Origin of the sequence: Minwuia sp. (genome assembly GCF_048263705.1) — a bacterium.
GTDB lineage: Bacteria > Pseudomonadota > Alphaproteobacteria > Minwuiales > Minwuiaceae > Minwuia.
The window spans coordinates 56,734-112,777 of the sequence record NZ_JBLXDV010000013.1 but is presented as its reverse complement, the minus strand read 5'-3'; the positions used below and the strand labels follow the sequence as shown (position 1 = coordinate 112,777).

The 56,044-nt window shown below is 64.1% G+C and carries 59 protein-coding genes (1 of these 59 cut by a window edge); 34 read left to right on the top strand and 25 right to left on the bottom strand.

Translation table 11 applies throughout. The features are described from left to right. The first annotated feature begins 31 nt into the window (after positions 1-31). Positions 32-766 (top strand): Crp/Fnr family transcriptional regulator, encoded by a 735-nt coding sequence (locus ACN0X7_RS16995; protein ID WP_417519448.1) that lies wholly within the window; start codon positions 32-34, stop codon positions 764-766. Here ACN0X7_RS16995 and ACN0X7_RS16990 read toward each other — a convergent pair whose 3' ends face one another. Continuing rightward, positions 767-1,258 carry a hemerythrin domain-containing protein gene (locus tag ACN0X7_RS16990; RefSeq protein WP_417519446.1) on the bottom strand — a complete coding sequence of 164 codons (492 nt, stop codon included), beginning with the start codon at positions 1,256-1,258 and terminating at the stop codon, positions 767-769. A 158-nt stretch (positions 1,259-1,416) separates the two neighbouring features. Between ACN0X7_RS16990 and ccoN the strand changes: the two genes are divergently transcribed. Genes ccoN through ccoS form a run of 8 tightly spaced genes read left to right on the top strand, consistent with a single transcriptional unit; the run spans position 1,417 to position 9,166 of the window. Then, positions 1,417-3,030: a cytochrome-c oxidase, cbb3-type subunit I gene (ccoN, locus tag ACN0X7_RS16985; RefSeq protein ID WP_417519444.1), complete on the top strand. Its 1,614-nt coding sequence runs from the start codon at positions 1,417-1,419 to the stop codon at positions 3,028-3,030. A gap of 13 nt (positions 3,031-3,043) precedes the next feature. Continuing rightward, positions 3,044-3,769 carry a cytochrome-c oxidase, cbb3-type subunit II gene (ccoO, locus tag ACN0X7_RS16980; RefSeq protein WP_417519442.1) on the top strand — a complete coding sequence of 242 codons (726 nt, stop codon included), beginning with the start codon at positions 3,044-3,046 and terminating at the stop codon, positions 3,767-3,769. A 5-nt stretch (positions 3,770-3,774) separates the two neighbouring features. Then, positions 3,775-3,939, top strand: coding sequence for a cbb3-type cytochrome oxidase subunit 3 (locus tag ACN0X7_RS16975; RefSeq protein ID WP_417519440.1), 165 nt, complete (start codon positions 3,775-3,777; stop codon positions 3,937-3,939). Further along, positions 3,936-4,805 (top strand): cytochrome-c oxidase, cbb3-type subunit III, encoded by an 870-nt coding sequence (gene ccoP / locus ACN0X7_RS16970; RefSeq protein ID WP_417519438.1) that lies wholly within the window; start codon positions 3,936-3,938, stop codon positions 4,803-4,805. Before ACN0X7_RS16975 ends, ccoP begins: the two co-directional genes overlap by 4 nt. A gap of 7 nt (positions 4,806-4,812) precedes the next feature. After that, positions 4,813-6,288 carry a cytochrome c oxidase accessory protein CcoG gene (gene ccoG, locus ACN0X7_RS16965; RefSeq protein WP_417519436.1) on the top strand — a complete coding sequence of 492 codons (1,476 nt, stop codon included), beginning with the start codon at positions 4,813-4,815 and terminating at the stop codon, positions 6,286-6,288. Between the two features lie 3 nt (positions 6,289-6,291). Further along, complete coding sequence (locus tag ACN0X7_RS16960) at positions 6,292-6,789, top strand: FixH family protein (protein ID WP_417519434.1); 498 nt, start codon at positions 6,292-6,294, stop codon at positions 6,787-6,789. Positions 6,790-6,830: 41 nt separating this feature from the next. Next, positions 6,831-9,005, top strand: a complete 2,175-nt coding sequence (locus tag ACN0X7_RS16955; RefSeq protein ID WP_417519432.1) for a heavy metal translocating P-type ATPase — start codon at positions 6,831-6,833, stop codon at positions 9,003-9,005. Further along, entirely contained in the window at positions 9,002-9,166 is a 165-nt protein-coding gene (gene ccoS / locus ACN0X7_RS16950; protein WP_417519430.1) for a cbb3-type cytochrome oxidase assembly protein CcoS, read from the top strand. The genes ACN0X7_RS16955 and ccoS overlap by 4 nt, the downstream gene beginning before the upstream one ends. On the opposite strand, the gene ACN0X7_RS16945 is transcribed toward ccoS, so the two are convergent. Next, a complete protein-coding gene (locus ACN0X7_RS16945; protein WP_417519428.1) occupies positions 9,167-10,702 on the bottom strand; it encodes an acyl-CoA synthetase in 1,536 nt (511 codons plus the stop codon). 145 nt (positions 10,703-10,847) lie between these two features. After that, complete coding sequence (locus ACN0X7_RS16940; protein WP_417519426.1) at positions 10,848-12,383, bottom strand: acyl-CoA synthetase; 1,536 nt, start codon at positions 12,381-12,383, stop codon at positions 10,848-10,850. A 103-nt stretch (positions 12,384-12,486) separates the two neighbouring features. On the opposite strand from ACN0X7_RS16940, the gene dgt reads away from it, so the two are divergent. Genes dgt through ACN0X7_RS16925 form a run of 3 tightly spaced genes read left to right on the top strand, consistent with a single transcriptional unit; the run spans position 12,487 to position 14,731 of the window. Continuing rightward, a complete protein-coding gene (dgt, locus tag ACN0X7_RS16935; protein ID WP_417519424.1) occupies positions 12,487-13,752 on the top strand; it encodes a dGTP triphosphohydrolase in 1,266 nt (421 codons plus the stop codon). Between the two features lie 23 nt (positions 13,753-13,775). Then, complete coding sequence (locus ACN0X7_RS16930; protein WP_417519422.1) at positions 13,776-14,363, top strand: 2-hydroxychromene-2-carboxylate isomerase; 588 nt, start codon at positions 13,776-13,778, stop codon at positions 14,361-14,363. Further along, positions 14,360-14,731, top strand: a complete 372-nt coding sequence (locus ACN0X7_RS16925) for an Hpt domain-containing protein (RefSeq protein WP_417519420.1) — start codon at positions 14,360-14,362, stop codon at positions 14,729-14,731. The genes ACN0X7_RS16930 and ACN0X7_RS16925 overlap by 4 nt, the downstream gene beginning before the upstream one ends. A 4-nt stretch (positions 14,732-14,735) precedes the next feature. On the opposite strand, the gene ACN0X7_RS16920 is transcribed toward ACN0X7_RS16925, so the two are convergent. Further along, positions 14,736-16,964, bottom strand: coding sequence for an ATP-binding protein (locus ACN0X7_RS16920; protein WP_417519418.1), 2,229 nt, complete (start codon positions 16,962-16,964; stop codon positions 14,736-14,738). Positions 16,965-17,148: 184 nt separating this feature from the next. Further along, positions 17,149-17,352: a 30S ribosomal protein S21 gene (gene rpsU, locus ACN0X7_RS16915; RefSeq protein ID WP_109794465.1), complete on the bottom strand. Its 204-nt coding sequence runs from the start codon at positions 17,350-17,352 to the stop codon at positions 17,149-17,151. 202 nt (positions 17,353-17,554) lie between these two features. Between rpsU and ACN0X7_RS16910 the strand changes: the two genes are divergently transcribed. The 4 genes from ACN0X7_RS16910 (at position 17,555) to ACN0X7_RS16895 (ending at position 21,384) form a co-directional block, all read left to right on the top strand. After that, complete coding sequence (locus ACN0X7_RS16910) at positions 17,555-18,052, top strand: thioesterase family protein (protein WP_417519417.1); 498 nt, start codon at positions 17,555-17,557, stop codon at positions 18,050-18,052. Between the two features lie 45 nt (positions 18,053-18,097). Next, entirely contained in the window at positions 18,098-19,564 is a 1,467-nt protein-coding gene (locus tag ACN0X7_RS16905; protein WP_417519415.1) for a cation:proton antiporter, read from the top strand. Continuing rightward, positions 19,542-20,150 carry a ribonuclease HII gene (locus tag ACN0X7_RS16900; protein WP_417519413.1) on the top strand — a complete coding sequence of 203 codons (609 nt, stop codon included), beginning with the start codon at positions 19,542-19,544 and terminating at the stop codon, positions 20,148-20,150. The genes ACN0X7_RS16905 and ACN0X7_RS16900 overlap by 23 nt, the downstream gene beginning before the upstream one ends. Before the next feature lie 151 nt (positions 20,151-20,301). After that, positions 20,302-21,384, top strand: coding sequence for a site-specific DNA-methyltransferase (locus ACN0X7_RS16895; RefSeq protein ID WP_417519411.1), 1,083 nt, complete (start codon positions 20,302-20,304; stop codon positions 21,382-21,384). A 15-nt stretch (positions 21,385-21,399) separates the two neighbouring features. Here ACN0X7_RS16895 and ACN0X7_RS16890 read toward each other — a convergent pair whose 3' ends face one another. The 13 genes from ACN0X7_RS16890 to ACN0X7_RS16830 form a co-directional block, all read right to left on the bottom strand. Continuing rightward, positions 21,400-22,353, bottom strand: a complete 954-nt coding sequence (locus ACN0X7_RS16890) for a hypothetical protein (protein WP_417519409.1) — start codon at positions 22,351-22,353, stop codon at positions 21,400-21,402. A 25-nt stretch (positions 22,354-22,378) separates the two neighbouring features. Continuing rightward, positions 22,379-23,197: an urease accessory protein UreD gene (locus ACN0X7_RS16885; RefSeq protein WP_417519407.1), complete on the bottom strand. Its 819-nt coding sequence runs from the start codon at positions 23,195-23,197 to the stop codon at positions 22,379-22,381. Next, entirely contained in the window at positions 23,161-23,784 is a 624-nt protein-coding gene (ureG, locus tag ACN0X7_RS16880) for an urease accessory protein UreG (RefSeq protein WP_417519405.1), read from the bottom strand. Before ureG ends, ACN0X7_RS16885 begins: the two co-directional genes overlap by 37 nt. Continuing rightward, positions 23,781-25,487 (bottom strand): urease subunit alpha, encoded by a 1,707-nt coding sequence (ureC, locus tag ACN0X7_RS16875; RefSeq protein WP_417519403.1) that lies wholly within the window; start codon positions 25,485-25,487, stop codon positions 23,781-23,783. The genes ureG and ureC overlap by 4 nt, the downstream gene beginning before the upstream one ends. Further along, positions 25,487-26,200: an urease subunit beta gene (gene ureB, locus ACN0X7_RS16870; protein ID WP_417519401.1), complete on the bottom strand. Its 714-nt coding sequence runs from the start codon at positions 26,198-26,200 to the stop codon at positions 25,487-25,489. The genes ureC and ureB overlap by 1 nt, the downstream gene beginning before the upstream one ends. A 13-nt stretch (positions 26,201-26,213) precedes the next feature. Continuing rightward, a complete protein-coding gene (locus ACN0X7_RS16865) occupies positions 26,214-26,891 on the bottom strand; it encodes an urease accessory protein UreF (protein WP_417519399.1) in 678 nt (225 codons plus the stop codon). Beyond that, positions 26,888-27,343: an urease accessory protein UreE gene (locus ACN0X7_RS16860; RefSeq protein WP_417519397.1), complete on the bottom strand. Its 456-nt coding sequence runs from the start codon at positions 27,341-27,343 to the stop codon at positions 26,888-26,890. The genes ACN0X7_RS16865 and ACN0X7_RS16860 overlap by 4 nt, the downstream gene beginning before the upstream one ends. A gap of 11 nt (positions 27,344-27,354) precedes the next feature. Continuing rightward, on the bottom strand, positions 27,355-28,869 hold the full coding sequence (locus ACN0X7_RS16855) for an amidase (RefSeq protein ID WP_417519395.1): 1,515 nt from the start codon (positions 28,867-28,869) through the stop codon (positions 27,355-27,357). Between the two features lie 31 nt (positions 28,870-28,900). Next, positions 28,901-29,524 carry an ABC transporter ATP-binding protein gene (locus tag ACN0X7_RS16850; RefSeq protein ID WP_417519474.1) on the bottom strand — a complete coding sequence of 208 codons (624 nt, stop codon included), beginning with the start codon at positions 29,522-29,524 and terminating at the stop codon, positions 28,901-28,903. A 67-nt stretch (positions 29,525-29,591) separates the two neighbouring features. Beyond that, positions 29,592-30,332 carry an ABC transporter ATP-binding protein gene (locus ACN0X7_RS16845; RefSeq protein ID WP_417519393.1) on the bottom strand — a complete coding sequence of 247 codons (741 nt, stop codon included), beginning with the start codon at positions 30,330-30,332 and terminating at the stop codon, positions 29,592-29,594. Then, positions 30,325-31,446, bottom strand: a complete 1,122-nt coding sequence (locus ACN0X7_RS16840; protein ID WP_417519391.1) for a branched-chain amino acid ABC transporter permease — start codon at positions 31,444-31,446, stop codon at positions 30,325-30,327. Before ACN0X7_RS16840 ends, ACN0X7_RS16845 begins: the two co-directional genes overlap by 8 nt. A gap of 98 nt (positions 31,447-31,544) precedes the next feature. Continuing rightward, a complete protein-coding gene (locus ACN0X7_RS16835; RefSeq protein WP_417519389.1) occupies positions 31,545-32,783 on the bottom strand; it encodes a substrate-binding protein in 1,239 nt (412 codons plus the stop codon). 1 nt (position 32,784) lies between these two features. Beyond that, positions 32,785-33,681, bottom strand: coding sequence for a branched-chain amino acid ABC transporter permease (locus ACN0X7_RS16830; protein WP_417519387.1), 897 nt, complete (start codon positions 33,679-33,681; stop codon positions 32,785-32,787). A gap of 350 nt (positions 33,682-34,031) precedes the next feature. Between ACN0X7_RS16830 and ACN0X7_RS16825 the strand changes: the two genes are divergently transcribed. Further along, positions 34,032-35,534 carry a flavin-containing monooxygenase gene (locus tag ACN0X7_RS16825; protein ID WP_417519385.1) on the top strand — a complete coding sequence of 501 codons (1,503 nt, stop codon included), beginning with the start codon at positions 34,032-34,034 and terminating at the stop codon, positions 35,532-35,534. Positions 35,535-35,735: 201 nt separating this feature from the next. On the opposite strand, the gene ACN0X7_RS16820 is transcribed toward ACN0X7_RS16825, so the two are convergent. After that, positions 35,736-36,743 carry a zinc-dependent alcohol dehydrogenase family protein gene (locus tag ACN0X7_RS16820; RefSeq protein WP_417519383.1) on the bottom strand — a complete coding sequence of 336 codons (1,008 nt, stop codon included), beginning with the start codon at positions 36,741-36,743 and terminating at the stop codon, positions 35,736-35,738. Positions 36,744-36,967: 224 nt separating this feature from the next. On the opposite strand from ACN0X7_RS16820, the gene ACN0X7_RS16815 reads away from it, so the two are divergent. Then, positions 36,968-37,768 carry a phytanoyl-CoA dioxygenase family protein gene (locus ACN0X7_RS16815; protein WP_417519381.1) on the top strand — a complete coding sequence of 267 codons (801 nt, stop codon included), beginning with the start codon at positions 36,968-36,970 and terminating at the stop codon, positions 37,766-37,768. 53 nt (positions 37,769-37,821) lie between these two features. After that, entirely contained in the window at positions 37,822-38,223 is a 402-nt protein-coding gene (ruvX, locus tag ACN0X7_RS16810; RefSeq protein WP_417519379.1) for a Holliday junction resolvase RuvX, read from the top strand. A 9-nt stretch (positions 38,224-38,232) separates the two neighbouring features. Here ruvX and ACN0X7_RS16805 read toward each other — a convergent pair whose 3' ends face one another. After that, complete coding sequence (locus ACN0X7_RS16805) at positions 38,233-39,471, bottom strand: NADH:flavin oxidoreductase/NADH oxidase family protein (protein ID WP_417519377.1); 1,239 nt, start codon at positions 39,469-39,471, stop codon at positions 38,233-38,235. Positions 39,472-39,612: 141 nt separating this feature from the next. Here ACN0X7_RS16805 and ACN0X7_RS16800 point away from each other — a divergent pair, with 141 nt between their 5' ends. Then, on the top strand, positions 39,613-39,831 hold the full coding sequence (locus ACN0X7_RS16800) for a hypothetical protein (protein WP_417519375.1): 219 nt from the start codon (positions 39,613-39,615) through the stop codon (positions 39,829-39,831). Between the two features lie 103 nt (positions 39,832-39,934). Here ACN0X7_RS16800 and ACN0X7_RS16795 read toward each other — a convergent pair whose 3' ends face one another. Beyond that, the gene (locus tag ACN0X7_RS16795) at positions 39,935-40,294 is read right to left on the bottom strand and encodes a hypothetical protein (RefSeq protein WP_417519472.1); all 360 of its coding nucleotides are present in this window, start codon (positions 40,292-40,294) and stop codon (positions 39,935-39,937) included. Between the two features lie 424 nt (positions 40,295-40,718). Between ACN0X7_RS16795 and ACN0X7_RS16790 the strand changes: the two genes are divergently transcribed. The 9 genes from ACN0X7_RS16790 to uvrB all read left to right on the top strand — a co-directional run bounded on the left by ACN0X7_RS16790 (position 40,719) and on the right by uvrB (position 50,202). Beyond that, positions 40,719-42,221, top strand: coding sequence for an ABC transporter substrate-binding protein (locus tag ACN0X7_RS16790; protein ID WP_417519373.1), 1,503 nt, complete (start codon positions 40,719-40,721; stop codon positions 42,219-42,221). A gap of 52 nt (positions 42,222-42,273) precedes the next feature. Continuing rightward, positions 42,274-43,233, top strand: a complete 960-nt coding sequence (locus tag ACN0X7_RS16785) for an ABC transporter permease (RefSeq protein WP_417519371.1) — start codon at positions 42,274-42,276, stop codon at positions 43,231-43,233. After that, positions 43,230-44,045, top strand: a complete 816-nt coding sequence (locus ACN0X7_RS16780) for an ABC transporter permease (protein ID WP_417519369.1) — start codon at positions 43,230-43,232, stop codon at positions 44,043-44,045. The genes ACN0X7_RS16785 and ACN0X7_RS16780 overlap by 4 nt, the downstream gene beginning before the upstream one ends. Before the next feature lie 30 nt (positions 44,046-44,075). After that, positions 44,076-44,918, top strand: a complete 843-nt coding sequence (locus ACN0X7_RS16775) for an SMP-30/gluconolactonase/LRE family protein (RefSeq protein ID WP_417519367.1) — start codon at positions 44,076-44,078, stop codon at positions 44,916-44,918. A 9-nt stretch (positions 44,919-44,927) separates the two neighbouring features. Continuing rightward, entirely contained in the window at positions 44,928-45,320 is a 393-nt protein-coding gene (locus tag ACN0X7_RS16770) for a VOC family protein (RefSeq protein ID WP_417519365.1), read from the top strand. A 320-nt stretch (positions 45,321-45,640) separates the two neighbouring features. Further along, complete coding sequence (locus tag ACN0X7_RS16765) at positions 45,641-46,951, top strand: hypothetical protein (RefSeq protein WP_417519363.1); 1,311 nt, start codon at positions 45,641-45,643, stop codon at positions 46,949-46,951. Next, positions 46,948-47,295, top strand: a complete 348-nt coding sequence (locus tag ACN0X7_RS16760; RefSeq protein WP_417519361.1) for a helix-turn-helix domain-containing protein — start codon at positions 46,948-46,950, stop codon at positions 47,293-47,295. The genes ACN0X7_RS16765 and ACN0X7_RS16760 overlap by 4 nt, the downstream gene beginning before the upstream one ends. Positions 47,296-47,297: 2 nt before the next feature. Next, on the top strand, positions 47,298-47,864 hold the full coding sequence (locus tag ACN0X7_RS16755; protein ID WP_417519359.1) for an RES family NAD+ phosphorylase: 567 nt from the start codon (positions 47,298-47,300) through the stop codon (positions 47,862-47,864). A 76-nt stretch (positions 47,865-47,940) separates the two neighbouring features. Continuing rightward, positions 47,941-50,202 (top strand): excinuclease ABC subunit UvrB, encoded by a 2,262-nt coding sequence (gene uvrB, locus ACN0X7_RS16750; protein ID WP_417519357.1) that lies wholly within the window; start codon positions 47,941-47,943, stop codon positions 50,200-50,202. A 239-nt stretch (positions 50,203-50,441) separates the two neighbouring features. On the opposite strand, the gene ACN0X7_RS16745 is transcribed toward uvrB, so the two are convergent. Beyond that, positions 50,442-50,756 (bottom strand): type II toxin-antitoxin system RelE/ParE family toxin, encoded by a 315-nt coding sequence (locus ACN0X7_RS16745; protein ID WP_417519355.1) that lies wholly within the window; start codon positions 50,754-50,756, stop codon positions 50,442-50,444. After that, entirely contained in the window at positions 50,756-51,019 is a 264-nt protein-coding gene (locus ACN0X7_RS16740; RefSeq protein ID WP_417519353.1) for a ribbon-helix-helix domain-containing protein, read from the bottom strand. Before ACN0X7_RS16740 ends, ACN0X7_RS16745 begins: the two co-directional genes overlap by 1 nt. A gap of 111 nt (positions 51,020-51,130) precedes the next feature. Between ACN0X7_RS16740 and ACN0X7_RS16735 the strand changes: the two genes are divergently transcribed. The 5 genes from ACN0X7_RS16735 to ACN0X7_RS16715 all read left to right on the top strand — a co-directional run bounded on the left by ACN0X7_RS16735 (position 51,131) and on the right by ACN0X7_RS16715 (position 54,337). After that, on the top strand, positions 51,131-51,619 hold the full coding sequence (locus ACN0X7_RS16735) for an SRPBCC family protein (RefSeq protein ID WP_417519351.1): 489 nt from the start codon (positions 51,131-51,133) through the stop codon (positions 51,617-51,619). 7 nt (positions 51,620-51,626) lie between these two features. Next, positions 51,627-51,911 carry a hypothetical protein gene (locus ACN0X7_RS16730; RefSeq protein WP_417519349.1) on the top strand — a complete coding sequence of 95 codons (285 nt, stop codon included), beginning with the start codon at positions 51,627-51,629 and terminating at the stop codon, positions 51,909-51,911. Positions 51,912-52,249: 338 nt separating this feature from the next. After that, positions 52,250-53,458 (top strand): multidrug effflux MFS transporter, encoded by a 1,209-nt coding sequence (locus tag ACN0X7_RS16725; protein WP_417519347.1) that lies wholly within the window; start codon positions 52,250-52,252, stop codon positions 53,456-53,458. Positions 53,459-53,530: 72 nt separating this feature from the next. Then, positions 53,531-53,782, top strand: a complete 252-nt coding sequence (locus ACN0X7_RS16720; RefSeq protein WP_417519345.1) for a hypothetical protein — start codon at positions 53,531-53,533, stop codon at positions 53,780-53,782. Between the two features lie 99 nt (positions 53,783-53,881). Next, entirely contained in the window at positions 53,882-54,337 is a 456-nt protein-coding gene (locus ACN0X7_RS16715; protein WP_417519343.1) for a BLUF domain-containing protein, read from the top strand. Between the two features lie 96 nt (positions 54,338-54,433). On the opposite strand, the gene ACN0X7_RS16710 is transcribed toward ACN0X7_RS16715, so the two are convergent. Both ACN0X7_RS16710 and ACN0X7_RS16705 read right to left on the bottom strand, forming a co-directional pair. After that, entirely contained in the window at positions 54,434-55,366 is a 933-nt protein-coding gene (locus ACN0X7_RS16710; RefSeq protein ID WP_417519341.1) for a dihydropteroate synthase, read from the bottom strand. Positions 55,367-55,397: 31 nt separating this feature from the next. After that, positions 55,398-56,044 carry the 3' portion of a methylenetetrahydrofolate reductase gene (locus ACN0X7_RS16705; RefSeq protein ID WP_417519339.1) on the bottom strand. The gene runs 259 nt beyond the window's last position, so 647 of the gene's 906 nt are visible here — the last part of the coding sequence; its start codon lies off the right edge, out of view; the stop codon is at positions 55,398-55,400.

The following is a 56,044-nucleotide window of genomic DNA, read 5'->3' as shown; positions in this document are numbered from 1 at the left end:
CCATTCATGATCCGGACATGAGGTCGGTGTGATGCAGATGATGTCCCTCAATGGTGAGGTAATGCGGTGCTCAAGCTGCGCCATCCGCCATCGTGCGGTTTGCGGGGCGCTTTCGGAGGATGAGCTCGCGGCAATCAACGCGATCGCGCGGCAGCGGATCGTGAAAGCGGGCGAGACCATCCTCAACGCAGACGAGGAAATCACATTCTTCGCCAACATCGTGGCCGGTTCGGTCAAGCTGACCAAGATCATGGCCGATGGCCGTCAGCAGATCGTGGGCCTGCAGTTTGCGCCCGATTTCCTGGGGCGCGCCTTCAGGGAGCGCAGTCCCTATTTCGCGGAAGCGGCGACCGATGTGGAACTCTGCGTTTTCCCGAAGAAGGAATTCGAGCGGCTGCTCAGCGAGAAGCCGGGCTTCGAGATGCGCCTGTTCCAGGACACGCTGAACGAACTGGACGCGGCGCGCGACTGGATGCTGCTGCTGGGGCGCAAGACCGCGTCCGAGAAGGTGGCGAGCTTTCTGGAGATGATCGCGCGGCGCAGCCCGATGATCGGATGCGCCCATACCGCCGAGCAGGCCGGGGTCAGTTTCCATCTGCCGCTGACTCGCTCGGACATCGCCGACTATCTCGGCCTGACCATCGAGACGGTCAGCCGCCAGATCGGCAAGCTGAAGAGCGCGGGAATCGTCGAACTGCATGCGACGCGCGAGGTCTCGGTGACGGATATGGACGGCCTGCGCGCGGCGGCGAGCTCCGAGGCCTGATCAGGGCCGGTCCAGCACCTGCGTCAGGATGTACTCCTCCCATTCGACATGCCGGCGCATGGTATGGAAATACAGCCGTATCAGATAGCCGAGCGCGTCCGGATTCCGGATCCTGCCCTCGGCCTGCACCGTTTCCAGCGCCTCGGCCAGTTCGTGACCCAGCGGTTCATTCTCCGAATGTTCCGAAGTCAGCCGCTCCAGTGCGCGCCGATGCGGACCCGAGGGCTCCGGCCCGGTGCCCAGCCATGTCCGAAAGGCACGTTCCTCTTCGGTGCAGTGTGCCGGAATGCCCACGCGCAATGCCAGCACAAGGGTTCCGATAACGGACGCGGTCGGCATGTCGGGCAGCGCGTCGGCCACACGTTCCAGTTCGTCGCAGATATGGCGCACCAGATCGTGCTCGTCGGCAAGCGTCGTCGGTCCGTCGGCCTCGAACCGCATCTGGTCGCTGATGGCGCGTTTCAGATGCGAATGGGTCAGCTTGATACGCATCCTTCGGGAGTCTTTCTCTCAGTCAAACTCGCAGTTTCCAAAAGGTCGCACATCTGCCCGACCCGGTTTTGATCCAGATCAAGAACCTGTTTCATGGCAACGCCTATCCCCGGCATACGCGGCAAACTTCCTCGCCGCGGTCAGCAAGGGGGACATTCATGGGCAATGTCATCATGATGGTTCTGGCGGCGCTTGGCGGCGTCGTCGGACTGATCGGCGCGGCGCTGGGGCATGACGAACTGTTCCGGGCGCACGCCTGGGTTTTCGTCGCGGCCAGCATGCTGACGCTCTATGTCATGCTGCGGCGCTACGGCGAGCCATCGGACGATGACGGGACCGGCTATGCCGACGGCGTGATCCGATACGGCGTCATCGCGACAACCTTCTGGGGCGTCGTCGGTTTTCTGGTCGGTCTTGTGATCGCGCTTCAACTGGCCTTTCCGGCCCTGAACCTGGGCTTCGAATACACGACCTTCGGGCGGTTGCGTCCCCTGCACACCTCCGCCGTGATCTTCGCCTTTGGCGGCAACGCCCTGATCTGCACCAGCCTGTACGTTGTCCAGCGGACCTGCCGGGTCCGCCTGGCGCTGGGCGGCCTGTCCTGGTTCGTCTTCTGGGGCTATCAGCTCTTCATCGTGCTGGCGGCGACCGGCTATGTGATGGGCGTGACCCAGTCGAAAGAATATGCCGAGCCCGAATGGTATGTGGATGTCTGGCTGACCATTGTCTGGGTCGCCTATCTGGCGGTCTTCATGGTGACGCTGTTCCGGCGCAAGGAACCGCACATCTATGTCGCCAACTGGTTCTATCTGGCCTTCATCGTCACCGTGGCCATGCTGCATCTGGTCAACAACATGGCCGTGCCGGTCTCCTTCCTCGGCTCCAAGAGCTATTCCGCCTTCGCGGGCGTCCAGGACGCGCTGACGCAATGGTGGTACGGCCACAATGCGGTCGGCTTCTTCCTGACGGCGGGTTTCCTGGGGATGATGTATTACTTCGTCCCGAAACAGGCCGAACGGCCGGTCTACAGCTACCGGCTGTCGATCGTGCACTTCTGGGGCCTGATCTTCCTCTACATCTGGGCCGGGCCGCATCATTTGCATTACACGGCGCTGCCCGACTGGGCGCAGACGCTGGGCATGGTCTTCTCGATCATGCTGTGGATGCCGTCCTGGGGCGGCATGATCAACGGCCTGATGACGTTGTCGGGGGCGTGGGACAAGCTGCGCACCGATCCGGTCATCCGCATGATGGTGATCGCGCTCGCCTTCTACGGCATGTCGACCTTCGAGGGTCCGATGATGTCGATCAAGGCGGTCAACGGTCTGAGCCATTACACCGACTGGACCATCGGCCACGTGCATTCAGGTGCGCTGGGCTGGGTCGGCATGATCACCTTCGGGGCGATCTACTTCCTCGTGCCGAAGCTCTGGAACAAGCAGGGCCTCTACAGCCTGCGCCTGGTCAGCTGGCATGTGTGGCTCGCCACCATCGGCATCGTGATCTATGCGGCCGTCATGTGGGTCAGCGGCATCATGCAGGGTCTGATGTGGCGCGAATATGATGCGAACGGCTTCCTGGTCTACAGCTTCGCCGAAACGGTCGCGGCCATGCATCCCTTCTATGTCATCCGCGCGCTTGGCGGCGGCCTCTACATCGCCGGTGCCCTGCTGATGGTCTACAACATCTGGCGCACCATCACGGATGCGCCGGAGCAGGCCCCCGAACTGAATGCGACGGCTGGCGATCGGCCCGCCGCGCAGACCGCCTGATCCGGAGAGTGATATGAAATTCAGTCACGCAACCATCGAAAAGAACGCCACGCTGATGCTGGTCCTCAGCCTCATCGTGGTCTCCATCGGCGGCATCGTCGAGATCGCGCCCCTGTTCTACATGCAGAACACGATCGAGAAGGTGGAGGGCGTCCGGCCCTATGCGCCGCTGGAGCTGGCCGGTCGCAACGTGTACGTCCGCGAAGGCTGTTACAACTGCCACAGCCAGATGATCCGCCCGATGCGCGACGAGGTCGAACGCTACGGGCACTACAGCCTGGCGGCGGAGAGCATGTACGACCATCCGTTCCAGTGGGGGTCGAAGCGGACGGGTCCGGATCTCGCGCGCGTCGGACAGCGCTATTCCAACGACTGGCACGTTCAGCACCTGATCGACCCGCGCTCGGTCGTGCCCGAATCGATCATGCCGCCCTACGCCTTCCTGTTGGACAAGAAGGTGCGTACCGACGACATCGTCGCGCACCTGCGCGCCCAGCAGGCGGTCGGCGTGCCCTATACCGACGAGATGATCGAAGCCGCGGCCGAGGATCTGAAGGCCCAGGCCGATCCGGACGCCGACTGGGACGGTCTTCTGGCACGCTATCCGAAAGCGCAGACGGGCGACTTCGACGGCGATCCGTCGCAACTGACCGAGATGGATGCGCTGGTCGCCTATCTGCAGATGATCGGCACGCTGGTGGATTTCTCCGCCTATCGCGCCGAAGAAAATTACAGGTGAGTTTCATGGATCACGAAATCATGCGGCACCTGGCCGATACCTGGGGACTGGTCCTGCTGGTCCTGATGTTTGTGGGCGCAGTCGGGTTCCTGTTCCGGCCCGGAGCCAGGAAGTACTATCGCGACTGCAGCCGGATCCCGCTTGCCGATGACCGGAGGCCGAAACAATGAGCGACGACAAGAAAGATGACGTTACCGGCGTCGACACCACCGGACACGAGTGGGACGGTATCCGCGAGCTGAACAATCCGCTGCCGCGCTGGTGGCTGTACTCCTTCTACGCCACGATCATCTGGGCCATCGGCTATTGCATCGCCTATCCGGCGATACCGCTGATCGAAAGCGCAACGCCGGGTCTGCTGGGCTATTCCAGCCGGGCGGCGCTGGAAGACGACATGAATCTGGCACGCGAGCGCCAGCAGGACGTGATGCGCAACTTCACGACCATGTCGCTGAAACAGATCCGCGAGGATCCGACGACGTTCGAATTCGCCCGCAGCGGCGGCCGGGCGGCGTTTCTGGTCAACTGTGTGCAGTGCCACGGATCCGGTGCCGCCGGATCGCCCGGCTATCCCAATCTGAATGACGATGACTGGCTTTGGGGCGGCAAGCCCGAAGACATCCTGACGACCCTTCGGCATGGTATCCGCTACGATCGTGACGATGATACGCGCTACTCGCTGATGCCGGCCTTTGGCAAGGATGGCCTTCTGGAACGCGAACAGATCGCACAGGTCACACAGCATGTGCTCGCCTTGTCCGGTCAGGAGCATGATGCCGAGGCCGCCGCGGCGGGCGCGGAAGTCTACGCGGAAAACTGCGCAGCCTGTCACGGCGAGCAGGGCAAGGGCGATCCCGCGCAGGGTGCGCCCAACATCAGCGATCCCCTGTGGCTGTACGGCGGCACGGAAGCCGAGATCCGGCAGCAGATCCACGCCCCCCGTCACGGGGTCATGCCGGCCTGGGATTTCCGGCTGAACGATGCGACCCTGAAACAGCTCGCGATCTACGTGCACTCACTGGGTGGCGGGGAGTAGGCACCTCATGAGCGACGCGCGGCAGGTCGATCGCATTGACGTCGAGCCGGTCAACAACCGGCGGAAACGGTCGATGTATGTCGCGCGTCGCCGCATCCATCCGATGCGCGTCTCCGGCGCGTTCCGGCGGTTGAAGTGGTGGATCATGGGCATCACGCTCGCGATCTATTACATCACACCTTGGATCCGCTGGGACCGGGGTGAAGGCATGCCGGACCAGGCGGTGCTGATCGATCTGGAACACCGCCGCTTCTTCTTCTTCTTCATCGAGATATGGCCGCAGGAATTCTACTACGTCGCGGGCCTGCTGATCATGGCGGGCATCGGGCTGTTTCTGGTGACCTCCGTGCTGGGACGTGCCTGGTGCGGCTATGCCTGTCCGCAGACGGTCTGGGTGGATCTGTTCATCCATGTCGAACGCTGGCTGGAAGGCGACCGCAACGCGCGCTTCCGTCTCGACAAGGCGTCCTGGGGCTTCGAGAAGATCCGCAAGCGGGTGACGAAATATCTGATCTGGATCCTGATCTCGGTCGCCACGGGCGGCGCATGGGTGTTCTATTTCGCCGATGCACCGACCCTGTTTGTCGATCTGTTCACCCTGGACGCGAGCTCTATCGCGTACATCACCGTTGCCATCCTGACCGCCACGACGTTCGTGTTCGGCGGCCTGATGCGCGAGCAGGTCTGCACCTACATGTGCCCGTGGCCGCGCATCCAGGCGGCGATGCTGGACGAGAATTCGCTGACCGTGACCTATCACGACTGGCGCGGCGAGCCGCGGGGCCGTCATCGCAAGTCGGAAGAAGCGCAGAAACTGGGCGACTGTATCGATTGCAACCAGTGCGTCGCGGTCTGTCCCATGGGCATCGACATCCGCGACGGTTCGCAGCTTGAGTGTATCAATTGCGCCCTGTGCATCGACGCCTGCAACAATGTGATGGCGAAGACGGGCGGCACACCGAACCTGATCTCCTACGCCAGCCTGAAGAGCTATGAAGTCGCCGCCGACGGCGGGACGCCCGAACCTTTGCTGAAGACCGTGTTCCGGCCCCGGACCCTGATCTACACGGGACTGTGGTCGCTGGTCGGTCTGGCGATGCTGTTCGTGCTGCTGACGCGCGACCGGCTGGACATCAGCGTGCAGGCCGACCGCAACCCGCGATACGTGCTGTTGTCCGACGGCCAGGTCCGCAACGGCTACACCATCAAGATCCTGAACATGGACCTGGAGGAGAAGCGCGTGCTGCTGCGGGTCGCGGACTTGCCCGGAGCGCTGATGACTGTCGTCGGCCAGGATCTCTGGCCCAGCCGCACGCGCGAGTTCGTGCTGGAGCCTGACAAGGTTGCGCAGTTGAGGGTCTTCGTGTCCGTGCCGCGCGATCAGCTGGAACCGGGCGACAACCCGTTTCGATTCTCGGTCACGGATCTGACGGGCATCGAGGAAGCACACTATGGCGCGCACTTCACCGCGCCGGAAGGATAGAACATGACCGACACGGCAGCCGACGTTCCCGTCAAGGGTCAGATCACCGGTCTGAAGGTCCTGTTGGCCTTCTGCGCCTTCTTCGGTGTGATCATCGCGGTCAATCTGATTCTGGCAGCGTTCGCACTCAGCACCGATACCGGACTGGTGGTCCGCAACAGCTATGTCGCCAGCCAGGATTTCAACAGGATGCAGGCCGCCGCCGCGGCGCAGGAAGAACTCGGCTGGTCGTTGGCGCTTGATCACGATGGCGCGGGGGTCGCCATCAGTGCGGTGGACGCGAACGGCACCGCATTGACCGGTCTGGTCATGACGGGCACCGCTCAGCGGCCGGTCTCCAAGTTTCAGGATCAGGCGTTGCGCTTTTCCGAGACCGGCACCGGCGTCTATCGTGCAGAAACCGGGCTGGGCGAAGGCGTCTGGCAGATCGACGTGACGGCACAGGACTGGCGCGGCCAGACCTTCCGGCGCATCTTCCGCATCGAAGGCGGTGCCGGATAATGACCTGCTGTACCACTTCCGCGTCGCCCTGTGCGCCGAAGATGCGGGACCTGTCGGGTGCGCTGCAGTCGCTGGACCTGCTGGTACCAGGTGTGCATTGCGCCGGATGCATCTCGCGCGTCGAAGGGGCGGTGCTGGCACTGGAAGGCGTCAGCTCCGCGCGGCTGAACCTCACGACACGGAGGTTGTCGGTCAGACATGCCGATGCACTCAGGCCTGAACGCATCATCGCGGCCGTCGAAGGGCAGGGCTATGACTGCCGCCGCTTCGATGCCGCCGAAGCCGGTGCGGCGATGCAGGACCGGGAAGGCCGGACCCTGCTGCGTGCGCTTGCCGTCGCAGGTTTCGCCGCCGGCAATGTCATGCTGCTGTCGGTGTCCGTCTGGTCGGGTGCCGACGGTGCGACACGCGACCTGTTCCACTGGATTTCCGCCCTGATTGCCCTGCCCGCCATCGCTGTGGCGGGTCAGCCGTTCTTCCGCTCCGCCTGGCAGGCGCTGAGGCAGCGGCATCTGAACATGGATGTGCCGATCTCGCTGGCCGTCATCCTGGCGGCGATTCTCAGTCTGGATGCGACCGTCAAGGGGGGCGAGGAAGCCTTCTTCGATGCCGCCGTGATGTTGCTGTTTTTCCTCCTCGTCGGGCGGTATCTGGACCACCGCGTCCGGGCACGCGCGCGGTCTGCCGTCAGCCAGTTGCTCTCGCTCTGGTCGTCGGAGGCCACGCGGCTGGTTGGCGGCGAAACCGAACGGGTCGCCATCGAGCAGATCGCCGAGGGCGACCTTTTGCTGGTTTCTGCGGGCGAGCGGATGCCGGTGGACGGCATCGTCGAACGGGGCACGGGTGATCTGGACTGCGCCATCGTCACGGGCGAGGCCGAACCGGTCACGGTCGTGCCGGGCGATGCGGTACGTGCCGGCACGCAGACCCTGACACATCCGCTGACCATCCGCGCGACCGCCGTCGGCGAGGATACGTTCCTGGCCCAGGTGGTCCGCCTGATGGAGGGCGCAGAACGCAGCCGGGGGCGGCATGTGCGGCTGGCCGATCGCGCCGCGCGCATTTATGCCCCCGCCGTGCATCTTGTCGCGGCACTGACCTTCGCGGGCTGGATGCTGGCGGGTGCGACGTGGGGCGAGGCGCTCTGGATCGCCGTCTCGGTGCTGATCATCACCTGCCCCTGCGCGCTCGGGCTGGCCGTGCCCGCCGTTCAGGTTGTCGCCAGCGGTGCCTTGTTCCGTGCCGGTATCCTGCTGAAGGACGGTGCCGCACTGGAACGGCTGGCCGAGGCGGACCGGGCGGCCTTCGACAAGACCGGTACGGTGACGATGGGGCAGCCCAGGGTCACGGGGTCCGACCTGCAGCCGCCACAAATGGAACTTGCCGCCGCGCTGGCGCGTCACAGCCGTCATCCGCTGGCCGTCGCGCTGGCATCGTTCGCATCGCAGGACATCGATCCCGGGATCACCGGGATTGTCGAACATCCGGGGCAGGGCCTGAGCGGGGTGCACGAGGGCATGACGTTGCGTCTTGGCAAGCCGTCATTCGTCGGGGTGCCGGATCCCGGTGAGGCAGGCGGGTCCGAATTGTGGTTCGCCATGAAGGGCACGGTCTGCGGCAGGGTCACGCTTGAGGATGCACTGCGGCCCGACGCCGTGGAAACGATCGGTCTGCTGGAACGCGCCGGCCTGGATCCCGTTCTGCTGTCCGGGGACAATGCCGGTGCCGTGGCGCGCACTGCCCGGCAGGCGGGCTTCGCGCACTGGCAGTCGGCACTCGAACCGGCAGACAAGATCGCGGCCCTCGACGCGCTGAAGGCCGCCGGGCACAGGCCCGTGATGGTCGGCGACGGGATCAACGATGCGCCTGCGCTGGCTGCGGCTCACGTGTCCATCGCACCTGCAAGCGCTTCCGATGTCGGTCGCGCGGCAGCCGATCTGGTGTTCACCGGCGACAGCCTGGCCGCCGTCGCGACGGCCCGCCACATCGCCACGGGTGCCCGGCGTCTGATCATCCAGAATTTCGGTCTCGCGCTGGGCTATAACCTGATCGCGATTCCGATCGCCGTGCTGGGCGGTGCATCACCGCTGGTGGCGGCCATCGCGATGTCTTCGTCGTCCATTGTGGTCACGCTGAACGCACTGCGGCTCCGCTGGCGGGTGAAGACGAAAGCCGCGTCCGCGCCTGCGGCGACCCTGAAGGAGATGCCGGCATGAACGTGCTCACCTTTCTGATTCCCGTCGCGCTGCTGCTTGGTGCAGCCGGTCTGGTCGCCTTTCTCTGGGCGCTGCGATCCGGTCAGTACGACGACCCGGAAGGCGCCGCCGAGCGCATCTTCACGCCCGACCCGATGGAAAAAGACACTCCTCCGCGATAGTCAGATCCGGCGCGGCATCCCGGCCCAATAGGGTTCGCGCAGCTTCCGCTTGAAGATCTTGCCGGAATCCTCGCGGGGCAGGCTGTCGGCGAAGACGATCTCGCGCGGGATCTTGTATTTCGCGACATGGTCGGACAGGTAGCGCTTCACGTCCTCGGGTCCGATGGAGGGGTCGGCGACCTCGATATGGGCGGCCAGGGCCTCGCCGAACTCGGCGTTCGGAATGCCGAACACGGCACAGTCCTTCACCCCCGGCATGCCCGCCAGCGCCTTCTCGATCTCCGCCGGATAGATGTTCACGCCACCGGAAATGACCATGTCGTTCTTGCGGTCGGCAAGGAACAGGCAGCCGTCCTCGTCCAGCCAGCCCATGTCGCCGTTGGTCAGGAAGCCGTCGACATCCATCTCGCGGCGGGCGGCGTCGCGCTTGTGATAGGTGAAGTCCGTGCGGTGGGGGCGCCAGATGTAGACCTCGCCGATCTCGCCGGGGGGCAGGTCCTTCTTGTCGTCGTCCAGGATGCGGATCTGGTTCTCGGCGATGGGCTTGCCGACGGTCCCGGTCTTGTTGATGGCCATGTCGGGCGTCACGATGGTGACGATGCCGTTCTCGGTCGAGCCGTAGTATTCATAGATCACCGGCCCCCACCAATCGATCATCTGCCGCTTGGCTTCCGGCGGGCAGGGGGCCGCGCCATGGATGACGTACTGCAGGCTGGAGGTGTCGTATTTCGCCTTCACGTCGTCCGGCAGACGCAGCAGGCGCACGAACATGGTCGGCACGACATGCATGTGCGTGATCCTGTGTTCGTCGATGATCTGCAGCAGTTCCTCGGCATCGAAGCGCGCTTCCAGATAGATCGCCGCGCCCGCGCGGGCCGCCCCCAGGCCGTAGGCGTTCGGTGCGGAATGATACATCGGGCCGGTCATCACCGTGCGGACGCCGCTGGCATCGACCGGGATGCCGAAGCCGTCCTGAATCTGCATGGCCTGGCGCGCCTGGGCTTCCTCGTCCATCGGCTCCCGCCGCACGCCTTTCGGATTCCCGGTGGTGCCGGAGGTATAGATCATCGTCCCGCGCGAGGCGGGGGGGGCGTCGGTCCAGGGATCCTTGTCCGCCTTGAAATCATCATAGGCGATGACGCCGTCCGGCAGGCCGTCCGGCACCGTGGCACCATAGGCTGCCGCGATTTCCGGCGGGGTCGGCACGGCGACGATGGTCACACCGTCGGGCACGGCGCCCAGGATCGGCTTCAGCAGGTCGGAGTGGATGACCAGCACCTTTGCATCGCAGTCGCGCAGGATGAAGCTCGCTTCCTCCGCCGTATAGTGCCAGTTGATCGGCGTCGCGTAGGCACCCAGCAGGGTGCAGGCGGCGGATGTCTCGAAGAAGGGAAAATCGTTGCGCAGGTAGATGGCGACGCAATCGTCTGTGCCGACGCCTGCATCGTTCAGGGCACGGGCAACCCGCATGGCATTGTCCAGCCGCTCCTCCGCCGTGCTGGTGCGGTCGCCGCTGATGATTGTGCCTGGTTGCATGGTCATTCTCTCGTTCCCTCTGAATTATTTGTCATCCCCGATGGCGCATTCACTCGGGGATCGGGTTGAACCAGCCATTTCCTGATCCCGATTCCCGTGTTTCGCTGACGCGAAAACGGGGATGACGTGTTCTTCCGATTTATTGTCAGATCTGCCGTCCGGCTTCTTTCCAGTAGGGCTCCCGCAGCTTCCGCTTGAAGATCTTGCCCGAATCCTGCCTGGGCAGTTCCTTCTCAAACACGATCAGCTTCGGCACCTTGAACTTCGCCAGCCGCTCGGCCAGCCATTCCCGGATGTGCGCTTCGGTCAGGCGCTGATCTTCCAGCTGGACGTGCGCGGCCAGCGACTCGCCGAACTCGTCGTCGGGAATACCGAACACGGCACAGTCCTTCACGCCGGGCAGGCCGATCAGCACCATCTCGATCTCGGCGGGATAGATGTTCACGCCGCCCGAGATGACCATGTCCTTCTTGCGGTCGCACAGGAACAGGAACCCGTCCTCGTCCAGATAGCCGACATCGCCACAGGTGACGAGATGGTCGATCCCGCACTCTTCGCGCTTCGCGTGGTTCTTGTTGTAGGTGAAGTCTGGCCAGCCCATCAGGCGCATGTAGACCTCGCCGATCTCGCCGGGCTTCAGCCAGTTGCCGTCGTCGTCGGCGATGCGCAGGTCCGTCCAGGGCAGCGCCTTGCCGACCGTGCCGGGCTTGGCCAGCGCCTCCTCCGCGCTGTGGAACACGGTCGCGCCGGTCTCGGTACCGCCGTAATATTCATAGATCACCGGTCCCCACCATTCGATCATCTGCCGCTTCACATCGGCGGGGCAGGGCGCGGCGGCATGGACGACATGCTTCAGCGACGAGCAGTCGTACTTCGCGCGCACCTCCTCGGGCAGCTTCAGCAGGCGCACGAACATGGTGGGCACCATGTGGATGTGCGTGATGCGGTAGTCCTGAATCATGCGCAGCAGGTCTTCCGGATCGAAGCGCGGTTGCAGGATCGTCAGGCCCGCCTTCGCCGCCGAACTCAACCCGTAGGCGTTGGGCGCGGAGTGATACATCGGTCCGGTGATGACCGTGCGGATGTCGTCGTCCTCGGTCAGCCCGAACACGATCTCGTACAGATCGGCGGTGCGCTGTTGCATCTCGGGGGTGGCGGGTTCGCGGCGGACACCCTTCGGATTGCCGGTGGTGCCCGAGGTATAGATCATCGTGTTGCGCTGGGTCTTCGGTTCCTTCGTGAAGACCGGCTGGTTGGCCAGCCAGGCGTTCCAGTTGATGCGGTCGTCAGGCACGTCGCGCGCCTCTTCCGGCAGGCCGTAGGCACCGGCGATCTCCGGCGGTGTGGGGACCACCAGAACGGCGCAGTCCTTCGGGATCGCACGCGCCACACCGGGCAGCAGATCGGCATGGATCACCAGCGCCCGCGCGTCGCAGTCATCCAGCACATAGCCGACCTCGTCCGCCGACCCGTGCCAGTTGATCGGAACGGCGTAGGCCCCGGCCAGGGTCGCGCCCATCGATGCCTCGAAGAAGGCGAAGTCGTTGCGCAGCATCAGGCAGACGGAATCATCGTCGCCGACCCCCAGCTTTTCAAATCCGCCGGCGGCCTTGGCGACATTGTGTGTCATCTCGGCGCGCTCGATGCGCCGGTCGCCCGACAGGATAGTGCCCCGATACATCTGACGTCCCTCCCCAGAAACGGTGTCGTTTCGTCATCTTTACGCAGGCGCGGGGATGCTGTGAAGTGCGCGCGGGCGAATCGCAGCTATTCGGGACGGGTAAATGTTGGACTGGCGACGGTTGCTTTCGGCCAGCCGCAGGACGGGTGACCGGCCCGATCCCGTGGATCCGGCCCGCAGCCCCTTTCAGAAGGATTTCGACCGGATCGTGTTCTGCTCGGCCTTTCGCCGGCTGCAGGACAAGACCCAGGTGCATCCGCGGTCCGAGAACGATTACGTCCGTACCCGCCTGACCCACAGCCTGGAAGTGGCGTCCGTCGGGCGGTCGCTGGGAGCCGGTGTCGGACAGATCATCGCCGGCCGCCGCCGACTGCCGCCCGACCTCAGTGCCGCGGAATTCGGCCATATCGTTTCTGCCGCCTGTCTGGCGCATGATATCGGCAACCCGCCGTTCGGCCATCGCGGCGAGGCGCTGATCCGGGAGTGGTTCGCGAACAGCCGCCGGGGGCAGTCGGCGATTGCGCCGCTGAACGAGGCCCAGCGGCAGGACGTGCTGAAGTTCGAGGGCAACGCCCAGGGTTTCCGGATTCTGACGCGCCTGCAGAACTGGACCGACAATGGCGGGCTGCGGCTGACGGCGGCAACGCTGGGGGCCTTCACGAAATATCCGCGGCTGTCGGTGCTTGCCGACAGCCCGTCCGCCCGCGATGCCGGTGCGCGGAAGTTCGGCGTGATGCAGGCGGAAGCGGACATCTTCCGGGATCTCGCGCGCGAGCTGGCGCTGCCCGAAGTCTCGCCTGGCCGGTGGCTGCGGCATCCGCTGGCATGGCTGGTGGAGGCCGCGGACGACATCTGTTACTCGATCGTCGATCTGGAGGACGGGTTCAAGCTGGGCAAGCTGAGTTTCGACGCCGCCGAATCCCTGTTGCGTCCGATCACGGGGGACGGGCGGCGGTATCAGGAGATCGCCGAGCCCGCCCGGCGCATCGCCTATCTGCGGGCCAAGGCGATCGGCCGACTGGTCGAGCAGGCCGTGCAGACGTTTGTGGATCTGGAACCGGCAATGCTGGATGGTCGTCCGGCCCCCTCGCTGCTGGAGGCGATGCCCTGCCGGACAGCCCTGGACGAGATCGCCCGGGTCACGGCGCAGAAGATCTTCGTGCCGGATGATGACTACGACATCTATCTGGGGGCCGATGAAGCCATCGCGCACTTGCTCGACTCCACGATGAAACAGGACGGATTCGGTCTTTCGGACTATGAACGCGTGCTGAAAGCGACCGATCACGTCTCGGGGATGACGGATTCCTATGCCTTGCAGCGCTTTCGCGACCACGGCGATGTGGTAGAACCGATGTCGCGCCGGTAGATGCGCGTCAGGGGGAGTTGAGGATGGATATCGATTACTACTGTGCTTTGACGTCACCATGGAGCTATCTGGGCCATGCCCGGCTGGGCAAGATAGCGGCGGACGCGGGGGCCACGATCCGGATCATGCCGGTCAATGCGCTGACCGTTTTCGACCGGACGGGCGGTCTGCCCCTGCCGAAACGCTCGCCCGAACGCCAGGCCTACCGGATGCAGGAAATCAAGCGCTGGCCGGCCAGGCTGGGCATTCCGCTGAACCCGCAACCCGCGTTCTTTCCGACCGATGAGACCCAGGCCGCGCTGATCGTCATCGCCGCCCGCGAAAGCGGCAAGGATGCCTTCGGACTGGCCGGGCGTTTCATGCGCGCCGTCTGGGCCGAGGAACGCAACATCGCGGACACGGCGACCATCGCCGCCATCGTCGGTGAGGCCGGGCTGGATCACGGTGCCCTGGCGCGGAAAGCCGAGGAGATCGACGCCGCCGCCATCCGCGATCAGCACGGCGAACAGGCCGTCGCCGAAGGCGTCTTCGGCGTCCCCAGCTACAAGATCGGCGACCAGCTTTTCTGGGGACAGGACCGGCTGTCGTTTGTCGAGGACGCGCTGAGTTGAACCAGCCCAGGGATGCGGATGCGATACCGCTGCTGGATGATGGCATACTGGCCGACATGGCCGGTGGCAGTGGCGACGATGTGGTTGCCGCGCTGGTCGAGGGGTTTCTTGAAGAGGCCCGTGACCGGGTCGCAGCCATTCTGAAGGCTGCGGCAGATCACGATGAGGCGGCCGTCGGATTTCAGGCGCACGCGTTGAAAAGCACATCGGCGACGTACGGTGCGTTGCGGCTGCGTCAGGTTGCGGCGGATCTTGAACGGGCGGCGCGTGAGGGCGACAGCGCCGCCATTCCGCTCGGCCTGCAGGGAATTGAGGCGCTCTGGCGTGAAACCGACGCTGCTTTCAGGGCCCGGTTCCTGACCGGCTGATCCTCTACGCGGACTGCGGACGGGTCTGCGTGCACGCTTCGGCGCAGGGGAAATGCAGCATGACGCGCGTTCCCCGTCCCGGTGCGGTGACCACTTCCATCCTGCCGCCGTGCAGTTCCACCAGCTTGCGCGTGATGGGCAGCCCCAGACCGGTCCCGCCCGCGATCTCCGCCGTCACGGCCCGGCCGAAAGGTTCCAGGGCCAGCTCCAGGTCCTCGTCGCTCATGCCGATACCGTCGTCCTCGACGAAAAGGATCAGGCCATCCCGGTCCGCCTGGGTGCCGATCTCGATCACGCCGTCGTCCGCCGTGAACTTGATGGCGTTGTTCAGCAGATTGATCAGCATCTGCCGCAGGGCCCGCTGGTCCGCCAGGAACCGGTCGCCGTCGGGGGCGATGCCCTGTCTGATCGTGCGTGACCCGGTCTCGTTCCGGAACAGGGTACAGGCGCGCCGGATTTCCTCACGCGCGGACAGGGTTTCAAGGTCCAGCTGCTGGCGTTCCGATTCGATGCGTGACAGGTCCAGGATATCGTTCACCAGGCTGAGCAGATGCTGGCCGCTGGCCGAGATGTCGCCCGCATATTCGCGATAGCGGGGATTGTCGATCGGGCCGAACATCTGCTGTTCCATGACGCTCGCGAAGCCGATGATCGCGTTCAGCGGCGTGCGCAGTTCGTGGCTCATGTTGGCGATGAACTCCGATTTCGCCCGGTTGGCGGCCTCGGCCTTCCGGCGGGCGACCTGTGCCTCCTCCTGCGCCGTGACAAGTGTCGTGACGTCCTTGCCGACGCCCCTGCAGCCCTGATAGGTGCCGTGGCGATCGTAGATGGGATCGCCGCTCAGATTGATCATGCGGTCGACGCCGCCGGGAAAGCGGAACAGCAGCGGCCGGTCGCGAAACGCCTTTCGGGTGGCCCATATATCAAGCAGATCCTGCCATTCCCGGGCCTGGCCAGCGGACATGTCGGACAGCGCCGAGAGCGTGATCGTCTTCCAGTTTCGACCGATGAACTGTTGCGGGTCCAGCCCCGTGATCTGGCGGATGCCGTCCGACAGATAGGTGATGTTCATCTCCGCATCGGTCTCGAAATACCAGTCCACGGCCATGTTCGCGAATTCGCGGAACCGGTCTTCGCCGCGCCGCAGTTCGAACTCGTCCGCCTTGCGCTGGGTGATGTCGATCAGATAGCTGTCGAGATACCGCTCTCCCGATGCCTGATCGACGGTCGTCCAGCCGTTCTCCATCAGCCATCGTTCCGCGCCCGTGACCGGGTGCCTGAAGCGGAACTCGATGCGATAGGGGGTGCCGTGTTCGATCCGGGCGACGCCGGCGTCATAATAGTGCGGCATGTCGTCGGGATGAATGGCGCGCAGCCACTGGCCCAGATCGACGCTGCCGTCCGGTTCCAGCACGCCGAGAATCTGCTGCGCGTCGCGCCCCCAGACCTGGGCACGGGTGTTGTCGTGGTTCAGGCGCGCAAACACCATGTCCTGCGTGTTCAGGACGTAGGATCGGAACTGGTCCATCTGGCGCCGGGATTCGGTGACGTCGATCAGCAGGACCGCGACCGCGCCGTTCTTGAAGCGCATCCGGCTGGTGTTCAGCCAGCGGCCGTTGCCGGTGCGGACGGTCAGGGTCTCCGAGGTCTTGCCCATGAAGTGCCGGACCGAGCTGCGGACGTATTTCTCCTCGATCCCTTCCGCATCCGGCAGATACTGCCGCGAGATGCAGTCGTAAAGCAGGTCCGAGAAATGTCCGCCGATGCGCGGGAAGCCTTCGAACCTGGGAAAGAAGCTGTGGAACGTCTCGTTGACGGCCAGGACATGGCCCTTCGCATCCAGGAAGATGATTCCGGTTTCGTCGTTGGTGATGGTCGAGATCACGCCGGCGGTCAGCGTGTTCGAGACCTGAACGTCGTCGATGATGGACCCGCGCAGCTGATAGACATCCTCGCCTCGAAGCCGGACGGAGAGCACCAGCCTGCGTCTGTCGGCCAGCGTGTATTCCAGCATCTCGCGGGTGCCGGCGTGCTGGCGCAGCACCGCGATGCCGCCCAGCGGATCCAGCCATGCCGCTATGCCGGGCAGTTCATCGAAGCCGATGGCGTCCAGAAAGACGGTGCTGGCCACGATCAGTTCGACCGTCGTGTCCCCGGCGCGCAGGAGCGCGATGGGACGGCTGTCATTTCGGATGACGTCGACGAGCAGGTCGCTGTCTGATGCTGATTGCACTGTGGTTCACCGGTTGTCTGAAGGGGCGGACCTTAGCCGGCATAGGTTCACAAATTGCAAACCGCCGCTGTGACGACGGCGGTATCGGCAGTGGAAAGAAGCGCCGCATCGGCCAACGGCGAAAAGCCCGAACAGTATCCTGTTCAGGCTCGACGTGCCGGCGATCTTCAGGAAGAGGTGCGGGTCAGAGACCGTCGCGCTGGGCGCGCTTGCGGGCCAGCTTGCGGGCCCGGCGAACGGCTTCGGCCTTCTCGCGCGCGCGGCGCTGCGAGGGCTTTTCGTAGTAATTGCGGAGTTTCATTTCACGGAAGATGCCTTCACGTTGCATCTTCTTCTTCAGGACCTTGAGGGCCTGGTCGACGTTGTTGTCACGAACGCTGACTTCCAATTTGACCTCTTTCGAGTTTGTCGCTTTGACACGGCTTTGATGAAATCCACGGGCAAAAGACACCCGCCCGGTGAAGCTGTCTCCACCGATGAAGCGCGGCTTATAACATGCCGTTCCTGTTGCGCCAAGGAAGAGTTGCAGCATTGCGCAGGCGCGACCGCACAGGCACTCTGCCCGCCGTTTTCTGGGTGAGGAGCGGCGGATGCACGATATTTCGGTACCACTGGCGGATTTTTCGGATCGGGTACGTTCCGAATGGATCGACCATAACGGTCACATGAACATGGGCTATTACATGGTCGTGTTCGACTATGCGACGGACGCCTTCCTCGATCATTGCGGCCTGACGACGGCGCACCGGGAGGCGGAACAGGTGACGACCTTCGCGCTGGAAGGCCACATCAACTACCTGGCCGAGGTCGGCGAGGGCGATCCGCTGCTGTTCAGGACGTATCTGATCGGGTTCGACGAGAAACGCATTCACTACATGCATGAAATGCTGCACGGCGAAGAGGGCTACCGGGCGTCGACCAACGAACTGATGAGCCTGCACGTCAGCCGCAGGACGCGCCGCGCGGCGCCGATGCACGAGGATATCCGCGCCCGGCTGCAGGCGATCATGGATGCGCAATCGGCGGCGGGGATCGAGATGCCGCCTGAGGCAGGCCGTTCGCTCGGGCTGAATAATCGCCGCAGGTAACGAACTGTCATACAAGATGACGGCGGGCTGTCGTAGGATGCCGTCATGCATGAAGCGGAACTGATCGGACTGGCCATCGTCGCTGGCGCTGCACTGGCGATGGGGGTGCTTTTCAGCCGGATCCGTCAGCCCGTCGTGGTCGGCTACATCGTCGCCGGTGTGGTCCTGGGTCCTTCGGTGCTGGCCGTCGTGCCCGGTCGGGAGGATGTGGGGCTGGTCGCCGAGATGGGCGTGCTCATGCTGCTGTTCCTGATCGGCATGGAACTCAGTCTCCGGAACTTCCGCCGGATCTGGCGCCTCGCCCTGACGGTCATGGCCCTGCAGTTGACCCTTGCCGTCGGTTTTGCCGTCGCCCTGGGCGCGGCGGTGGGGTGGCGCACGGAACTGATCCTGATCGTCGGCTTCGGCCTCAGCCTGTCCTCGACCGCGGTTGCCATCAAGATCCTGGACGATATCGGACAGTTGCGCACCGAGGTCGGCCGTCTGGCGGTCGGTGTCCTGATCGCGCAGGATCTGGCCGTCGTCCCGATGCTGATCATCGTATCAGAGATGGGGCAGGCCGACGGGGGACCGCTCAGCGCGGTCGTGCCGGTCGTGCTGGCCATCGCGGTGCTGGTGGCCATCGTCTTCCTTCTCAGCCGTCGCAAGCGCGAGCATCTGCCGCTGGGCTCCTGGATCACCGATCATCCCGATCTGGCGGCGATGGGCGGTCTGGCGCTCTGTTTCGTGGGGGCGGCCTTCAGCGGCCTGATCGGCCTGTCGCCCGCCTACGGAGCCTTCGTCGCCGGACTGGTGGTCGGCAACACGACCGAGCGCGCCAAGATGATCGCGGCAGTGCAGCCGATCCAGTCGGTCCTGCTGATGGTCTTCTTCCTGTCCATCGGACTGTTGCTGAACATCGACTTCATTCTCGCCAACTGGCAGATCGTGCTGGGTCTGCTGCTGGTGGTCACCCTGACCAAGACGGCGGCGAACATCGGGATCTTCCGCATGCTGGGCGAGCCGTGGCCCCGGGCCTGGCTGGCGGGTACCGTGCTGGGGCAGGTCGGCGAGTTCTCCTTCGTGCTGGTCGCAGCCGGGCTGGCTGCGGGCATCATCGATACCTATGGCGGCAACCTGATGACTTCCGTGATCGTGCTCAGCCTGGCTTCCAGTTCGCTGGTGCTGTTCACGGCCCGGCGGATGGCCGAGGTCCGCTGGCGGCGGGTGCGGACGTTCGAGGATGCGGTTGGCGCGATCTACGGCAAGGGTGCGAAACAGGTCGTGGTCCGGCCGTCGCGGGCCGCGCGGGATGCCGCACGGGTTTCGCTGACGCTGGGGGACTACAGCCGGACCGAAGTGGACCGGCTGATCAGGAAGGTGCGCCCCCGCAAACAGTTCAGGCCCGAAAACCCTCCCGATGCCGCCGACCCTGCAGATCCCACTAGCAAGGCTGCTGACGATGCAGACGACGCATCGATGTCGGGAACGGGATCCAGTCCCGCGTCAGATGATGATCGCAAGAACCCTTGAACAGGCGGCCCGCCGGCGGCTGAAGGGGCCTGTGGCCGGCGTGGACGAGGCGGGGCGGGGCCCGATCGCGGGCCCGGTCGTCGCGGCCGCGGTCGTGCTGCCCGAAACGCTCGATTTCAGCGGACTGAACGACTCCAAGAAGCTTTCCGCCTCCCGCCGGCAGACCCTGGCGGCGCTCGTGCTGCAGCACGCCGACGTCGGCATTGGCCTGGCCAGCGTCGCAGAGATCGACCGCCTCAATATTCTGCAGGCAACCATGTGCGCCATGCGTCGTGCCATCGGCAATCTGGCAAGAGAACCGGTGTTCGCCCTCATCGACGGCAACCGGATCCCGGAAAATCTGCCATGTGTTGCAGAATCGCTGGTGAAGGGGGACGGACACGAAATGTGCATCGCCGCCGCGTCCATCATCGCCAAGACCCATCGGGACAAGATCATGTGTGACCTGGCGCTCGAATACCCCGGATATGGGTGGGATGTACACGCTGGCTATCCCACTTTGGCACATCGGGAGGCGCTCAAAACCCTTGGTCCGAGCCCGCATCATCGCCGCTCCTTTCGACCTGTTCGTGACATGTTCACTTGAACAAAGCCCCATAAGGCCATGAGTCTACGAACTAATTTATTGACGCTCGAATCCCGGACCGGCAGTTTGAGACCGAATCACTGATTCGGGCCGGTGCGGCATTGCTGCATCACCCGGAGGGTCTGAGGGAGGCCGCATCGCGGCGAGGGGCATGCAGGAACTACCGGTCAACCGCATCATTCAGGGTGACAGCATCAAGATCATGGAGGGGCTGCCGGCAGGGTCGGTGGACATGATCTTCGCCGATCCGCCCTACAACCTGCAGCTGAAGGGCGAACTGAAAAGGCCGAACGACAGTGTCGTGGATGCGGTCACCGACGACTGGGACAAGTTCGACAGTCTGGAGGACTATGACGCCTTCACGCGCGGCTGGCTTTCGGCGGCGCGGCGGTTGCTGAAGGACGACGGCACGCTGTGGGTGATCGGCAGTTACCACAACATCTACCGCATCGGCGCGATCCTGCAGGACATGGGGTTCTGGATCCTGAACGACGTGGTCTGGCGCAAGTCGAACCCCATGCCGAACTTCCGCGGTCGCCGCCTGACCAATGCGCACGAGACCATGATCTGGTGCACCAAGTCCGAAGCGGCCAAGAGCTATACCTTCAACTACGAGGCGCTGAAGGCCCTCAATGACGATCTGCAGATGCGTTCGGACTGGCTGCTGCCGATCTGTTCGGGCAACGAGCGGCTGAAGGTGAACGGCAAGAAGGCCCATTCGACGCAGAAACCCGAGGCGCTGCTGTACCGTATTCTGCTGACGGCGACGCGCGACGACGATGTGGTGCTGGACCCGTTTTTCGGGTCGGGCACGACGGGGGCCGTCGCCAAGAAGCTGGGCCGCCGCTTCGTCGGGATCGAACGCGAGGACCGCTTCTGCCGTCTGGCACAGTCACGGATCGCGCGCGTGCGGACGCTGCCGCCCGAGGATCGGGTGATCACCCCGCCCAAGCGCCAGGAAACCCGTATTCCGTTCGGCATGCTGCTGGAACGCGGCCTGATCGAGCCGGGAACCGTGCTGCACGATCCGGCCCGCCGCCATGCTGCCAAGGTGCGCCCGGACGGGTCGCTGGTCTGCGCCGATGCGACGGGGTCCATCCACAAGATCGGGGCACACGTCCAGCGCGCGCCAAGCTGCAACGGCTGGGTCTACTGGCATGTCGATGTCGAGGGACATCTGAAGCCGATCGACCTGTTTCGCCAGCAGATACGCGACGAACTGGGCGCGATCTGAGCCGGAAAAACCCGATCAGCCGCCTTTTCGGTTCGCGCGCATCATCCGTTCGAAATGATGCATCGGCCACATGTCCTGCTCTTCGCCCCAGGCGATTCCGTCGCTGCCGCAGTCCCAGCGCACCAGTGAATTGATGTCGATGAAGGTGTGGCGGTTGATGACGATCTTGCTGACCGGTTCGCCCCTGGCCACCAGCTTGCGGCCTTCCTGATCGGTCAGCCGCATCTCGATGGAACTCATGTGCCCTGTCGCGGGATCGCGCGTGCCGGTCCGCGTGCCCTCGGCCAGCGACACCGTCCGCCCGTCGCGCCGCAGGAAACCGTAGGCCGCCGTTTCAACATCGCCTTCGATGTTCGTGACCGCCAGAAACCCGGTGTCGGCGTCTGCCATGCCGGTGATGTAACCGGCGCGGCGCGGGCGGTTCTCCGGCCGCCGGCCCCAGGTCCGGTCCCGCATCCCGAAACAGTCGATGTCGATGCGCTCGCCCAGCAGAATGATATGGCCGTGGACACGGCCGAACTGATCGAAATGATGCGCCGAACCGAAGGTCGAACCCGCGGCCGTCAGGGGTTCGGGGGACATGACGCCATCGAACCGCAGATCGGCCGAGAACAGGTTCCGGCCGCTGTCGTCATATCCCAGCGCGTAGGACATGCAGGGTTCCAGCATCCTGATCGTGGTGCCGGTGGGCAGCCGGATGTCGGTCAGATCCTGATCCTTCGGGATCGGCAGTGCGGTGTAGTTTGACGAGAACGGCACTTCCCACGGCAGGCAGGCGGTATCGTCCCAGACCCAGGCGCCGCCGGAAACAATTCCGATGTTGGGCCGCGCCATCGTGTAGAACCAGCCGCCCAGCCTGCGCTCGGGGTGATGGAACGAAAACCAGGCGGTCTCGGTCGCCCACCAGTCATCGTCCATCTGGTCGAAATGAAAGCCGTCGTCGGCGGCGGTGAATTTTCTTTCGGTCACGGCAGCATCCTCCCCGGCGACAGCTTCACCCGCCGATCTGCGCTTGTACAGTCCGTCGCTCCATGAAGCTCTGAAGACGGTGGACATGTCCCGTCAGGGTGCCCGCGTGATCCCCCGTCGCCATGACGATCAGACCGGCCTCGCCCGGCAGCCTGTCGATCCCGAGCGCGAGGCCCTCCGGCACGGTCTCATCATCCAGACCGGACAGAACGTCGGTCGCACGTGCGGGGTCGTTCAGGACAAGGATCAGGGTCGCGAACCAGCCGGGCGATCGGGGCGACAGGGCGATATCCGCGGCGTTCTCGGCGACGACACCGGCACCGTCGCGCAGGATCCGCATGTGCGAGCGTAGACGCGCCGCGCGGGCCGGTTCGCTGTGCGGCTGGTGATAACCGAAAACCTCCGAGCAGATCACGCAGGCGTCCGCGCTGACCGATATTTCCGTCCTCAGTTCTGTCTCCGACCCCGGCAGAAGGACGGACGGCTGGCCGTACCAGTTCAGCACCGCGCCGGTCTCGCCGCGCAGAATACGGGACACACGTGCCGGACCGTGCTCCCGGCTCGCGTGACAGGTCCGGGCACCCTGATCGTGTACGCGGGCGATCGCGCCGCCGTTCGCGCGGACGCGCTCGATCATGTTCTCGCCGCCGAACAGCCCGCCCGACACGGACTGCGGCATCACGGTCAGTCCCCGCTTTCTGGGTGGGTAGATGCCGGTGAGCGCATAGGGGTAACTGGCCCGCCGACGCTTCAGCCAGGTACCGTCCGGTCCGGCGGCGAAGACCAGGTCCAGATCGGCGGGGTGCGTCACAGACTTCGGAACAGGACGGCCTCGGTCATGCATGCGGCCACCTCCCTGACCCCGATCCCCGAGCGGCAGTCGGTGACGATCACCGGCTGGCCCTGCCGTGTGGATTCGGCTTCGGCGAGCATGCGGTCCAGATCGACGCCGACATGGGGGGCCAGCGTCGACTTGTTGATCACCAGCAGGTCCGACTGAATCGTGCCCGGCCCGCGCTTCCGGGGAATGTCGTCGCCCCCCGCCACATCGATGACGAAGATCCACCAGTCAACCAGATCCAGCGAGAAGGTCGAGGCCAGATTGTCCCCGCCGGACTCCAGCAGGATCAGGTCCAGTCGGGTAAACCGGTCTTCCAGCGCATCCGCCGCCGCCATGTTCAGGGTCGGATCCTCCCGGATCACCGTATGCGGGCAGGCTCCGGCCTCGACGGCGACGACGCGGCCATCGCCCAGCAGGTCCTGACGGATCAGCCGGTCGGCGTCCTCGCGCGTGACCAGATCGTTGGTGATCACGGCGGTCTCGATCCCCGCCGACGTCAGCATCGGCAGCAGCGCCTCGATCAGCGCCGTCTTGCCCGATCCGACCGGCCCGCCGATGCCCACCCGCGCTGCGGTTCCGTTGCCGCTCATCTGAGCATGTGCAGACGGTTGAGCGGCACTTCGGCAAACGGTTCGTGCCACAATTTCTCGCCATCGGCGAACACGTCGAAGGTCTGCGAGTCTACCGTGATCTCCGGTGTGCGGTCGTTCAGCACCATGTCCGCCTTGCCCAGCGACCGTACCGATTGGATCGGCAGGAACTTCTTCTCGACCCCCAGCTTGCGCTCGGTGTCCGCCTCCATGGCCAGCTTGCTGACGAAGGTCACGCCCAGGTGCCGCCGCGAACTGCCCAGCGCGCCCCACATCGGACGCTGGATGATCGGCTGGGTGCCGATATGGCTGCCGTTGCCGTCGCCCATGGCGGACCAGACGATCTCGCCGGACTTGATCACCATCCAGGGTTTGGCGCCGAACGACTGGCGCGGCCAGACCACCAGATCGGCCATCTTGCCCGGTTCGATGGATCCGACGTGCTCGTCGATCCCTGCCGCGATGGCCGGGTTGATGGTCAGCTTGGCCAGGTAGCGCAGGATTCTGAGATTGTCGGCGTTGTCGAACGGTTCGTCCGCCAGTGGGCCATAGGTGTCCCGCATGACGCTGGCGAGCTGGAAGCATTTCGCCGAATTCTCGGCCAGCCGTCCCATACCCTGCGTATCCGTCGCGAACATGGAGATCGCACCCATGTCGTGCAGACAATCTTCGGCCGCCATCGATTGCGGGCGGATGCGGCATTCGGCGAAGGCGACGTCCTCGGGGATGGCGAAGCTGAGAATGTGGCACAGCATCGTCATCGGGATGCCTTCCTCCAGCGCGCCCTTCGTGAAGGGGTTGGTCGGGTTGGTCGACGAGGGCAGCACGTTCGCCGCGCCGTTCACCCGGATCAGGTCCGGCGCGTGACCGCCGCCCGCGCCCTCGGTGTGATACATGTGAATGGTTCGCCCCGCGATGGCCGCCAGCGTGTCCTCGCAGAAGCCGAACTCGTTGATGGTATCGGTGTGCAGATGCACCGAATAATCATGCGCGTCGGCGGCCTTCAGCGCCCCGTCGATGACCGCGGGCGAGGCACCGAAATCCTCGTGGATCTTGACGCCCAGCGCACCACCGGCGACGGATTCAACCGACGCGTCGAAATCCATGCAGCCGCGCCCCAGGAAGCCGAAGTTCAGCGGGAACTCGTCCGCCGCGCGGATCAGCGCGCCCAGGATGTTCGGCCCCGACGAACTCACATCGAAATGCGGGCCGGGTGACATGCCGATCATGGTGGTGAAGCCGCCCGCCAGTGCGTGCCAGGCCTGTTGCGGCGACAGGAAGTGCGCATGCGCCTCGATCCCGCCCGGTGTCACGATGTGGCCGTCGCCATGCATGACGGTCGTGTTGGGACCCGTCGCCATGCCGTCGGACACGCCGTCCATCAGGTCCGGGTTCCCGGCCTTGCCGACGCCGACGATGCGGCCGTCGCGGATGCCGATGTCGCCCTTCACCACGCCCAGCACGGGATCCATGATGATGGCGTTGTGGATGACGACGTCCAGCGCGCCGCTTGCGTAGGTCCCGGACGGCTGAAAGCCCTCGCCGTCGCGCATGGCCTTGCCCGCGCCCGTGGTCAGTTCATCGCCATAGGTCGTGTGATCCTTCTCGATGCGCGCGATCAGCGAGGTGTCGCCAAGACGGAAGCGGTCATCGACGGTCGGGCCGTACAGCGTGGTGTAGGTCTCCCTGCTGAGGCGGGCCATCAGGCGTTGCCTCCGGTTTCGGGCAGTCCCAGATAACCGAGTTCCGCCGCCTTCCGAATCGCGCGGTCGCGCACGGCGGGGTCGTCCAGCGCCCCGTCCGTCAGGCCGCCGCCGCCGCGCATGGTGCGCGTGCCGCCGAAGGCGACCAGCGTGACGGTTCTGGCCACACCGGGCTCGAACTTCGCGCCTGCGCCGGAAGGGCTGTCGAGGCGCATCCCGAACGCCGCCGCACGGTCGAAGTCCAGTTGCCTGTTCACCTCGAAGAAATGCGCGTGGCTGCGCACCTGAATGGTCCGGTCGCCGCGATTGGTCACGGTGACGTCGACGCTCTCGCGCCCCGCGTTGATCTCGATATCGCTGTCTGCGGGCAGAATCTCGCCGGGGACCGGAGCCGTACTGGCGCTTCGGCCCGGCTGGATGGGATCGAACACGGTGATCAGCTTCGTGCCCTCGGCCATGTTCACCTCGACCGAGACGAAGGGGATCATCCCGGCCACACCCGGCAGCACGTCATCCGCCGTCAGCAGACTCCCGCCATATTCGACCAGCGCCGGATGATCCATGTCCCGCCGCGCCGCCGTGATGATCTCGTCGGCGATCAGCGCGATCGCTTCCGGCTGGCTCAGGCGTATGTTCTGGGCGCGGTAGCGGCGGGCGAGCTCGGCAGCGGTGAAAAGCGTCAGCCGCTCCTGTTCCGTGGGTGTCAGGTTCATTGGAAACCTCCGTTCAGGTGGCGAACAGCCGGGCATCGGACCGGCGGTGGCGCATCATCGCGATGTCCGCAGATGGACTGAAGCTTGTGGGCAAGGCATCGTCGGGCACGGGTTCGTCGGCCCAGCGGGCCAGATCCGCCCGGTGCCGCGTGACGGCCTGCTGTGCGCCGATGGCACCGGTCAGGCCCAGACGGATCGCGGCGTTGGCCAGCCCCGCCAGAAAGCGGTGTCCGGCCACCAGCTGTGCCGTGTGCTCGGCGATGCCGGCCATCGCCAGTACGGCACCGAGCGCCACCGGCTGATGCGGACGCAGACGGTCCGCCCGGACGCGCGTCATCAGTTCCGCCGCACCCGGCAGGGAAAGCTTCGATGCCGCCATGAGAAGTCCCCGGCCGGCCTGCGCCGAGGCCGTGCGCTGTGCCGATACCCAGGTCATGCGTTCCACGCGCGCATCAAGCGCGATCAGGTGGTCAGGCGCACGATGGTTCCGGTGCGCCAGCACCGTGATCACGCGCTCGAAGGGACCGAAACGGCCTTCGATCTCCTGTGCGAAGAACGCATCAAGCCGTGGACCGGGGATGCGGCGTCCGCCCGCCATCTGTTCCAGCCCGTTGGAGGTCGCAAAGCCGCCCGCCGGAAACAGCCCGTCCGCAAACTGCATCGCGCCCAGCAGTTCCAGCGCATCTGTCATGATACCACCCGGAAGCGTCCGTCCAGCGGCGCAAGCCGGGCGAGGTAGCTTTCGGCGTCGCCGCTGTCGAGTGCCACCTGAACCCGGCCATCCGAGAATGTCACCCGCCAGTGCAGGTTCCCGGCAGCGTAGCCGAGTTCCAGGGCCGAAGCCCTGTCGAGCGGTTCCAGATCCAGCCAGGCCGGCGCGCCCACGCGCACCACCAGCGCCTGCCGCTCGTCCAGATGCAGCACCGCGCCGTCGGCAAGGCGTTCCGACCGGGGCAGGGCGACCTGCACCGGCATGCCATTCTCGGTCGTCGCCTGGAACCGCCGCCGGCCCAGATCGGCCTCGGCGATCACCAGCATGTCCAGGCCACCGTCATGGTCCAGCCGATGCAACAGGCTGGCGGTATCCGGATCGTCGCGCCAGGCAACGATCCGGTCCACCATCCGCACATCGGGCGGTGACATGGTTCCGGCCCCTAGAGCGTCTTCCAGTCCTCGGCCTGCTCGAAGGCGTAGGCGGCCTTGTAGATCGTCGCTTCATCGTAGCGCTTGCCGACCAGCATCATGGAGATCGGCAGACCGTCGCCCATGCCGCAGGGCACGGCCATGGCCGGATGGTGCGTGATGTCGAACGGGGCGGTGTTGGCCAGCATCTCGAAGGCGCACTGCACATATTCCTCGCGGGTCGCGTCGGGCTCGGGCAGTTTGGTCGCCTTCAGCGGCAAGGTCGGCATCAGCAGCAGGTCATAGTCCGCCAGCACCTTGTCGTAGGCCGCCTTCAACTGCCGCGACTGGTTCATGGCCTTGCCGTAGTAACGGCTGCCATAGGTCTTGCGGATATGGGTACCCAGCAGCGTGAGCAGCTTGGTCGTCTCCGACATCTCGTTCGCGCGCTGCCGCCAGTTGCGATGGAAGTCCATCAGGCTGGTGACATACATGTCCTGGCGGCTGACGCCGTAGCCGTCGCCATACATCATGGTCTGGGTCAGGCCCTCGACCCCGATGGGCATCCAGATGGCCGGGCCGATCAGATGCCAGGGGATCGAGACCTCGTCCACGGTCGCACCCATCTTCCTGAACATGTCGGCGGCATGCATGTTGGCCGCATCGACGTCGGCTTCCGAATTCGGATGGCCGAAACCTTCCTGCACGACGGCGATCTTCATGCCCGCGACACCGCCTTCCAGCATCTCGGAATAGGGGTGGGTCTCGACGTCGAACTGGCGCGGGTCGATGCCGTCGCTGCCGGCCATGACTTCCAGCATCAGCGCATTGTCCTTCACGTTGGCTGTCATGGGGCCGGTGTGATCGACGTAGATCTCGATCGGCATGATGCCGGTGTAGGGCACAAGGCCGTGCGTCGGCTTCATGCCGTAGATACCGGAATAGGCGGCGGGCATGCGGATCGAGCCGCCCTGATCCCCGCCGACGGCCATGTCGACTTCGCCAAGCCCGACCAGCGTCGCGCTGCCCGACGACGAACCGCCCGCCGAGTAACCCATCTTCACAGGGTTGTGGACCGGGCCGGTCGCGTTGGTGTGGCTGCCGCCCGACAGGCAGAAGTTCTCGCAGTGCGCCTTGCCCAGAATGGTCGCGCCTTCGTCCAGCATCCGCGTGACGATCTCGGCGTCGACGTTGGGGACATAGCCCTCCATCGTCGCCGCCCCGTTCATCATGGGCACGCCGGCCAGCATGACATTGTCCTTCAGGACCACGGTCTTGCCCTTCAGCTTGCCCTCCGCAGCGCCCTCGACCGTCGATTTGACGTACCAGGCGTTGTAGGGGTTGTCCTCCGGCGCGGGGCGGTAGCCGGGCGTGCGGGGGTATTTCACTTCCGGCAGATAGTCCGGCAGCAGGTCGACAACGTTGTAGGCATCGATATTGGTCTGCAGCAGGCCGATGTAGGACTCGACGTCCGCATCGGTCAGCGACAGCCCCATTTCGTCCGCCGCGTCGCGGACCTGCTGGGGGGTGAGTTTGCTTACAGCCATGACAGTTCGTCTCCTCGGATGTTGTCTGTGATCAGGGGGCGAGATAACGGAGCAGCGCCGGATCGTTGCGGATGGTCTCCGCCTCCCCTTCCAGCGGGATCTGGCCGCGCTCCATCACGTACACGTAGTCGGCAACCCTGAGGGCCAGTTCCAGGTGCTGCTCCACAATGATGACGCTGATCTCGCGCGACAGCGCGGCCAGCCGTTCGGCGATTTCCTCGATCACGCCGATCCAGACGCCTTCGGTCGGTTCATCCAGCATCAGCATGGTGGGATTGCTCAACAGCGCGCGGCCGATGGCGAGCATCTTGCGCTCGCCGCCGGACAGCGTACCCGCGGGCTGGGACAGGCGCTGGGACAGCTTGGGGAAGAAATCCAGCACCTTGTCGATGCCGGCCTTGTCCTTCTGCGTGATCGCGCCGAGATTGAGATTGTCCTGCACCGACAGCTTGGCGAAGACGGCATGCTCCTGGGGCACGTACCCCAGGCCGTGGCGGACCCGCCATTCGGTGCCGACACCGGTCGCGGCCATGCCGTCGAACTCGATCTCGCCGGACATCGCCTTCAGTTCCCCTGCCAGCGTCTTCAGCAGCGTGGTCTTGCCCGCGCCGTTGCGGCCCAGTATGGCGACGCCGCCGGTGCGCGGCGCGGACATGGACAGGTCGAACAGGACCTGGCTGCGGCCGTAACCGCTGCTCAGGCCCTTCACATCGAGAATCTTGTCAGACACGGGTTGTGTAGACCTCCTGCACCTTGGTCGAGCCTTCGATCTCGGCGACCGTGCCGTCGTCCAGCACCTGTCCCTGGTCCAGCACCGTCAGGTTGTCACAGATGTCCTTGATGAAATCGAGGTCGTGCTCGACGATCACCAGCGCGCAGTAGTCCCGGATCGGCTCCAGCAGTTCGCCGGTCACGCGGCGTTCTTCCGGGCTCATGCCGCCGGTGGGTTCGTCCAGCAGCAGCAGCTTGGGCTTCAGCGCCAGCGCCATGGCGATCTCCAGCCACTGCTGCTCGCCATGGCTCATCTCGCCCGCCAGCGACTGCGCCTTTCCGGTCAGCCGGAACTGCGCCAGCATGTCCATTACGTCTGCGTCCAGCCGCTGCCGGGTCCGCGACAGCAGCAGACCCCACATGGACTGATGCGCCTGCAGCGCCAGCAGCAGATTGTCGTAAACGGTCAGTTCGGGGAGGATGGCCGTGATCTGGAACTTCAGGCTGAGCCCCCGTCGCGAGCGTTCGGCCGGCGACATGGTGGTGATGTCCTCTCCGGCGAAAAGGACCTCGCCCTCGTCGGCGAAATGATCGCCGGCGATGGCCTTCAGCAGCGTGCTCTTGCCCGACCCGTTGGGGCCGATCAGGCCGTGAAACGTGTTGGCGTGCACGGCGACATCGACACCGTTCAGCGCCCGCAGGGTGCCGAAGACCTTGCCGACGCCGGTGACTTTCAGCAGCGGTTCAGTCATCGTCGCCCGCCTTCCTGGTGTCGTCCGCTTCGGTCGAGGTGCCGCGGCTGCGGATGCCGAAGGATCCGAACCGCTCGCGCTGGCTGACCAGAAGCCCGACCAGGCCGGTCGGCTGATAGGCCACGACGACCAGCATCACCGCACCGAGCGCGATCGGCCAGTAGGCCTTCAGGGTTTCATTGTCGGACAGGATGACGGTCAGGCCCTCGATGACGCCCGCGCCGATCACCGGTCCGATCAGGGTGCCGACGCCGCCGAACAGCCCGTACAGCACGGCGTAGGTGGAGGTCGTCACACCGACGGTTGCCGGTCCCACGAACCCCTCGTGGAACGCGTAGATCGCGCCGCCCCACCCGGCGATCAGCCCGGCGAAGGAGAAAACGATCAGCTTGTAGGCCTGCAGGCGGTAGCCCAGGAAGGAAAGCCGCTCCTCGTTCTGGCGGATGCCGGCCAGCGCCAGCCCGAACTGGGACCGCACCAGATAGCGGCTGGCCAGATAGGCGATGAGCAGGAAGCCGAGGGCGAGATAGTAGAAGCCGATGCCGGGTTCGAGTTCGGTTCCGAAGACGGTCAGGAAATCCCAGATCGACATGCCGTTGCCCGCGCCGACCCACTGCCAGCCCGCGACCAGACGCTCGGCGGCGAACGAGGCCGTCAGCGTGCCCAGCGCGACGAAGATGATGGTCGGCGTGCGCTTGCCGATCAGCAGGAACCAGCCCACGAACAGGGCCGAGAGCAGGCCGATCAGCATGCCTGCGGGGACAACGATCAGCAGCGAGGTCATGCCGGTTTCTTCCGACAGTTTGGCCACGAAATAGCCACCGATGCCGAAGAACAGGGCCTGTCCGAAACTCATGATGCCGGAATGGCCCCAGCAGAGATCGAAGCTGACGGCCAGCATGGCCAGCAGCAGGATCGAGGTCACCCGGACCACGAAATAATTGTTGAAGTCGAGGGTGTCGCCCTCGGCGGTCAGATAGGTGATGAAGACCGGATAAAGCAGCAGAAGCGCCAGCATCACGAATTCGATGATGGGCAGCACCGACAGCGGCAGACGGGGGCGTTGCTTGCCACCGGCCTTGCCGTCCGCGCGCGAAGCGGTCGTTTCCGTCATCTCTGTCTCATCTCCGGGCTTGCGCCTTGTTGCGGGAAGGGTTTCGGGGGCGTGATGACCCCGGCCTTCATGACGAAGACCGGGGTATCGCGATCAGGTCAGCCGCATTCCTGCGGCGGGACCATGTTGGCCGAGCTGAGGATCTCGTATGTGCCGCCCCTGGCCTGCGCGACATACATGTTCAGCGCGCAATGGCCGGTACCCGGTACCATGCGGGAATCGCCGCCCGGCACGTCGGTGATGGCGACATCGTCGATCGCCGCCGACACCGCTTCCTGGCTGAGGTCGCCGCCGGTCTTCTTCACCGCCGCCTCGTAGAACTTGACGGCGCGATAGGCCCCGGTCGACGCCGAACCCGCGGTGAACAGGTACTTCGTGTCCGGGAACATCTCGGCATATTCCTTCTGCAGCTGCGCGCCGACCGGATCGTCCACCGTGTGGAAATAGTCGAGGCAGGTGTAGACACCCTCCAGTTCGCGCTCGGGCACGTAGTTCACGCTGTTCTCGTCGAAGTAGACGCAGGTGTGCGCGCCGCCGTCCTTCTGGAAGCCCGACTCGTACAGCTGTTTGGTGAAGGCCTGCAGGCCCGGCGGGATGATGGTGTTGAACACGCAGTCCACGCCCTCGCTCTTGATCTTGGCGACGGTCGCCGAGTATTCGAGCTGATCCAGCGGATAATATTCCTCGAACACGACCTCGCCGCCGCTCTTCTCGATCAGGGTGCGGGCGTACTTGTTCAGCAACTGCGGCCAGCGGTAGTTGGCCGACGGCATGGCAAAGCGCTTCTTCCCCTGCACATTGATCAGGTACGGGATCAGTTCGTCGCACTGCTGCGCCGGGGTCGGGCCGGTGCAGTAGAGGTGCTCGGTGCATTCCTGACCTTCATAGAGCTGCGGATAAAGATAGAGCGTCTTGCCGCGGCGCACGATCGGGTTCTTGATCGCCTCGCGCATGGCCGAGGTGATGCCGCCCACGACGACGTCGACCTTGTGCTGCTGGATCAGCTTGCGGACGTTGCCGACAGCGATCTTGGGGTCGGATGCCGTGTCTTCCAGGTAGAGCTCGATCGGACGGCCGTCGATACCGCCTGCGTCGTTGATCTTCTTCACGGCCAGCTGGATCACCTGCCAGTTGGAATTGCCTGACGGGGCGATCGCGCCGGTGATGTCCGTGGCCACGCCGAACTTGATCGGTCCTGCCGCGTGCGCCCAGTTGGGGCGCAGGATCCAGCCGCCCGAGAAACCGGCCACCCAGCCTGCCGCCGTCAGCGCACCCGCGCCGCGCAGCAGGGATCGGCGGCTGATGCCGCTTCCGCCATGTGTGTGTTTGTTCGCCATTCTAGATTCTCCCTTTAGTGATGAAGCCATCCGGCCGGAACTTGACGATGATCAGGGCGACGACGAAGACCAGGACCTCGGCCACGATGGGCTGGATCAGGTCTCCGACCATGACGCCGAACAGGGGGATTTCACGCAGCCACTGGAAGCCGGGCACCATCGCGCCGATCACGGCGCTGCCCAGGATCGGACCCTCGAAGGTGCCGACCCCGCCCAGCATGACCGACAGGAACGCCTGCACCAGAAACCGCACGCCCAGGTCCGCCGACAGCGAGAACAGGGGGACCATCAGTGCGCCCGCCAGACCGGCAAGTGCGGCCCCGAACGCGAAGGTGAAAGCGTAGAGGCGTGTCGTGGAAACGCCCGACGCGCGTGCCAGTCCGGGATTTTCCAGCGCACCGCGGATCTGAAGCCCGAACGATGTCCGCGTCAGGAAGATGAAACAGGAGATCATCAGCACGCCGGTCAGGAAGATGATGATCGCACGCCAGGCCGACACATCGACCCCCAGCAGCGACACCGAGCCCGGCACCGGTTCGTCGATGGCGTAGTACTGCCCGCCGATCAGCACACGGATCAGCTCGCGGATGATCAGGCCGATGGCAAAGGTCGCCAGCATGGCGATGACGGGGGAGGCATAAAGTCGGCGGATGAAGACGACCTCGATGATCACACCCGCGATCGCGACCAGGAAAGGCGCGGCGAGCATGCCGGCCCATTCGGGCAGGCCCAGTTCGCGGAAGATGTAGACCGTATAGGCACCCAGAAGGACGAACTCACCGTGTCCGAGATTGAAGATGCCCATCATGCTGGCAATCACGGCCAGTCCCAGCACCACCAGGACCATGATGGAAGAGAAAGCCAGCACGTCGAAGATCAGCTTGATGGCTACGTCCAAGTGAATGCCCCCTCGGCAATCGGTGACCTGCACGCCAACTGAAAAACAGCGGCACAACACAATCAGCAACGATCAAGCCAAGAGGGATGTTCGACTTTAACTTATTGATTCACCGGCAATTTCGTAACTCTCGACTCTGTCGCTGCCTGATTATTGGGTATATCTTAATCAGTAAAAAATCGCCGCTGCAAAGTATTTGAGCAAACCGACAGTTTGGCAATTTTTAGGGCGCATCCGGTCAAGAGCCGGTGGCGGGGCCCACATGCCGGAATGCCCGGAAATCCTTGCCTCCCGGCGCTTTTTCACGGTATTCCCTTCCGTGCGCGTCAATTGCCTGCAAGGAGTCCATCATGAACGTCAACGCTGCACCGAGCGAAGCCGCCACGCAGACTGTCGAGCATTTCGACGTGCTGATCATCGGTGCCGGTATCTCGGGCATCGACGCGGCCTATCACCTGCAGCAGAACTGCCCGGAAAAGACCTTCACCCTGCTGGAGAATCAGGAAAGCTTCGGCGGCACCTGGCTGACCCACAAGTATCCGGGCATCCGGTCGGACAGCGACCTGTTTACCTTCGGCTTCGGCTGGAAACCCTGGCGCGGCAAGCCGATCGCGACCGCCGACAAGATCCTGGCCTATCTGAACGAGGTGCTGGACGAGCAGGACATCCGCCGCCACATCCGTTTCCGCCATCACGTGACCGCCGCGCGCTGGTCCTCGGACGAGAAGCTCTGGTCGGTCGAGGTGCTGGACAAGGCGAGTGGCGAGGTCCGGCGCTATACCGGCAATTTCCTGTGGATGTGCCAGGGCTATTACAAGCACCAGTCCGGCTATACGCCCGATTTCCCCGGCATGGCGGATTTCAGGGGCCAGATCGTGCACCCGCAGGAATGGCCGGAAGACCTGGACTACACCGACAAGAAGGTCGTGGTGATCGGTTCCGGCGCGACGGCGGCGACGCTGATCCCGGCCATGGCGGACAAGACAAGCCACATCACCATGCTGCAGCGCTCGCCGACCTATTTCTTCGCCCGCCCCAACGAGAACGAGCTCTATACGCAGTTGAAAGACCTCGATATTCCCGACGAATGGACCCATGAGATCGTGCGCAAGAAGATCCTGCACGACCAGAAGACGATCCAGAAGGTCTCGTTCGAGAACCCGGACTATCTGAAGAACGAACTGCTGGGCGCCGCGAAGGCCCATCTGGGCGAGGACTTCGACATTGCGAAGCACTTCACGCCCCGCTACCGCCCGTGGCGCCAGCGGCTGGCGCTGATCCCCGACGGCGATCTCTACACCGCGATCAAGGCGGGCAAGGCGTCGGTTTTCACCGATGAGATCGACACCTTCACTGAAAACGGTATCCGTGTGAAATCCGGCGAGGAACTGGAAGCCGACATCATCGTCACGGCGACCGGCTTCAACTTCTCGATCCTGGGCGATGTGGCCTTCGAGGTCGATGGCGAACCGGTGGATTTCGCCGACTGCATCACCTATCGCGGCGTGATGTATTCGGGCATTCCGAACATGGCCTGGGTGTTCGGTTATTTCAGGGCGAGCTGGACCCTGCGCGCCGACCTGATCGCCGCCTATGTCAGCCGCCTGCTGAACCACATGGCCGAGAAGGGCGCCGACAGTGTGACGCCGACCCTGCGTCCGGAAGATCGCGACATGAACATCGGGCCGTTCATCGACCCCGAGAACTTCAACCCCGGCTACGTCATGCGCTCGATCGACCTGCTGCCCAAGCAGGGTGACCGGGAACCCTGGGTCTTCCAGCACGACTATTTCGCTGAGAAGGACGAACTGCCCGCCGCGCCGCTGGACGACGGGGTTCTGGTCTATCGCTGATGTCAGGGATGAGAGGCATCAGGTCGAGCGTTCGGATCCCTCGGAGCTGACCTGAACCGATGCTCGACTGAAGATCTAACTTTCGGGCTGACACCCCCGGCCTGTCCGGGGGCCTCGCTGAATATCCGCCGCCCCCGTACAAGGCGGGGGTGACACGCTTCAGGTGTTGCTTCGTGAAGCGGACGAACGGCGGGGGTTTGCTTAGAACTCCAGCGCGATCTTGCCGAAGTGTTTGCCCGCCTTCTGGAATTCCAGCGCGTCGCGAATCTCGGACAGCGCGAACGTGTCGGAAATAACCGGCTTGATCTTGTGCGCCTCCATCGCCTTGTACATGGCGAGGTGCATCTCGCGGCTGCCGACTGTGATGCCCTGAATCCGGCTGTTGGTCATCAGCACGAAGCCCATGTTCACTTCCGACGTCTGCCCCGCCAGAATGCCGATCATCGCGACCGTGCCGCCGATGCGGATGGATTTCAGCGATTGCGTCAGGGTGCCCGCGCCGCCGACCTCGACCACCAGATCCACGCCCCCGCCGGAGAGGCTCTTGGCCGCCTTGCCCCAGTCGGTGATGTCGCGGTAGTTGATCACATGGTCCGCGCCCAGTTCCTTCAGCCGGGCGGCCTTTGCGTCCGATGATGTGGTGGCGATCACCCGTGCGCCCATGGCCTTGGCGAACTGCAGCGCGAAGATCGACACCCCGCCGGTGCCCTGGGTCAGCACCCAGTCGCCGGGCCGGATGCGGCCCTGCTCGACCACCGCCTGCCAGGCGGTCAGCCCGGCGCAGACCGTGCTCGCGGCCTCGGCATCGGTCAGGAAGTCCGGCGTCGGCACCACGCCCGTCGCCGGGAAGCAGCCGAACTCCGCTGCGCACCCTTGCGCCGAACCGCCCAGCGCCAGCGCCTGGGCCTGTGCCGTCGGCGCGCCGCCCTGCCAGTTGGTGAAGAAGATCGGCGTCACGCGGTCGCCGGCCTGATACTGGCTGACGCCTGCGCCGACCTCGACCACCTCGCCCGCGCCGTCGGACATCGGGATCAGGCCCGACTGCTTCTGCTTGGAGCCATATCCGCCCTGCACGGTGACCAGATCGCGGTAGTTCAGCGAACTGGCGCGCAGGCGCACCTTGACCTCGCCGGGGCCGGGCGAGGGCTCGTCGATGTCCTTGACGGTCAGGTTCTCGATGCCCGGCTGTTGCAGAACGGCGGCTTTCATGTGTCTCTCCCCTTGATCAGATACTGATGAAGCTATGCAGTGGCGTTCGATGCGGCAAGTGTCAGCGGTCGTCCGCTCCTGTCATACCCGATGCCGAAGGCACCCGGGGATCGGGCTGAACCAGCCGTTTCCTGATCCCGATCCCCGCGCAAACCTGCGGCTCGACGGGGATGACAACGGGTTTGAAAGGGATGATGATGCGCTCCGACAAGGGAGGACCTGCCATGCTGACCGAAGCGGAAGTCGCGCACTATCACGAACAGGGCTTCGTGGTGCCGCAGAATTATCGCGTGCCTGAAGCCACCTTGCAGGCGATGCGCCGTGATCTGGACCGCCTGATCGAGACCAATCCGCATGTGAAGCCGGACGCGATGTTCACCCCCCACGAGATTGACCACGGTACCCAGGGGCTGAAGGGCGATCCGGTCTGGCTGGACTATGCCGCGATCCCTGAGATTCTGGACATGGTGGAACAGGTCATCGGGCCGGATTTCCTGCTGTGGGGGACGACCGTGTTCGGCAAGCCCGCGCATTCGGGCAAGGAGACGCCCTGGCATCAGGACGGCGAATACTGGCCGATCCGGCCGCTGGCGACATGCTCGGTCTGGATCGCGATGGACGAGGCCACGCCGGAGAACGGCTGCCTGCGCGTCATCCCCGGCAGCCACCGGCAGAAGAACCTGCTGAAGCATGACACCAACAACAGCGACGGCCTGACCCTGAACCAGCAGCTCAAGCCCGAGGAATATCGCGAGGAGGACGCCCACGACATCGTGCTGGAGCCGGGCCAGATCTCGCTGCACGACATCTACATGGTGCATGGCTCGAAACCGAACACGTCGCCGAAACGGCGGGCGGGCTATGTGCTGCGTTTCATGCCGACGACCTCACATTTCGACCGCGCGCTGGGGGCCGAGATCACCAAGGTGACAGGCGGGTCGGTCGATTTCGTCACCCGCCCGCTGTACCTGATGCGCGGGCGCGACGTGCATGGCGGCAACGACATCGCGCGGGTGATGTCATAGGTCATCTGGTCGCGACACCGGCGGAGCTGAAAGCGGCCGCGGCGGGCCGCCGGTTGCTGGGGCTCGATCCCGGCACGAAGACCATTGGCGTGGCGCTCTGCGACCCGTCCCACACGGTCGCCACGCCCCTGCTCACCATTCAGCGCAAGAAGGCCGCCGTGGACCTGGCCGAACTGCAGCGGCTCGTGGCCGAACATGGCATCGGCGGCATCGTCGTCGGCCATCCGCTGAACATGGACGGTTCGTCAGGCCCGCGCGCGCAGGCCGTTCGCGCCTTTCAGCGGAACCTTGAGAAGGCCATCGATCTGCCGATGCTTCTGAAGGACGAACGCCTGTCGACCGCTGCCGTCGAACGCAGCCTGATCGCACAGGACACGTCCCGCCGCCGCCGTGCCGAAGTCATCGACGCCCACGCCGCCGCCTACATCCTGCAGGGTGTACTGGACGCGGTCTGAGGCCCAGGTTCAGGGGGTGCGCCCCTCCAGCATCTGCGCGGTCGCTTCCTCGTTGGCAACATAGGCTTCCATGGCCTCCGCGCCGGTCATCTCCCGATCCGGGTCCAGCCCGTCGCCGTGCCGGATCAGGTTCAGCGCGAACCAGCCCAGCCCGGCTTTCGCAGGCTTGATGCCGCGTTCGTAGGCGGCGACGCTTTCGGCCCCGGCCAGCAACCGGTTGGGCGCGTCGGTGTCCACACACATGGGACGTCCCAGGCCGATCATGTCCAGTGCGCCGGACGCCAGCGCCTCCTCCATGCCGGCGCGGGTACGGAAGCCGCCGGTGACCATCAGCGGCAGTTTCGTCACGCCGCGGATCTGCTCGGCATAGTCCAGGAAATAGGCCTCGCGCTTCACCGTACTGGCGGCGACTTCAGTGCCCTCGCTGGTCTTCGATCCCATCATCGACGGTTCTTCGTAGTTGCCGCCCGAGATCTCCAGATGGTCTATTCCCGCGTCCTCCAGCCATTGTACGACCTGGAGGCTGTCGGAACTGTCGAAGCCGCCCTGCTGGAAGTCCGACGAGTTCAGTTTGACCGAGATCACGAAGCGCGGTCCGCAGGCGTCGCGGATCGCGCGGACGACGGTCAGCAGAAGCCTTGCCCGGTTCTCCAGGCTGCCGCCCCATTCATCGTCCCGCCTGTTGACCAGCGGTGTCAGGAACTGGCTGAGCAGATATCCGTGCGCCGAATGCACCTGCACGCCGGAGAAGCCGGTATCGCGCGCGACCTTCGCGGTGTGGGTGAAGCGGGCGATCACATCGGTGACCTCATCGGCGGTCATGGCGCGCGGATGGGCGAAGGCGCTTTCGGGCAGGGCCAGCGGTACCGCGGACGGCGCCACCGGATTTTCGCACACGCGGCGCGGCGTCTGACGCCCGGGATGGCTGATCTGCATCAGCAGGACCGTGTCATTGGCCGTTCCGGCCGCCGCATAGGCCCTCAGCGCCGCCAGCGCCTGCTCGTCCTGCGGCCCGTCGATCACGACATTGCCCGGGCGTTCCAGATAGCGGCGGTCGATCTGCACGTTGCCGGTGACGACGATCCCCGCGCCGCCTGCGGCCCAGCGCCCATACAGGCTGGCGTGCCGTTCCGTCGCCCGGTTCCAGGCATCCGACAGGCCCTCGGTCAGCGGTGCCTTGCCGAAGCGGTTCTTGACGGTCACCCCGCATGGCAGGGTCAGCGGGCTGGCAAGCGTGACATCGTTCATGGTTTCATTCCCTCCCCGGAATTCAGTGGACCGCAAACTTCCCCGGAATTTGCTCTGGATCAAGCCCCTGTCGGTTCAGATCAGGCAGTCTGGTGGTCTGCAACGGGTCCGAAAACAGGAAACAGAGGAGGGAAACCCTACATGGTCGCCATTTCCACCACCGTGAAGAAGCATGTCGAGGCCGCCATCGCCGAAGCCGCAGAGACCGGATATTCCGCAGAGGACACGGCGCGGTCGATGCTGTCGTTCGTCATGGCGATCTATCGCGAACATCGTGAGATCCCCGACATCATCGAGGAACTGCAGTACACGATCGACAATCTGGACCCGAACAAGGAGCACGCCTTCATGCGGCCCTGAATGGCCTTCGCGCCGCTTCGCAGCCGGCTGACATGAAAAAGGGCGCACCACGCAGGTGCGCCCTTTCCAGATGCCGACCGTAACCGGTCAAGCCAACCAGCGGCTATTCTGCGGTGATCACGTCCATCACCAGCTTGCCGTCAACCTTCACCGGCCCGTCTTCCTTGGCGCCCAGCGTATATTCGAAGATGCCGGTTTTCATGCCGCCATCCTCACCGTGCAGCATCAGCATCAGCATGTCGCCCTGCTTCACGGGTTCGGTCAGGATCGCCGAGACATTCTCGTTCATGCCGGCTTTCAGCGGAGCATAGCCCACCACGGGACCGGGCTTGCCGGACGCATCGGTGCGGTGGACGACCATCCAGCCGTTGGCGGGCGCGACGATGGACGTTGCCGTCACGGTGCCGCCCGAAACATCCTGATCTGCAGCTTTCACGCTGAGTTCGGCATGGGCGCCGGCCATGGCCAGGCCAGGCAGCAACAGACCGGCGGCGATAGCGGAAATAAAATACTGGCGTTTCATACTGTTTTCTCCTGCTTGCGCGCCTGACCCGGCCTGTTTCTGCTGAAGTGTCGCCGGATATCGGGCCTCCGGTGAAATCAAATGCCGAATGTCGGGATATCGGCGATCCTTCACGGCCTGGCAGGCGCTTATTGCGAACCCGGCGGCGTCGCTGACGGGTCAACTTCTTGATGAAGTCATTGTTTTTACGCGGGGTCATCGGGAATGGTTCACATCCTCGGCGGCTTTCCGAATCCGGATCGCGGGCACGCCTTCATGCGGCCCTGACCGGTTGCCCCCTTTGAGCTTCACAAAACTGTTGTAAGCTGGCGATATCGTCTGCGGGATCCTTGAACGATCCAGATGCGCAAAAGGGAGGCATCACATGACCCGGCATCACATGACCCCAAGAGACATTCGCCGGCTCGCCATGGCCACGGCCATCGGGCTTACGGCCACCACATCGATGGCACTCGCCAGGACCGACGTCGTGATCGGCATGCAGCAGGAACCGACCGTTCTTGACCCGACCGCCGATGCGACGGCGTCCATCGATTCCATCTTCACGCAGAATGTCTTCGAGTCCCTGACATCGGTGACCGAAAGCGGTGAGATCATCCCGGCGCTGGCCGACAGCTGGACCGTTTCGGAAGACGGCACGGTCTACACGTTCGATCTTGCCGACGGTGTGACATACCACGACGGCACCACATTCGATTCCGCCGATGTGAAGTTCAGCTTCGACCGGGCGATGGCCGAGGACAGCGTCAATCCGACCAAGGGCATCTTCAAGCTGATCACGTCGGTCGAGGCGGTCGATCCGGATACGGTCCGGATCACGCTGAGCAAGCCCGACGCCTTCTTCCTGTTCAACATGGCACAGGGCGACGCCTCCATCGTCGCGCCCGAAAGCGCCGATACCAACAAGACCAGTCCGGTCGGCACCGGCGCCTACAGGTTCGACAGCTGGACGCGCGGCGCTTCGATGACACTGGTCAAGAATCCGGATCATCGCGACGCCGGTGATGTCACCATCGACAGGGTGACCTTCCGCTTCATCGCCGATCCGGCGGCAGCGGTCGCCGCCCTGCTGTCGGAAGAAGTCGATGCCTTTCCCGGCATGCCCGCGCCCGAGGTGCTGGAGCAATTCAAGGCCGATCCGCGCTTCGACGTCGTCACCGGCACGACCGAGGGCGAGGTCATCCTGGCGCTGAACAACGGCAAGCCGCCGTTTGATGACATTCGGGTCCGCAAGGCGATCAGCCACGCGCTGAACCGGCAGGAGATCATCGACGGGGCCTACTACGGGTACGGCACGCCCATCGGGTCGTTCTTCCCGCCGCACCACAAGTCCTATGTCGATCTGACGGGACAGTACGCGCACGATATCGAGAAGGCGAAGGCGTTGCTGGCCGAGGCGGGGCAGAGCGATCTGAGCGTCACCCTGCGCAGCCCGCATTTCCCCTACGCCCGGCGGTCCGCGGAAATCATTCAGAACCAGCTGGCCAAGGCCGGGATCGCGGTTGCGATCGAGCAGGTCGAGTGGGCGTTCTGGATCGGAGAGGTCTACAAGAAGTCCAATTACGACATGACCATCATCGCCCACACCTCGCCGAACGACATGGGCAACTTCGCGCGCGGGCCGAAGTATTTCTACGGCTACGACAATCCCGAATTCACTGCCTTATGGGACCGGATCAGCACCGAACCCGATCCGGCGAAACTGGATGCGCTGCTGAAACAGGGACAGCGGTTCATCGCCGACGAGGCCGTGCATGCGTTCCTGTTCCAGCTTCCCAGGCTGGGCGTCTACCGCAAGGATCTGTCCGGCTACTGGACGTCGTCGCCGGTGCTGTTCGCCCCGCTGAAGGATCTGCGCTGGAACTGATCGCCGTGTCCGTTCAGGAGCCAGTCCGCCCGGCAGGCCGGGGCCGGCTCCGATGACGCGCTTTCTGGTGATGCGGCTGGTCACGCTGGCGCTGACCCTGCTGGTCGTGTCGTTCATTGTCTTCTGGACGATGAACGCGTTGCCGGGCGACCCGGCGCTGGTGATCCTGGGCATGGATTCGACCGAGGATGCGCGCGCCGCCCTCAGCCGGGAACTGGGTCTGGAAGCCCCGTTCTTCGAACGCTATTTCGGCTGGCTGGTCGGCGTGCTGCAGGGGGACTTCGGGACCAGTTTCAGCTTCGGCGTGCCGGTCGCCGACCTGATCGTGGAACGCCTGCCCGTGACGGTTCCGCTCGCGCTCCTTGCCACGACCTTCACGGTGGCTTTCGCGCTGATGCTGGGGGTTTACGCCGCCTCGCGCCACGGCCACGCGGGCGATGTCGGCGTCATGACCCTCAGCCAGCTCGGCATCGCCATTCCCGCCTTCTGGCTGGCGATCCTGCTGGTGATCCTGTTTTCGGTCTATCTGCGCTGGCTGCCGTCGGGCGGGTTTCCGGGCTGGTCCAATCCGGCAACGGCCTTTGCCGCGCTGGTGCTGCCGACGGTGGCGCTGGCGCTGGTGCAGTCGGCGGTGCTGGCGCGTGTCACCCGGTCCAGCGTGCTGGAGGTGATGCGGCTGGACTATGCCACGACAGCCCGGGCCAAGGGCCTCAGCCGCGGGGCCATGCTGCGCCGCCATGTGCTGCCCAACGCCCTGATCCCCATCATCACGGTCATCGGCATGCAGTTCGCGGGCGTGGTCACCGGCACCATCGTCATCGAGAACGTCTTCTACCTGCCGGGTCTCGGCCGCCTGATCTTTCAGTCCATCACCAACCGCGACCTGTTCGTCGTGCAGTCGCTGGTGCTGTTCTTCGCCGCGACGGTGGTGATCGTGAATTTCATCGTCGACGTTCTGTATGCGGTGATCGACCCGCGCCTGCGCGACCGGGTCAGGCGGGAAGGCCCGTGAAGCGCGTCAGCTTCATCCTGGGCGGCGGGCTGGTCAGCCTGGTGGTTCTGGCCGCGCTGGTCTCCACCTTCTGGACACCCCACCCGACGGACGTGATCAGCATCGCCAACCGGTTCCAGCCACCGTCGGCCAGCCACTGGCTGGGCACCGATCAGTTGGGCCGCGACCTGCTCAGCCTGCTGATGGAAGGGGCCCAGAGTTCCGTGATCGTCGCCTTCCTGTCGGTGGGACTGGGCGGCAGCGTGGGCGCGGCGCTGGGTCTGCTGGCGGCGGCGCGGGGCGGGATGCTGGAAGAACTGGTGATGCGCTGCGCCGATCTGGCGTTTGCCTTTCCCGCGCTGCTGTTCGCCATCATGCTGGCCGCGATCTACGGCCCGTCGCTGACCAATGCCGTACTGGCCATCGCCTTCATCAATGTGCCTGTCTTCGCGCGGCTGGGCCGGGCGGCGGCGAACCAGATCTGGGTCCGCGACTATGTCACCGCCGCGCGGGCGATGGGCCTGTCCACCTTCCGCATCACCTGGCGCCATGTCGGGCCCAACGTGGCGGCGATTCTGGTTGTCCAGATCACCATCGAATTCGCCATCGCCATTCTGGCCGAGGCCGCGCTGAGTTATCTGGGACTGGGCGTGCAGCCGCCGATCCCGTCCTGGGGGCGAATGCTGTCGGAAGCGCAGACGCTGCTGTTCATCGCACCGCAACTGGCGATCTGGCCCGGCGTGTGTATCGTGATCGCGGTGCTGGGCTTCAACCTGCTGGGCGACGGCTTGCGCGACGCGACCGACCCCCGGCTGAGAACCATGCGCCGCTAGATTTGGGACATCTCTGGGGAGGAGAGTCAGATGCAGGAACGCGCGACGGGATACGGGCTGATCGAAGGACCGCTGTGGGACGAGGAGCGGGGCCTGCTGTTCAGCGACGTGACGAACGGCGGGGTCTATGCGCTCGCCGCCGACGGCACGGTCTCGACCGTGCTGGAACATCGCAAGGGCATCGGCGGCATGGTGCACCACGCGGACGGCGGCATCGTCGTCGGCGGGCGCAACATATGCTGGAAGAGTTTCGACGGCGAAGGCTCGAAGGTGATGCTGGACAAGGATGTCACCGACACGGCCATCGGCTTCAACGATTTCACCACCGACGCGGCGGGTCGGCTCTATGTCGGATCGCTGGGGTTTCAGGTCTTCAGCGGCGACGAGGAAAAGCCGGGCCACCTGCACGTCATCGATCTGGACGGGTCGGTGCGCACGGTCTCGGACGGCATCATCCTGACCAACGGCATGGCGTTCTCGCCGGACGGCAGCCGGCTCTATCACTCGGACGCGCGCGCCAACATCGTGCGGGTCTATCCGGTCGATGACGGCAAGGTCGGTCCGTGGGAGACCTTCGCGACCTTCACCGACGGCCACCCGGACGGACTGTGCGTGGCCGAAGACGGCTCGGTCGTTGTGGCCGCAGCATTCGGCGATCATGTCGCCGTCTTCGCACCCGACGGCACCCTGCAGGCCAAGCACGAGGTGCCCCTGCCCATGGTGACCAGCGTGGCCTTCGGCGGCGAGGGGCTGCGCGACCTGTATGTGGTCACCGGCTCCGGCGAGGGGCCGCGCCCCAACTGCGGCAGTGTCTTCGTCACCAGCATCGGTGTCGCCGGTCTGCCGGTCCCGCCCTGCCGGGTCGCGCTGTAGCGCCCGACCATGGGGCTGAAGGACATCCACAATCTGGATTATGCCGTGCTGCTGTGCGAACGGCTGGACGAGACCCGTCGCTTCTACGCGGACGTGATGGGCTTTCCGGTCGAACATGAATCGGAAACCTGGATCTGTTTTCGCACCGGCGCGACCTTGCTGACACTGCGCCCGCGCGGCCCCGGCCCGGCGTGGGAGGATGGCCCGGCAGTCGCGGGTTCGGCCTCGGTGCAACTGGCCTTCCGCGTCCCGCCATCGGCCATCGATGCCTGTCACGCCGAACTGGTTGCCGCCGGTGCCGAAATCCTGCGCGGCCCAACGGACCTGCCCGCCTGGAACCACCGCACGATCTTCTTCCGCGACCCCGAAGGCAATCTGCTGGAAATCTACGCGGAAATCTGATGCTCAGCGCTTTGGCATCAATTTGGTTTCACAGTCAATCACAATGAAACTATATTGGAACCATCCAGATCTTTCGTGGAGCGTTGCCATGGGTGTTGCAGCCCACTTCATCGACGAATTGAGGGTGATCGGCGACCTTTGTGGCACCGACGTCGCCAACATCATTTCTGTTTCGAAAGCTACTGTTTCCCGCTGGTCGAGCGGAGATAGCGCAGGAGCGTCAAGCTTATGGTTAGGGCCTTGCGAGGTTGAGCATTTTTCATTTGCATTCCATATCTGTTTCATTATAAATTTCCATGAAACAGATATGAGGTTCAGGTATGGCCGATGTCATCCCACTTCGTGGTGTAAATGCCAAGACAACGCCGGTCATCGACATTTGGCGAGTTGGCAGATTGCATCACGTTCAGTTGCAGAACGTGATCGCTCAGGTGGGGCTCCCCGCTGAGAATGTCGTGATCGACGCGAGCGCGGCTCTTGAGCAGAAGAACCTGATTCAGGACATTCGCAATCTCGGCGGCAGGCTCATCCTCGATACCAATGTCGCGGAGATCAGCTCTGTCGGCAAAGTGTCGAAAAGGTTACGCAACGCGCCGTGGGCACCAGAAGTTGGTGTCCTGTCCGTTTCGACCATGAGCGCTTCTGACAGAACTGCACTGGTTGATGCCATTGCCGAGTATGCTGTGGAGCATGGATATCAGCGCGTCATTGCGCCCAGTCATGTGCTGAAAGGAGGGCTGAACACTCCTGTTTTCGATCTTGATCGGGCGTTGTGTGGAGAATTGAGGACAGCCCTGGACCGGATCGGTGGTAGTTACGTAGCTGTCGATTATTGCCTCATTTTGCAGCATACGGTTCTTAAGGTGTCCGAAGAGCGAGAGGCCATAAAGCTGGGATTGAAGAATATTCCCTTCGATAATCTCTGGATTCGAGCGGCTGGTTTTGGTTCCGATGCCACGCCTGCGGCAATTCAGAATTTCATCTGGAACCTCTTGCTATTGCACTCTCTGAGACGGGGAATGATTGCGGATTATGTAGATGGATTGGCTGCGGAAAGCGCAATGTATTTCGGTGCGGTGTCGGCCGTCTCGCGTGGCTTGGTGGCATCGGGCAGGTTTGACGTTGGCAGCTGGGACAAAGTTCCCAAGAACCGATCTCCTCAAGACAGCGGGCCGCCGGTCCGAATCCCAGTCTTCGGCATCGATGGAACTTTGACCCGACAAGAGTTTCAGTTGATTGGCTCGAACCCTCGCCTGCGGAGACTTGTATCTTGCGGGCGTGACTGCTGTGCAAGCGGTTTTAGCGATATGGAACAGGCACCTAAAATCCACGCAGTTAGATCTAGAAGACTTCAAATTGACGAGATCAATTCGGTCCCGGATTTACATAGGCCCAGCCATTTTTTGAGTCAGAGGATGAGTCGGTCTAAGTCTTTGGCAATTCAGATCGCAAAGATTGATTCAGGTTCCGAGAAGCTTGATAGAAAATTTGCTAAAGCAGCAAAACGGATCACTGAGGCCGAGCGGTCCTTGCAGGAGTTGGAGGTGCGCGTAACGAAAGATTTCGGGAGAAGCAGGGCGTTTTATGCTGATAGATTTGCGGGTGTGAAACTGGGAAGATCAGAAAAATGAACGCGAATCCGAGTGTAACGATGCAATACATCAGAGACCTTCGAGAACTTGGAGGTTTAAAAGGAACCGATGTGGCGAACATTGTTGATGTGTCGAAGGCCACGGTATCGCGATGGGAGAATGGCAGCAGCCTGCCTCAGCCAAGTGCTGAGATGGTTCTGGCCGATCTTCACTATGTCGTTCGGCGATTGGACAGTTACTACAGTTCTGATGAAGTCAGATCTTGGCTGTTGGCACGCCATCCTCAATTGGAAGACCGACGCGCCATCGACCTGATCAATCGGGGCGAGACAGAGGAAGTGCTGGCCATCATCAATCGTCTCGATTCGGAAGCCTACGTCTGACGATGAAAGAAGCCCGGGACGCCGATCTGCTGGACGCGCTGGAGGCTCTGCAACCGGTTTCGTGGGATGGTCCGGTTTGGCGCGCGACACGGGACGGACGAGATCCCTTGAACTGCGGTCGCGGACGTGGCCGCTGGGACGACGGTAGTTTCGACGTCCTGTACACCTCTCTCAGCGACGCGGGCGCGGTTGCCGAGATGCGGTACCACTCGGCCCGCGGACAACCAATCCCGCCGTCAAAGATCAGGTACCGGCTGTACGAGCTACAGGCGGTAATGAGTCAGGCGCTTGAGTTTGTGGACTTGCCGTCTCTCAAGGCCATCGGGATGGACGCCAGTCGCTATGGCGACCTCGCATATTCCAATCGAGGCGAAGAATATATTCTCAGCCAGCGAATCGCGGAAGCGGCACATTTCCTTGGTTTCGACGGGCTGATTGTACCGAACGCGCGTCATGCTTCTCTCAACGCCGTGATTTTCTGTGAACAGGCACCGATGGATCGTCTGCAGGTCGTCGGCGACAGGGGGCTCATCGACTGGATCCAGTGGCGTGACCGGATCGGTTTCTGACAGACCTTCACCAAAGCGAACAAAAACCGCACAGAGGCCCTTCACCTGACCCGCGCGCTGGCCCATATTAGCGCCCATGGCGACATCACAGAAACAGATCGACAGTGGCTTCCAGCGTGCGCTGCAGGAGGCTGAGGCACCGACGTGGCTGCCGGAACGGCCCGAGCGGCCGGAGAAGCTGGAGGGCGGCCGGCGGCTGACCATCGCGTCGGACTTCGAACCCGCCGGCGACCAGCCGCAGGCCATTGCCGAACTGATCGCGGGCACGCAGGCCGGCGACCGGGATCAGGTGCTGCTGGGCGTCACCGGCTCGGGCAAGACCTTCTCGGTCGCGCATGTGATTCAGGAGGTCCAGCGCCCGTCGCTGATCCTGGCGCCGAACAAGACGCTGGCGGCGCAGCTCTACGGGGAGATGAAGTCTTTCTTCCCCGACAATGCGGTCGAATATTTCGTCAGCTATTACGACTATTATCAGCCCGAAGCCTACGTGCCGCGCACGGACACCTATATCGAGAAGGACGCCTCGATCAACGAACAGATCGACCGGATGCGCCACTCGGCGACGCGCTCGCTGCTGGAGCGTGACGACGTGATCGTCGTGGCCTCGGTCAGTTGCATCTACGGCATCGGCTCGGTCGAGACCTATTCCGACATGACCATGGTACTGAAACAGGGCCAGCGCATCGATCAGCGCGGGCTGCTGCAGCGGCTGGTGGAACTGCAGTACCGCCGCAACGATCAGGCGTTCGAGCGCGGCGCCTTCCGGGTGCGCGGCGACACGGTGGAGGTGCATCCCAGCCATCAGGAAGACCGCGCCTGGCGCTTCTCGCTGTTCGGCGACGAGCTGGAATCCATCGTCGAGTTCGATCCGCTCACCGGCTCGAAGACCGGCGACATGGAGCAGATCAAGCTCTACGCCAACAGCCACTATGTCACCCCGCGCCCGACCCTGCAGCAGGCGGCCAAGCACATCCAGGCCGAACTGAAGGTGCGGCTGGAACAGCTGCACGCCGAGGGCAAGCTGCTGGAGGCGCAGCGGCTGGAACAGCGCACAATCTTCGACCTGGAGATGATGCAGGCGACCGGTTCCTGCGCGGGGATCGAGAACTATTCCCGCTATCTGACGGGCCGCCCGCCCGGCGCGCCGCCGCCGACCCTGTTCGAATATCTGCCCGAGAACGCGATGCTGTTCGTGGACGAAAGCCACGTCACCGTGCCGCAGATCGGCGGCATGTTCCGGGGCGACTTCCGCCGCAAGTGGACCCTGTCGGAATTCGGGTTCCGCCTGCCGTCCTGCGTCGACAACCGGCCGCTGAAGTTCGACGAATGGAACGCCATGCGCCCGCAGACGGTCTATGTCTCGGCGACGCCCGGCGGCTGGGAGCTGGAACGCACCGAAGGCGTCATCGTCGAACAGGTCATCCGCCCCACCGGCCTGGTCGATCCGCCGACCTTCATCCGCCCCGTCGCCGATCAGGTGGACGACCTGATGTCGGAAATCCGCGAGGTCACGGCGAAGGGCATGCGCGTGCTGGTCACCACGCTGACAAAGAAGATGGCCGAGGACCTGACCGAATATCTGCACGAGAACGGGATCAAGGTGCGCTACCTGCATTCGGACATCGACACGCTGGAGCGGATCGAGATCATCCGCGACCTGCGCCTCGGCGTGTTCGACGTGCTGATCGGCATTAACCTGCTGCGCGAGGGGCTGGACATTCCCGAATGCGGGCTGGTCGCCATTCTGGACGCGGACAAGGAAGGTTTCCTGCGCTCGGAGACCTCGCTGGTGCAGACCATCGGGCGCGCGGCGCGCAACGTCGACGGACGCGTCATCCTCTATGCCGACAGGATGACCGACAGCCTGACCCGCGCGCTGGCCGAGACCGAACGCCGCCGCGCCAAGCAGCAGGCCTATAACGAACTGCACGGCATCACCCCGCAGTCGGTGAAGAAGAACATCTCCGACGTGATGCAGTCGGTCTACGCGAAGGACTCGCTGACCGTCGATGTGGGCGACGATGTGCCGACGCTCACCGGCAAGGATCTGAAGGCCGTGATCGCCGACATCGAAAAGAAGATGCGCGAGGCCGCCGCCGACCTGGAATTCGAGGAAGCCGCCCGCCTGCGCGACCAGATCAAGTATCTGGAAAGCGCCGAACTGGAAATCGCCGCTGACCCCATGGCCCGCCCCAAGGGCCTCGCCGAAGCGCTCGCCTCCTACGCCCCCGGCGCGACCAAGGGCAAGAAGGACGGCGGCAAGGGAAGATTCAGCCGTGGCCGTACCAAGTCCGGCAGGCCGGGTGCGAGGCCGAGCGTGAAGAGCCGGAAGCGGTAGTTAGAGACGAAAATGACCCGGAAATTGATCAACGCGGTGGTTGATGTCAGGACTTATCTGGATTTGTTGGATTGGATCGTTCCGGCATTTGATTGAAACGACCAAACGCATAGGGGTCTCCGCCGCCGCCGTTTGGGGGCAACCGACGATTCAGCGGACGCCTCGGGTACTGGATAAACCGGAGGTGACAATCCGGGAACTGCCGATTCATAAAAGGGGTGGGGCCGCGATAGCGATCATTACTGCCCGGCATCGCGAAGGTTCTCGACATCGCGACCACCGTGCAGGATGCGGATGATTTCCACCCCATCCCCATCGGAAGTAAATGCTATCGCCGCCCGTCGTTCGAAGCCGGTCAGTCGAATACCTTTTCGAAGATCATCTCGCGCTGTTCCGGACAATGGCGTCTCGCCGAGACGTTCACAGCGCGCATATATGCGGTCGACATAACGCGTTGCCACCTGCCAATCGCCCGATCGTTCAAGTACGTAAATGAAGATGCTTTCGAGATTCGCCTGGGCTTCGGGCCTGTATTGAACACCGAGACGCTTCATCACGCCGAAGGATTGGGCCGGAATTTCTCATAGAGATTGTCCAGATGGTCGCGGACTTCTGCAGATGAAAGGGATGGTCTGGGATCATCCAAGGAGGCGTCGATCTTCGCCTTGATATCGGCGAGACCTGCCGGTTCGTCCCCGGATCGAAGCGCCTTCATCGCACCTCGCAGCGCCTGCTCGACCGACGAGAACTCACCGGACCGGACGAGCGCCCGGAGTTCGTCGGCGACATCTTCCGGGATCCGCACAGTAACTGTCATTTCAATCTCCTTGCCGATAAGCTGCCCAATTATGTCACAGATTGCTGATCGGTACGAAGCATGAGTAACCTGAACGACCAGTCTGAGCACGGGAATGCAGTGCCATCGGTTGTGGCCATTAGCGTTCGTGTATCTGCCGCCGACCTCTGGCACCGCCTCACCCAGCCCGGCTACCTCAAACTGTGCCATCCGTTCTGCGCGTCGACCGAGGTGGAGCGCTGGCCCGGCGAGGGGGCACGGGATTCGATCACCTATTATTCCGGACGACGGTATCGGCGGCACTTCGTGCGTTGGATCGAGGGTGAAGGCTACGACATTGAGCTTGGCGATGCGCCGAACCAGACGGCGCGGGTGTCATGGCGGATCATGCCGCAGGGCGATGCGCAATGCCGCCTGACCATCGAGGTCGTGCCCCTGTTCCCCGATGACATGCCAGAGGCAAGGCGGCAGATGATTCTGGAACGCGAATTCGGTGCGGACCTGGCGCATTATCTCGACGGCGTGGTGCAGGGCATCAGACACTGGGTCGAGACCGGCACGCCGGTCGCGGAAGACCAGTTCGGCTGGAACCCGTTGTATTCCCGACCGAAGGCGTCATGATCGCCGGATGATCCATCGCATCGACTGCATGACTCGGCTGGAGCCGGACGATGCCATGTCCCGCATCCGCGATGCGATCGCGCGCATCGGTGGCCGGATCGTCGATCACAAGCTGGTCGACGGTGTGGCCGCGACCTTCAATATCGCGCTGAAGGACGAACGGTTCGAAAGCTTTCTGGACGGGCTGCCCGAGATTGCGGTTTACGTGGAACGCGCCGTCAGTCCGGACCGACAGATCGGCCGCCCGATCCGCTGTCTGCTGTCGGTGCAGATCGTTCCGCCGCTCGACTGAAGCGACATTGCTCCGGGTCTGTCACCCCCGGTTTATCCGGGGGCTGCGGTGGATCTCGCAGGCGTCTGTTTCCGCAGTATGTTCGCAGAAGGCCCCCGCACAAGGCGGGCGTGACGTGCCGAGGAAGAGCGTTCGATCGGATCGATATCGAATTCAGGACCTGCCGCACCAGGCGGAACCGTGGCTGTCCATGCGGCAGGCGAGGGTGCGCCGCTCTGACGAAGTGGCTTCAACTGACCGCCGCTTCGCGATAGCGTCCGCTCCCCGCGCTGTCACGTAAGCCTCCGGCAGCTCCCTTTTCTCAAAGCTCCACGAGCATCTGCCATGCGCCCCGCACCATGACCCCGGCATCGTCACCGCCGCATCTGCCGACGCTGATCCTGATGACGGCGCTGTCGACCCTGTCGCTGAACATGTTCCTGCCCTCGCTGGCCAACATCGCGACCGAGTTCGACACGTCCTATGCGACCGTCAGCCTGTCGATCGCGGGCTATCTGGCCGTCACCGCGGTGGTGCAGCTTGTGGTGGGGCCGCTGTCGGACCGTATCGGGCGCCGCCCGGTCGTGCTGGGCACGGTCGGGATCTTTGTCGCGGCGTCCATCGGCTGCACGCTGGCGACCGACATCTGGACCTTTCTGGGATTCCGCATGCTGCAGGCGGCGATGGTGGCGGGGCACGCCATGTCGATGGCCATCGTGCGCGACACGCGGACCGAGCGGCAGGCGGCGGGCACGCTGGCCTTCATCAGCATGTCCATGGCGGTCGCGCCGATGCTCGGCCCGATGGTCGGCGGCACGCTGGATACGCTGTTCGGGTGGCGGGCGAGTTTCTGGTTCTACACGGGGTCGGGTGTGGCCCTGCTGTTGTTGTGCTGGATCGACCTGGGCGAGACCTATCCGCGCCGCGACCGGAAACCGGGCGATGCACCGCCGGGCAGGCCGGTGGACCTGCTGCGACTCGCGCCGTTCTGGGGGTTCGCGCTGTGCTCCATGTCCTCGGTCGGGGCGTTCTATGTCTTCCTGGCGGGCGCGCCGCTGGTCGCCGCCGAGACCTTCGGCATTTCCACGGCCACGCTGGGCCTGTTCATCGGTTCCATCACCATGGGTTTCGTTTGCGGCACCTTTCTGTCGACGCGCCTGTCGAAACGGTTCGACATCACGACCATGATGCTGGCCGGGCGGCTGGCCGCCTGCGCCGGGCTGGGTACGGGGCTGGTGATCCTGCTGTCGGGGCATCTGCACATCGCCACCTACTTCGGCGCGACGATCTTCGTCGGCCTGGGCAACGGGCTGACCGTGCCCAGCGCCTATGCGGGCGCGCTGTCGGTGCGTCCCGATCTGGCAGGCACGGCCGCGGGCGTGAACGGGGCGCTGATCGTCGGTGCCGGTGCCGGGCTGACCCTGGTCACCGGGGCGCTGATGGAAGCGACGGATGCGCCCGTGACCCTGTTGTCCATCATGTTCGGCACATCGTTTGCCGGTCTGCTGGCAACGCTCTGGTCGCGCAGGATGCGTGCGGCGCTCCAGCGGGAAATTCCGACCGATTAACATGTGCTGTGGACGCAACCGACGGACCGCGTGCAGAATACCCGCTCTGATAGTCAGAATGGAGCGATCTGCGTGCCGGTCAGGCGTCGTGTCTATCTTTCGTCCGCAACCGGGCTCTTTGACGGTGCCGCACGCGACGGTCTGCTGTCACAGGCGCGGGCGCGAAACGGCGCGCGCGGAGACGGACGCTGGCGCGATGCAGCCGGCTTCAGGCATCTGCGCCGGACGATCCTGACCGATGCCGGACAGACCGATCCGTCTCAGGTCATTTACTTCGTGGCACAAAGTTTCCTCGACAACGCGCGCACGGCGCTGTCTGATTGAAAGAGGCGGGAAACCAGATACACGTGCGAGACTTGCAACCGCTGGCGCCGGAGCCATTTGCGTCAGAAGAGATCAATCAAGAAACGTGGGGAGAGAAACTTGCCACACAGACGTCTCATGTACATGTCCACCGCGGTCGGCGATGTGGACGATGATATTCTTTTCGACATTCTGAGCGTATCCCAGCAGAACAACGCCCGAAACGATATTTCCGGCCTGCTGCTTTTCGGCAGCGGATGCTTTCTGCAGGTGCTGGAAGGCCCCGATGATGCGGTGGGCGAACTCTACGACACGATTCTCAGCGACACCCGGCACAAGGATCTGGTGCTGATCGAGGACATTTCGGTCGAGGAGCAGCTGTTCGGTGCCTGGTCGATGGCGTACCTGCGCGAGGAATCACTGCCGCCACGCACCCGTCGGGGCTTCATCGACTTGCGCCGGACCGTTCTGGAGGAAGCCGGCATGGGCAAGGGCGATCCCGGCATCATCCGGCTGCTGACGCAATCGTTCCTGAACGCCATTGCAGCCATGAACACGATCGAGAAACAGGCATGACCGGTGCCTGCCCTGCGCCCCCGGCACCGACAGTTGCACCGGTCCCGGCCCTTCGTTGAATCGCCCCGTCAATCCGGGATCGGAGACCGGATGGCTTCAGGCGGCATCCGATCCGGACGAGCGTCTGCGGCGGCGTTCTCCGCGACCGCGCCGGCCTTCGCCGCCGCCTTCAGCACCCTCGGGTGCCGGTTCCCGGTTGGCCTGCAGCCAGACGCGGCAGTCGGGATCGTGGCCCAGCAGCACATTGGCTGCCCGCACGGCGTTCATGTCTTCCGCATGCAGCGGGTTCATGATCGCGGAGGTCATGCCGGCGGCCGCGGCCATTGACAGGAAATGACCGTTCATGACGCGGCGGTTCGGCAGGCCGAAGCTGATGTTCGATGCGCCGCACGTCGTGTTGACCTTCAGTTCCTCGCGCAGACGGCGCAGCAGGGCGAAGACCTGTTTGCCCGCATCGTTCATGGCCCCGACCGGCATCACCAGCGGATCGACCACAACATCCGATACGGGGATGCCGTGATCCTGCGCCCGCTCGACGATCTTCTTCGCCACCGCATAGCGCACATCCGGATCGGTCGAGATCCCGGTCTCGTCGTTGGAGATCGCGACGACCGCGGCACCGTATTTCCGGATCAGCGGCAGCACGCGTTCCAGCGACTCGTCCTCGCCGGTGACCGAATTGACCAGCGGCTTGCCCTGATAGACGGACAGGCCGGCTTCCAGCGCCTCGATGATCGAGGAATCGATCGACAGCGGCAGATCCGTCAGCGACTGCACAAGCTGAATGCTCTCGGCCAGGATGCGGGGCTCGTCGGCGAGCGGAATGCCCGCGTTCACGTCCAGCATGGTCGCGCCTGCCGCGGCCTGCGCCAGCGCGTCCTTCTCCACCCGGCTGTAGTCGCCGTCCTTCATTTCGGCGGCCAGCAGCTTGCGACCGGTGGGGTTGATGCGCTCGCCGATCACGCAGAAGGGCTGGTCGAACCCGATGATGATTTCACGGGTCGCGGACGACAGGACGGTGCGGGTCATGGGATGCGCTTTCGCTGGAGTGGCCGACCGGTCAGGCTTCGGCGTGGATGGGCTGTGTGTCGGCGAAACCTTCGACGCCGCTCACCCAGGAGCCGCGTTCGTAGAGCCATTCCGACGTCCTCTTCAGGCCGCCGAACGGGAAGACGTGCATCTGCCGGATCGGACCCGACGGGTTGAACGCCCAGTAGGCCTCAAGCGGCCGCACGGTCGATTCCGGCGAGTGCCCGGTGGCCAGGGCGGTGACGGCACCGGCGCGCTTCTTCAGGAAGTTCAGCGACTCTCCGACACCGCAGGCTGCGGCATATTTCAAAAGGGTCATGATCTTCGCCGGACCGGCCACGCCCAGGTGGATCGGCAGCGTGTTGCCCGCCGCCGTGATACGCTCGGCCCAGGCGATGAAGCTGTCGGCGTCGAAGCCGAACTGCGTCACAAGATAGATCTCCGCGTCGGTCTGCTTCGCGAAGGCGTTCTTCTGCCGGATCGCGAGATCCAGGGCTTCCGTCGGGATGTCGGGGCTGCCTTCGGGGTGTCCGGCGACACCGATGCGGGTGAATCCCAGCCGGTCGAACCAGCCGCTCTCCAGCAGTTCGATCGAGGCGGCGATCGGTCCCATCTGGCGGTCCGGGCTGCCTGCGATCGCCAGCGCCTCGGTGGTGCCGGCCTCGTTCGCGAAGGCTT

Coding starts and splice junctions, on each gene's coding strand:
- ACN0X7_RS16995 (WP_417519448.1), top strand. CDS start 32: ATGCAGATGATGTCCCTCAATGGTGAGGTAATGCGGTGCTCAAGCTGC.
- ACN0X7_RS16990 (WP_417519446.1), bottom strand. CDS start 1,258: ATGCGTATCAAGCTGACCCATTCGCATCTGAAACGCGCCATCAGCGAC.
- ccoN (WP_417519444.1), top strand. CDS start 1,417: ATGGGCAATGTCATCATGATGGTTCTGGCGGCGCTTGGCGGCGTCGTC.
- ccoO (WP_417519442.1), top strand. CDS start 3,044: ATGAAATTCAGTCACGCAACCATCGAAAAGAACGCCACGCTGATGCTG.
- ACN0X7_RS16975 (WP_417519440.1), top strand. CDS start 3,775: ATGGATCACGAAATCATGCGGCACCTGGCCGATACCTGGGGACTGGTC.
- ccoP (WP_417519438.1), top strand. CDS start 3,936: ATGAGCGACGACAAGAAAGATGACGTTACCGGCGTCGACACCACCGGA.
- ccoG (WP_417519436.1), top strand. CDS start 4,813: ATGAGCGACGCGCGGCAGGTCGATCGCATTGACGTCGAGCCGGTCAAC.
- ACN0X7_RS16960 (WP_417519434.1), top strand. CDS start 6,292: ATGACCGACACGGCAGCCGACGTTCCCGTCAAGGGTCAGATCACCGGT.
- ACN0X7_RS16955 (WP_417519432.1), top strand. CDS start 6,831: ATGCGGGACCTGTCGGGTGCGCTGCAGTCGCTGGACCTGCTGGTACCA.
- ccoS (WP_417519430.1), top strand. CDS start 9,002: ATGAACGTGCTCACCTTTCTGATTCCCGTCGCGCTGCTGCTTGGTGCA.
- ACN0X7_RS16945 (WP_417519428.1), bottom strand. CDS start 10,702: ATGCAACCAGGCACAATCATCAGCGGCGACCGCACCAGCACGGCGGAG.
- ACN0X7_RS16940 (WP_417519426.1), bottom strand. CDS start 12,383: ATGTATCGGGGCACTATCCTGTCGGGCGACCGGCGCATCGAGCGCGCC.
- dgt (WP_417519424.1), top strand. CDS start 12,487: ATGTTGGACTGGCGACGGTTGCTTTCGGCCAGCCGCAGGACGGGTGAC.
- ACN0X7_RS16930 (WP_417519422.1), top strand. CDS start 13,776: ATGGATATCGATTACTACTGTGCTTTGACGTCACCATGGAGCTATCTG.
- ACN0X7_RS16910 (WP_417519417.1), top strand. CDS start 17,555: ATGCACGATATTTCGGTACCACTGGCGGATTTTTCGGATCGGGTACGT.
- ACN0X7_RS16905 (WP_417519415.1), top strand. CDS start 18,098: ATGCATGAAGCGGAACTGATCGGACTGGCCATCGTCGCTGGCGCTGCA.
- ACN0X7_RS16900 (WP_417519413.1), top strand. CDS start 19,542: ATGATGATCGCAAGAACCCTTGAACAGGCGGCCCGCCGGCGGCTGAAG.
- ACN0X7_RS16895 (WP_417519411.1), top strand. CDS start 20,302: ATGCAGGAACTACCGGTCAACCGCATCATTCAGGGTGACAGCATCAAG.
- ACN0X7_RS16885 (WP_417519407.1), bottom strand. CDS start 23,197: ATGCATGACCGAGGCCGTCCTGTTCCGAAGTCTGTGACGCACCCCGCC.
- ureG (WP_417519405.1), bottom strand. CDS start 23,784: ATGAGCGGCAACGGAACCGCAGCGCGGGTGGGCATCGGCGGGCCGGTC.
- ureC (WP_417519403.1), bottom strand. CDS start 25,487: ATGGCCCGCCTCAGCAGGGAGACCTACACCACGCTGTACGGCCCGACC.
- ureB (WP_417519401.1), bottom strand. CDS start 26,200: ATGAACCTGACACCCACGGAACAGGAGCGGCTGACGCTTTTCACCGCT.
- ACN0X7_RS16865 (WP_417519399.1), bottom strand. CDS start 26,891: ATGACAGATGCGCTGGAACTGCTGGGCGCGATGCAGTTTGCGGACGGG.
- ACN0X7_RS16860 (WP_417519397.1), bottom strand. CDS start 27,343: ATGTCACCGCCCGATGTGCGGATGGTGGACCGGATCGTTGCCTGGCGC.
- ACN0X7_RS16855 (WP_417519395.1), bottom strand. CDS start 28,869: ATGGCTGTAAGCAAACTCACCCCCCAGCAGGTCCGCGACGCGGCGGAC.
- ACN0X7_RS16850 (WP_417519474.1), bottom strand. CDS start 29,524: ATGTCCGCGCCGCGCACCGGCGGCGTCGCCATACTGGGCCGCAACGGC.
- ACN0X7_RS16845 (WP_417519393.1), bottom strand. CDS start 30,332: ATGACTGAACCGCTGCTGAAAGTCACCGGCGTCGGCAAGGTCTTCGGC.
- ACN0X7_RS16840 (WP_417519391.1), bottom strand. CDS start 31,446: ATGACGGAAACGACCGCTTCGCGCGCGGACGGCAAGGCCGGTGGCAAG.
- ACN0X7_RS16835 (WP_417519389.1), bottom strand. CDS start 32,783: ATGGCGAACAAACACACACATGGCGGAAGCGGCATCAGCCGCCGATCC.
- ACN0X7_RS16825 (WP_417519385.1), top strand. CDS start 34,032: ATGAACGTCAACGCTGCACCGAGCGAAGCCGCCACGCAGACTGTCGAG.
- ACN0X7_RS16820 (WP_417519383.1), bottom strand. CDS start 36,743: ATGAAAGCCGCCGTTCTGCAACAGCCGGGCATCGAGAACCTGACCGTC.
- ACN0X7_RS16815 (WP_417519381.1), top strand. CDS start 36,968: ATGCTGACCGAAGCGGAAGTCGCGCACTATCACGAACAGGGCTTCGTG.
- ACN0X7_RS16805 (WP_417519377.1), bottom strand. CDS start 39,471: ATGAACGATGTCACGCTTGCCAGCCCGCTGACCCTGCCATGCGGGGTG.
- ACN0X7_RS16800 (WP_417519375.1), top strand. CDS start 39,613: ATGGTCGCCATTTCCACCACCGTGAAGAAGCATGTCGAGGCCGCCATC.
- ACN0X7_RS16795 (WP_417519472.1), bottom strand. CDS start 40,294: ATGGCCGGCGCCCATGCCGAACTCAGCGTGAAAGCTGCAGATCAGGAT.
- ACN0X7_RS16790 (WP_417519373.1), top strand. CDS start 40,719: ATGACCCGGCATCACATGACCCCAAGAGACATTCGCCGGCTCGCCATG.
- ACN0X7_RS16785 (WP_417519371.1), top strand. CDS start 42,274: ATGACGCGCTTTCTGGTGATGCGGCTGGTCACGCTGGCGCTGACCCTG.
- ACN0X7_RS16775 (WP_417519367.1), top strand. CDS start 44,076: ATGCAGGAACGCGCGACGGGATACGGGCTGATCGAAGGACCGCTGTGG.
- ACN0X7_RS16770 (WP_417519365.1), top strand. CDS start 44,928: ATGGGGCTGAAGGACATCCACAATCTGGATTATGCCGTGCTGCTGTGC.
- ACN0X7_RS16765 (WP_417519363.1), top strand. CDS start 45,641: ATGGCCGATGTCATCCCACTTCGTGGTGTAAATGCCAAGACAACGCCG.
- ACN0X7_RS16760 (WP_417519361.1), top strand. CDS start 46,948: ATGAACGCGAATCCGAGTGTAACGATGCAATACATCAGAGACCTTCGA.
- ACN0X7_RS16755 (WP_417519359.1), top strand. CDS start 47,298: ATGAAAGAAGCCCGGGACGCCGATCTGCTGGACGCGCTGGAGGCTCTG.
- uvrB (WP_417519357.1), top strand. CDS start 47,941: ATGGCGACATCACAGAAACAGATCGACAGTGGCTTCCAGCGTGCGCTG.
- ACN0X7_RS16745 (WP_417519355.1), bottom strand. CDS start 50,756: ATGAAGCGTCTCGGTGTTCAATACAGGCCCGAAGCCCAGGCGAATCTC.
- ACN0X7_RS16740 (WP_417519353.1), bottom strand. CDS start 51,019: ATGACAGTTACTGTGCGGATCCCGGAAGATGTCGCCGACGAACTCCGG.
- ACN0X7_RS16730 (WP_417519349.1), top strand. CDS start 51,627: ATGATCCATCGCATCGACTGCATGACTCGGCTGGAGCCGGACGATGCC.
- ACN0X7_RS16725 (WP_417519347.1), top strand. CDS start 52,250: ATGACCCCGGCATCGTCACCGCCGCATCTGCCGACGCTGATCCTGATG.
- ACN0X7_RS16710 (WP_417519341.1), bottom strand. CDS start 55,366: ATGACCCGCACCGTCCTGTCGTCCGCGACCCGTGAAATCATCATCGGG.